The organism is Mesorhizobium sp. M0244 (genome assembly GCF_040321795.1).
Taxonomy (GTDB): domain Bacteria; phylum Pseudomonadota; class Alphaproteobacteria; order Rhizobiales; family Rhizobiaceae; genus Mesorhizobium.
Genome location: NZ_JAMYSE010000006.1, coordinates 1 through 57,671, shown reverse-complemented (window position 1 = coordinate 57,671; position 57,671 = coordinate 1). Strand labels below are relative to the sequence as shown.

The following is a 57,671-nucleotide window of genomic DNA, read 5'->3' as shown; positions in this document are numbered from 1 at the left end:
CGCCATCATTGACGACAGCGGCGCCCTCCGTCTTGCGCGTCTCCACCCGGTCGAGGCGCGCCGCCAGGAGGATCAACAGGCCGAGCACGACGAACGTCAATCCATAGTCCACCAGCCTGCGCCACAGGCTTCGCGGACGCGGCGGATAGTATCGCTGGCGCGGCCATCGCGACCACGAACGGCTCATATGGCAAACCGTTGGTTAATCATTCGAACGTAGCTTAACAATTTGAAATTGCTGCCCGCGTAAATTGAAGACTTCATGCCCTTGCAACGCTCGACCACAGCGGACAAGTTTATTGTGGACCGCAGGAAACGCCATCGCAACAGCGATGTCGCGCGCGCGGTGCGCAAGACGCGCGACCGTCTTTCGCAGCAAGCCGGAAATCCCGACTTCGACCGCGAGCTTTTGAAGCTCCACGCTCGTTCGATGACCGGCGGCGCGATCATCATCCCGCTGCTCGTTCTGGCAATTGCCGCGGCAGGCTTGCTCGCGGGCATCGGCACGGAGATCGGCGTCTGGGCGCTGTTCACATTCACCTGCTATACCATCGTTGCATTCATGGCGAGACGCATCACTCAAGCGTCCGAGCTCAACCCGCTGGAAACGCACAGGGATTTCCTGATCGCCCATTTTCTCTGCGGCCTTGGCTGGGCCTGGTTTGCATGGCTCGGCTGCGGCACCTGCCAAGTCGATCAGTTCCAGATCGCCAAGGCGGTGGTGCTGCTACTCGCCATGGCGGCAACCGCGATACTGGCGTCGTCTCTGCGCGGTGCGCTGTTGGCGACGTTCGCCCTCCCGGTCGCCATCTATGCCTATGCCAGTGCGAAATTATGGATGCCGGTCGAGGCGATCATGGCAGGCTTGCTGATCGCCTCGTTGCCTTTCTTCACCTATGTGGCGCGCCAGCTCAACCGTTCCTCGCTGATGCTGCTGTCGTTCCGCTCCGAAAAAGATGCGCTGATCGCCGAACTGGAGACGGCGAAATCGATGTCGGACGAGGCACGGCGGCGAGCGGAAGACGCCAATCTGGCGAAATCGCGTTTCCTGGCTTCGATGAGCCACGAACTGCGCACACCGCTCAACGCCATTCTCGGCTTCTCCGAAGTGATGGCCAACGAGGTGCTCGGCCCGATGAGCAACCCGACCTATCGCGACTATGCCCGGGACGTGCATGACTCCGGACAGCATCTGCTCGACCTGATCAACGAAATCCTCGACCTGTCGCGCATCGAAGCGGGCCGCTATCAGCTCAATGAGGAGCCGATGATGCTGCTTTCCGTCGTCGAGGATTGCTGCCACATGATGGAGCTGAAGGCGCGCAACAAGGACATCCGCATCGTCCAGGATTTCGAAAACGCCTTGCCGCGCCTGTTTGCCGACGAACGCGCGGTGCGGCAGATTGTGCTCAACCTCTTGTCCAACGCTATCAAGTTCACCGCGACCGGCGGCGAAATCCGCGTGCGCGTCGGCTGGACGGCGGGCGGCGGGCAATATCTCTCCGTCAAGGACAACGGGCCGGGCATACCGGAAGACGAGATCCCGATCGTGCTCTCGGCCTTCGGCCAGGGCTCGATCGCCATCAAGAGCGCCGAACAGGGTACCGGGCTTGGCCTGCCGATCGTGCAAGGCCTGCTGGCCATGCATGGCGGCGAATTCCAGCTCCATTCCAGGCTGCGCGAAGGCACCGAGGCGATCGCCATCTTCCCGCTGAGCCGGGTGATGGAGGAATTGCCGGCGCTGCCGACCCAGGCGGTTGCTTCGCGCCGGCGCTGAATGCCTAACCGCGGACCGCCGCCGCCATGCCGGAGCTGGTCAGCGCGGCGGCCTTGACCAGGCCAGCGGCAAGAGCCGCCCCTACCCCCTCGCCTTGACTGACACCCAGATCGAGCAGCGGGCGAAGGCCGAGGCGCTCGGCGGCCTTGGCATGCCCCGGCTCCGGCGACAGGCTGGCGAGGAGACAATGGTCGAGCGCGGCGGGGTTGGCGGCATGTAGGACAGCAGCGGCCGCCATTGCTGCAAATCCATCGAGAAGCACCGGAATCTTTTGCATCCGCGCCGCCAGAATGGCGCCGCAGATCGCTGCGAATTCCCGTCCACCGACCCGGCGCAGCGCTTCCAGCGGGTCCTTGAGGCTCGCGCCGTGAAACGCGATCGCAGCATCGACCACCTCCGCTTTGCGCCTCTGCATCGCCGCGTCGGCACCCGATCCAGGGCCGACCCAGTCGGCGCCCTTGCCGCCGAACAGTGCTACGCAAAGGGCCGCGGCGACCGTCGAATTGCCGACGCCGAGGTCGCCAAGGCAAAGCAGGTCGGTGCCACCGGCAATCGCTTCCATGCCGAAGGCCATGGTGGCGGCGCAACCGCGCTCGTCCAGTGCCGCGTCCTCCGTGATGTCGGCTGTCGGAATGTGCAGAGCCAGATCGAACACCTTCAAGCCGAGATCGTTGGCGATGCAGATCTGGTTGATCGCTGCACCGCCGGCGGCGCAAAGCTCGACCGCGTTTGCCGTGGCAGCGACGGGGCGCGGCGAAATGCCGTGACGGGTGACGCCATGATTGCCGGCAAAGATCGCCACCAATGGCCACATCACCGCCGGTGGCGCGCGACCGCTCCAGCCGGCGAGCCAAGCGGCGATGTCCTCGATGCGGCCGAGCGAGCCGTTGGGCTTGTCTGCCTTGGCAAACAGCTGGCGCACGCGGGCCCCGGCCGCCATATCTGCCGGCGGCAGGCTCACCAGGAGGTCGCGAAAATCGTCGAAAGGCAGCGCGCTGGTCATGTCGATGGCGGTCGTCCCTGTGAATTGGTGAGCGGCATAGCCGCCTTGGCCAGCCGGCACAACCTCAAGCCGGCACAACCTCCAGGCCCGGCACAACTTGGAGGTATTGACGCGAAAGCACCTGTTGGCGGCGCATCCCCGAGGGCTTGCATTGACTTTGTCGTTGCACCATGTGGAGGCTAGCCAAGGAAATCCTTATGACGGCCACTGAATCCCCGTGCATCCTGGTCTGCTCGATCGACATGAAAACCGGCTTCTGTTTCGGTTGCGGCCGCACGCGCGGGGAAATCGCCGCTTGGATCGACATGACCCCGCAAACCCGCCGCAGCGTCATGGCCGAGCTACCGGCAAGGCTGGAAACAGTCGAGCGACGCCCCCGCCGGGAAACCCGTCGCAGCCGCATGGCACGCGAACGCGACGCCCTCTCGTGAACCGGCCGCAGAGATGAACCGACTGTTGTGGATTCTAATCATCGCGATCGGGGCGGGTGTGCTCCTGCTCATGCTCAACGATTCCGCCGGTAGTACGTTCGGCATCGAGAATTACGATTTCGGCCAGCTGATCTGGCTTGGCGCTTTAGCGGCACTCGTCGGCGCCGGCCTGCTGAGATCGGGCAGGCCGTTGGGCACCATGGCCCGCAGCCTCGGCGCCTGGGGCGCCATCGTGCTGGCGCTGATCGCCGGCTATCAGTACCGCTATGAGTTGCAGGATTTCGCCAGCCGGATCACCGCCGGCCTTGTTCCCGGCAGTCCGCTGGCGCTTGGCGTGGAAGAAGGCCATGCCACCGTCACTCTGGACAAGACCGGCAACGGCCATTTCGAAGCGCGCGTCACGATCAACGGCACGCCGATCCTGACGGTTGTCGATACCGGCGCCACCAGCACCGTTCTGACCGCCGAGGACGCACTGGCGGTCGGGTTCAATTCGGCGGCTCTCCGCTTCACCATACCGATCTCTACCGCCAACGGCATGACACGCGCCGCCGCCGTAAAAACGGACGAACTGTCGATCGGCGGCATCGTGCGCAAGGACATGCCCATCATGATCGCAGCACCCGGCACGCTCGGCCAGAGCCTGCTCGGTATGAATTTCATCGGCTCGCTATCGGGTTTCGACGTCCGGGGCGATCGCATGATTTTGCGGGATTAAGTTTTTTCCTCAGGCCGCCTCTGCGGACCTGCCGAAATCGACCTCTGCGAAAGCCGCCTTGAGCACCTGCGGTCCGGCACCCGGCTTTGTCGCATCGGTGGACAGGATCTGCCGATAGCGGCGTGCACCGGGCAGACCGTGAAACAGCCCGACCATGTGCCGGGTGACATGCCCGAGCCGTCCACCCTGTTCGATATGGCGTGCCGCGTAATCCGCCATGGCGTCGATCAGCGCGGCAAAATCGAACGCCCTGCCCTTGCCGCCATAAAACGCGGCGTCGACGCCGGTCAGTATCCCTGGCGTGTGATAGGCGGCGCGGCCGAGCATGGCGCCATCGACATGGTCGAGATGCCTCAGCGCCTCTGCGAGAGATTGAATGCCGCCATTGATGCCGATGAATTTGTTTTGTTTTCTGGCTTTCAGCCGATAGACGCGGCCATAGTCGAGCGGCGGGATGTCGCGATTTTCCTTTGGGCTCAGACCTTCCAGCCAAGCCTTGCGGGCGTGCACCCACAGCGCGTCGGCGCCGGCCGCGAAAACACCGTCCGCCAGCGCATCGAGTGCCGGCTCCGGATCCTGCTCGTCGACGCCGATGCGGCACTTGACGGTAACCGGTATTTTCACCGCCGCCTTCATTGCCGCGACGCAATCTGCGACGAGCACAGGCGCCTTCATCAGGCAGGCGCCGAAGGTGCCCGACTGGACGCGGTCGGACGGGCAGCCGACATTGAGGTTGATTTCGTCATAGCCGAAGGCTTCGCCGATGCGCGCCGCCTCGGCCAGTTTTCCCGGATCGGCGCCGCCGAGCTGCAGTGCCACTGGATGCTCAGTATCGTCGAAGCCGAGCAGCCGCTCTCGTGCGCCGTGGATGACCGCATCGGCCACCACCATCTCGGTGTAGAGCAGCGCCTCGCGCGTCAACTGGCGATGGAAGAACCGGCAATGCCGGTCCGTCCAGTCCATCATAGGTGCCACGGCAAGTTTGTGGCGTAACATATTCATTTTACTACTTTTCTCTGTCTCAATCCGTCCGATACTCCGTTGGAATGACAGAGCAATTTGGCAAGAGATGTACACCCAACTAACCCGATATACGAATTTGCCGCCGCAACTGAAAGCAATTTGGTCATGTCACACATCCCACCGCACACATCAATTAGATGCCTGCCGTGGAACGATCAACCGCTGACAGCATACCATTCAGCCAAGGCGAAGCGTGTTGCGGGCGATCTGCCACGCGGATTCGACATGCCGCCGCGCCGCCGCCTCCGCCTCGTCTGGCTTGCGCGACCGGATCGCATCCATGATTTCGGTCATTTCCGCGATCGCCGGCTCGCGGCGGTTCTCCGACGCGATCGTCATCGAGCGGAGCTGGTTGATACGGACATTCAGCCCCGTCACGATTTCCCAGGCAATGCGCTTGTCGGCCGCCTCGAACAGCGTTTCGTAGAACTTGGTCGTCGCCCGCATCACCTCGACAGGCGCGCGTGACGCCCACGCGTCAAGCAGGTTCGTCAAGGCAGCATCGAGCGAAGCGATCTGCGCGTCGGTGGCCGTTAGGGCGCAAGCCCGCGCCGCGATGCCCTCGAGCAACGCCCGCAATTCATAGATTTCGTCAGTGCGGCCGAGATCCGGCTTGGCCACGGCGGGCCCATGGCCCGGTATCATCTGCACCAGGCCTTCCGCCTCCAGCTGCCGCAGCACCTCGCGCACGACGGAACGGCTCACCCCGAGCTGATCGCAAAGCGGCCGCTCGACCAGCCTTTCACCAGGCTGGAAATGAAAGCCCATGATCGCCTCACGCATGCGCTCCAGCGCTAGCGTCCTCAACGTCTTGGCAGAGCGGTCGATCCGCAGCGTATCGCCTGGCATTTTCTCTCCGTACCCTGACCCGATCACAAAACAGATTCCATAGCCGATTGACAAGGCTCCCGGCGCTCCATAGTATGGTATACCATAAGACGGTGTAAAGGTATTGGTGTTTGTCTAGCGCCGTGGCGACCGAGGACTTTCATGAAACCAGCCATTCGAAAGATCGTCACCTACATCGAGAACACGTTAATCGAGGGCGGCAAGGAAGCCCCGAGGCCGTTGCGCCTGATCGGCGTCGCCGCCGTGTTGACAAACCCTTGGGCCGGCCGCGGTTTCACCGACGACCTGTCGCCGGAGATCCGCGCCATTGCTCCCGTCCTCGGCGAACTGCTGACCCGCGAAATCATTGCCGTCGCCGGTTCCGGTGAGGCGATAGAGGGCTACGGCAAGGCCGCGATCTGCGGCACGGCGGGCGAGATCGAGCATGCATCGGCACTGATCCATACGCTGCATTTCGGCAACCACTACCGTCGCGCGGTCGGCGCCAAGACCTATCTCGCCTTCACCAATCTGCGCGGCGGGCCGAACACGCCGATCATGGTCCCGCTGATGGACAAGAACGACGAAGGCCGCCGCTCCCACTATCTGACCATACATTTTCAGATCGGCGACGCGCCCGCGCCCGAAGAGCTGGTGGTGGCGCTTGGCGCCTCGATTGGCGGCCGCCCGCACCACCGTATCGGCGACCGCTATCAGGACCTCAAGGAGGTCGGAGATCTGCATGGCTGACGTCGCTGTCACCGTATGGGTCCGGGACACGGCTCCGGACGGCACCGGCTTCATCCGCGCCGGCTCCGGCGCGCCGGTTCTGCTCATTCACGGCGTCGGCATGAACGCCGCGATCTGGCACGATCAGATCGCGTCGATGAAAGACCATCACGACCTGATCGCCATCGACATGCTCGGCCACGGCGTTACACCGCTGCCGCCGGAAGAAGCCAGCCTGTCGGATTTCGCCGATCAGGCGGTTCGCCTGCTCGACCATCTTGGCCTGGCGTCGGTGTCGATCGTCGGCCATTCGATGGGCGCGCTGGTCGCTCTGGAAATCGCCCTTCGCGCCCCTTCCCGCGTTCGCTCCATCGTCTGCCTCAATGCGGTGTTCCGCCGCCCCGCGACCTTGGCGCAGGCCGTACGCGAGCGTGCGGCCGCGCTTGGCACCCATGGCAATCCTTCCGCCATTGCGGCAACGCTTGCCCGCTGGTTCGGCGACCCGCTGCCGGCGAACCTTATCGGCGCGGCCGCCACCGCGCGCGTCGCCCTCGAAAGGGTCGACCCTGAAGGCTACGCGCGCACCTATCGCCTTTTTGCCCATGCCGATGCCGAGCATGCCGATGCTCTCCCCGGTCTTGCCGCACCGGCCCTGTTCATGACCGGGTCGCAAGACAGCAATTCGACCCCGGCCATGTCGGCGGCGATGGCCAGGCTTGCGCCGCACGGCCAATGCCTCGTGCTCAATGGAGAAAGGCACATGATGGCAATAGCTTCCCCCGAAAAAGTGACCCAACACATCATGGATTTTCTCGACACGGCAGGAGACGCTGGCGCGAAGCCGGAGACGGATGCAGTCTTTGACAGCGGCGAATTCCGGCGGGCGCTCGGCTCTTTCCTGACCGGCGTCACCGTCGTCACCACGATCGGAGCGGAAGGCGAACCGCGCGGCTTCACCGCCAACTCTTTCACCTCGGTCTCACTCGAGCCGCCGCTGGTGCTTGTCTGCATCGCCAAGAGGGCGCTGGGGCACAATGCTTTCTCGACATCGAGAGGTTTCGCCATCAACATCCTGTCGGAGAGCCAGAGGGCCCATTCCGGCATCTTCGCTTCCAAAGCCGCGGACAAGTTCGCGGCCGTGGCCTGGCAATCGGGCCGGACTGGCAATCCGCTGATCGACGGCTCCGTCGCGGTGTTCGATTGCGGCATGGAGCAGCTGGTCGATGCCGGCGATCACTCGATCCTCATCGGCCGCGTCCGCGATTTCAGCCACAACGGAGCCCAGCCCCTCGGTTATTGCAGAGGCACCTACGTCACGCCCGGCCTCAGCCAGGAGGCGCTGGCGGCAGTGCCCCCCGATACGGAGGTCGGCGCTATCCTCGAGAACGAGGGCCGTGTGCTGTTCTTCGAAACGGCCGACGGGTTTCAAGAGTTGCCTGCCGGGCGCGGACTGGGCACGCCGAACGATACACGCAGCCTCAAGGGCCGCCTTGCCGCCAGGGCCATAGATACCCATCTCGGCTTCCTGTTCGCGGTGTGGGACGATGCCGCCGACCCCTCGCGCACGCATGTTTATTATCGCGGAACGGTCGATGGCCCCTATTCCGACGATCGCCAGATGCGGCTTGTCGACATTGAGCAGATCGCCGATCTGAAGATCGCCGATCCCGCGGTGCGTTCGATGCTTGCCCGCTATGCGCGCGAACGTACGGAAGATGCGTTCGGCGTCTATGTCGGCAACGAGGTCGAAGGCGAAGTCCGGCCGCTCGCCAAGCCCTCGCCTTCTCAAATTTCTCTTTCCGGTCGCGGGTGAAACCGATGAAATTTTCGCTTTTCGTCCACATGGAGCGATCGGATCTGGCAAGGCCGCATTCCGAGCTTGTCGGCGAGCTGGAGGACTTGGTTCTGCAGGCGGAAGAGGCGGGGTTCGAGACTGCCTGGATCGGCGAGCATCACGGGATGGAATTCACCATCTCGCCGAATCCGTTCATCAACATCGCCTGGCTCGCCGCCAAAACCAGGCGCATCCGGCTCGGCACCGGAACCATCGTCGCGCCGTTCTGGCACCCGATCAAACTTGCCGGCTAAGCGGCGATGGCCGACGTCATCACCGGCGGCCGTCTCGACATCGGCATTGCGCGCGGCGCCTACGCTTACGAATACCAGCGGCTTTTCCCAGGCCTCGAGGCCTGGGGTGCCGGCCAGCATATGCGCGAGATGGTGCCGGCGATCCGCGGCCTGTGGGATGGCGATTTCGAACTCGCCGGCGAGTTCTGGTCGTTTCCGTCGACCACCTCGTCGCCCAAGCCGCTGCAAAAACCTTACCCGCCGATCTGGGTGGCGGCGCGCGACCCCAATTCGCACGACTTTGCGGTCGCCAGCAAATGCAATGTGCAGGTGACGCCGCTCGCCTCGGGCGATGGCGAAGTGGCCAGCCTGATGGAGCGTTTCAACGCGGCGTGCAATGCCCACCCCGACGTGCCAAGGCCGGAGATCATGCTGCTGATGCATACTTTCGTCGCCGAGGACGCCGCGGATACTGACCGGCTCGCGCAGGATCTGTCGCAGTTCTACTGCCAGTTCGGCGCCTGGTTCCAGAACAAGAAGCCGGTGCGCCAGGGCATAATGGAAGCGCTGACCGAGGACGAGATCGCGGCCATGCCGCAATATGCGCCAGACAAGATCAGGCAGAACCTGGTCATTGGCGAAGCCGACGAGGTGATCGCCAGGCTGAAGGCCTACGAAGCGCTCGGCTACGATCAGTATTCGATCTGGATCGACAGCGGCCTTTCCCATCAACGCAAGAAGAAATCGCTGCAGCTCTTCATCGACAGGGTGATGCCGGCCTTTTCCGAGCCGAAAGCTGGGCCGAAAGCTGGATTGCGATGAGCACCACTCAATTCAGGAACTATATAGACGGCAGCTTCGTCGAGGTGGCGGCGACCTTCGACAGCATCGATCCCTCGACGGGCGCGCCATGGGCGACGATGCCTGCTGCATCGTCGGCCGACGTCGACCACGCCGTGGAAGCCGCCCACCGGGCGCTGCGCTTCGGTCCGTGGGCAGCGATGACGGCAACGGCACGCGGCAAGCTTCTGGTGCGGCTCGGCGATCTGGTGGTCGCCAATGCCGACCGGCTGGCGGAACTCGAGACGCGCGACACCGGCAAGATCATCCGCGAGACCCGCGCCCAGATCGCCTATGTCGGCGACTACTACCGCTATTATGGCGGGCTGGCCGACAAGCACGAGGGCTCGTTTGTCCCCATCGACAAGGCCGACATGGAAGTGACCATCCGGCCCGAGCCGATCGGCGTCGTCGCCGCCATCGTGCCGTGGAATTCGCAGCTCTTCCTGTCCGCCGTCAAGCTCGGACCGGCACTGGCGGCCGGCTGCACCATCGTTCTGAAAGCATCGGAAGACGGCCCTGCCCCGTTGCTGGCCTTCGCCGAACTCGTCCATGAGGCGGGATTTCCCGCCGGGGCCGTCAACATCCTGACCGGCTTTGGCCATGATTGCGGTCACCGCCTGACCAGTCATCCGCTCGTCGCCCGCGTCGCCTTCACCGGCGGTCCCTCGACCGCTCGGCAGATCGTCAGGAATACGGCGGAAAACCTCGCCTTCACGACGCTCGAGCTCGGCGGCAAAAGCCCGGTCGTGGTGTTCGCCGATGCCGATCTGGACAGCGCCGCCAACGCGGTCGTCGCAGGTATCTTCGCCGCCACCGGCCAGAGCTGCGTCGCCGGCTCGCGGCTGCTGGTCGAGCGCTCCGTGAAGGACGAATTCCTCGCCCGGCTCAAGCGCAAGGCCGAGGCGATCAGGACCGGCGATCCGCAGGATCCCGTAACCGAAATGGGACCGCTCGCCACCTCGCGCCAGCGCGAATGGATAGAGAAGATCGTTGCTGAAAGCCTGGCCGCGGGCGGGCGGCTGGTCACCGGCGGCATCCGCCCCACGGGCATGGCGGATGGCTTCTACTACGCGCCGACGATCATCGACGCGCCTGATCAGACCCTTGCCTGCGTGCGCGAAGAGCTCTTCGGCCCGGTGCTCTGTGTGCTCGCCTTCGACAGCGAGGCTGAAGCGCTTTCGCTCGCCAACGACACGAAGTTCGGCCTGGCGTCCGGCGTGTTCACCACCAATCTGGCAAAAGCCCACCGCATGGCGCGCGGCATCCATGCCGGCGTGGTCTGGATCAACACCTATCGAGCGGTCTCGCCGCTGGTTCCGTTCGGCGGCTATGGCCAATCCGGGCTCGGCCGCGAAGGCGGCCTCGATGCGATCCGCGACTACACGCGTTCGAAGTCGGTGTGGATACGCACCTCGGACGACCCGATTCCCGATCCTTTTGTCATGCGGTAGCCGCCGCTGGCCGGGGATGCGCGATCAAGGCGAAATCGACCGATCGCGAACAGACAACAACGAAAACAACAGAGGAGAACGACATGAAACTGATCATTACCGGCATCCTTGCCGGACTTCTGGCAACGACGGCCGCAAAGGCCGAGGACATGGTGTTCACCAGCTGGGGCGGGACGACCCAGGAAGCGCAGACCAAATCCTGGGCAGAACCGTTCACCGCCGCATCCGGCATCAAGGTGATGCAGGACGGTCCAACCGACTACGGCAAGCTGAAGGCGATGGTCGACAGCGGCAGCGTCAACTGGGACGTCGTTGACGTCGAGATGGATTTCGCCATCAAGGCGGCCAAGGACGGCTTGCTCGAGCCGATCGACTTCACCTCCGTGCCGAAGGCCGACCTCGATCCGCGCTTCACCACCGATCATGCCGTCGGCAGTTTCTACTATTCCTTCGTGCTCGCCTGGAACAAGGGCGCCGTTTCGGGCGAACCGGCCGGCTGGGCCGACATGTTCGACCTGAAGAAGTTCCCGGGCAAGCGGACCTTCTACAAATGGTCGGCGCCCGGTGTCATCGAGATCGCTTTGCTGGCCGATGGCGTTCCGGCCGACAAGCTCTATCCGCTGGATCTCGATCGCGCTTTCAAGAAGCTCGACACCATCAAGTCGGACATCATCTGGTGGGGCGGCGGCGCGGAGTCGCAGCAATTGATCGCATCCGGCGAAGCAGCGTTCGGCCAGCTGTGGAACGGCCGCGTCTTCGCACTGGAGAAGGATGGTGCCGATGTCGGCGTCTCCTGGAACCAGAACCTAACCGCAGCTGACGTTCTGGTAGTACCGAAGGGTGCCAAGAACAAGGATACGGCGATGAAATTCCTCGCCGCGGCGAGCAGCCCCGCCGGCCAGGCGAAATTTGCCGAAGCCAGCGGTTATGCGCCGATCAACACCAAGGCCAAGGCAGAGATGCCGGCCGATGCCGTGAAATCGCTGCCGGACGCTCATGTCGACGGACAGATCAATCTCGACATGAACTACTGGGCCGCCAACCGCGACACCATAGCCGCGCGCTGGTATGCCTGGCAGGCGAAGTAAGCCTCCCCTTGAACAGCAATGGACGAGACGGTTCGCGCCGTCTCGTCCTGTAGCCGGGTCGCTGCCATGTCGGTCGAAATACGCCGGAACTTTGGAACGGTGCGGGTGCCGGCAGGCCTCAATGGCCTGCTGCCGGCCCTGATCCTGATTGTGCTGTTCTTCGTCGTCCCCGTCCTGGTCCTGCTTTTGCGCAGCGTCACGGAACCCGAGCCCGGCTTGCAGAACTACGCGGCCCTGCTTGGTGACGGCACCTATGCGCGGGTGTTCTTCAACACATTCCTGGTCGCGGCGCTGGTCACCATCGTCACGGTCCTTGTCGCCTTTCCGGTCGCCTGGATGCTGGCGATCGTGCCTTCGGGACTGGCCTCGATCGTCTTCGGCATCATCATCCTGTCGATGTGGACCAATCTCTTGACCCGCACCTATGCCTGGATGGTGCTGCTGCAGCGCACCGGCGTCATCAACCGGACGCTGATGGCCATCGGCGTCATCGACCAGCCGCTGCCGCTCATCAACAATCTCACCGGCGTCACCATCGGCATGGTCTATATCATGCTGCCCTTCATGATCCTGCCGCTGGTCGGCACGTTACGGGCGATCGATCCGATGACGCTGCGTGCGGCGTCGCTGTGCGGCGCAAGCCCTTTCCAGGCGTTCCGCCGCATCCTCGTGCCGCTGTCGCTGCCCGGCGTCGCCGCCGGTGGCCTGATGGTCTTCGTCATGTCGCTCGGCTACTTCGTAACGCCGGCACTGCTCGGCGGTACGTCGAACATGATGCTTGCCGAAATGATCGCGCAGATGGTCCAGTCGCTGCTCAACTGGGGGCTCGGCAGCGCCGCAGCCTTCATCCTGCTTGTCGTCACCATGGCTCTCTACGCGCTGCAGCTGCGCCTTGCCGGTGCCAGGCGCATGAGCGGAGGCATCTGAGATGCTGCTCGACTATGACCGCATGGGTGGACTGCGGGTTGCCCTGTTCGGCTTCACCGCGCTGGTCGCCGGCTTTCTTCTGTTGCCGGTGGTCTTCATCGTCCTGCTCTCCTTCGGCTCGTCGCGCTGGCTGGCCTTTCCGCCGCCCGGCTGGACGCTCAAATGGTACCAGGAGCTTTTTGCCGATCCGGCCTGGCTCGACGCCGCGCTGACCAGTGCCCGGATCGCCACCATGACGGCGATCCTCGCCGTGCTTATAGGCCTGATCGCCTCCTTTGCTCTGGTTCGTGGCCAATTTGCCGGGCGTGAGATCCTGCGCGGCCTGCTGCTGACGCCGATGGTCCTGCCCGTCGTCGTCTTCGCCATCGCCATCTACGCCTTCTTCCTTCGCCTTGGCCTCGGCGGTACCACCATCGGCTTCGTCATCGCCCACACCGTGCTGGCGCTGCCCTTCGCCATCATCCCGATCGCCACGGCGCTCGAAGGGTTCGACAAGTCGATCGAGGATGCGGCCATCGTCTGCGGTGCAAGCCCGCTCGAGGCCAGGCTCAGGATCACCTTGCCGTCGATCCGGATCGGCATCTTCTCCGCCGCGATCTTTTCCTTCCTCGCCTCGTGGGACGAAGTCGTGGTGGCGATCTTCATGGCCAGCCCCAGCTTGCAGACCTTGCCCGTCAAGATCTGGGGCAGTCTGCGGTCGGACCTCAGTCCGGTGATCGCCGCCGCCTCCAGCCTGCTTGTCGGGCTGACGCTTGCCCTGATGGTGGTGACGGCGCTGCTGCAGCGAAAGTTCCGTACATGACCCAGCCCTTCCTCTCCATCCGCAATCTGCGCAAGGCGTTCGGGGCGGTCGTCGCCGTGCACGACGTCACCCTCGATATACCAAGGGGCGAGTTCCTTACCTTCCTCGGGCCCTCGGGCTCGGGAAAATCGACGACGCTCTACGCGATCGCCGGCTTTCAGGATCCGAGTTCAGGCGATGTCCTGCTGGAAGGAAAATCACTGCTTGCAGTGCCCTCGCACAAGCGCAACATCGGCATGGTCTTTCAGCGCTACACGCTGTTTCCGCATCTGACGGTGGCCGAAAACGTCGAATTTCCGCTGCGGGTTCGCCGCCGGCCGGACGCCGAGGTGAAGAAGAAGGTCGCCGACATGCTGGCCCTGGTGCGGCTCGAAAGTTTTGCCGGGCGTTTGCCCGGCGCGCTGTCGGGCGGCCAGCAGCAGCGCGTCGCGCTGGCCCGGGCTCTGGCCTACGATCCGCCGATCCTTTTGATGGACGAGCCATTGTCGGCGCTCGACAAGAAGCTGCGCGAGGAAATCCAGGGCGAAATCCGCCGCATCCATCGCGAGACGGGCGTCACCATCCTCTACGTCACCCACGATCAGGAAGAGGCGCTGCATCTGTCGGACCGGATCGCCCTGTTCCGGGATGGCCGCATTGAGCAGACCGGCAGCGGCGAGGACCTCTATCTCAGGCCGGCGACCGTTTTCGTCGCCGGCTTCATCGGCAATTCGAATTTCCTCGCCGCCGAGCATCTCGACACCGCCGATGGCACGGCGACGATCCGGCTGGCGGACGGTTCGGTGGTATCCGGGGTCAGGGCCAATGGCACATTCGGCAAAGGCCAGAAGACCAGGCTGATGATCCGCCCTGAAGCCTTTCGCATGGAGCGGAGCCCGGCGAGCGCGGAACTGAACGTCGAGATCGTCGACATCGCCTTCTACGGAGAGCGTCGGCGGATCGTCGCGCGCACCGCCGCAGGACAGGAGGTTGACATCAGGCCGACCTCCGCCGCCCTGCAATCGCAGGATGTGTCGCCCTGCGGCCGGCAGGTCTTTTTCGATCCCGCCGCCGCATTCCTGTTTCCCGCTTGACTAGCATGCGTGGATCGCCGCCATCCAATCCTTCGTAGCAATGGAAGCGCGTTTAGGAACAAGTTGTCGTTAGGTCCATCATCAGCTTCGGTCGGCAAACGCATAACGGGTTCGAAGCTGCCGGCGGCTGATCGCGGGTACCTCGGCGAACATCCTCGCGGGATAGGCCAATGCAGTCCGCAAAAGGCGCCTCAAACGAACGGTCGGCCGCCCATCGCACGAACGAAAATAGAAGAGAAGCAGAACTTTCGTGTGCAGTTTTTTGCACATAATCCTCGTCACCAAGTTATCTAGGTGGGACGCTCGACTGTCGACCTTCTCCACCCGCTGCGCGAGCTGGAAAGCTGGAGGTCTCGGTGATCGCCATGACGGGACGGCATTCGACCTGTCGTCGCCGCACGGTCGCATGCTGCTACGTTTCTCTCCGGCATTGCAGAATTTGAGCGCGACCTGATCAGCGAGCGCGTCAATCCGGACTCGCCGCTGCAAAAGCACGCGGTAGAAAGCTTGGACGCCAAACTGGCGAGCGCCCCGAATCAGATCGGCTTGCGCCGAAAGTCTAGGCGCTAGTAGCCGAAGGACGTAGCCATCGCTGGATCGCTCGTGATCTCGGCGTCAGCAAGAACACCCAACGCCCGCGACGGATGGCGGGTGCAGCTCCTGCGCCCATTGACAGCCGTCATGCTCGGCTGGAGGATGAAGAGCGTCAACGACGATAGCCGTGTGGGAAGGCAATGGTCCAACCGCCAAATACCGGATACCGTCCTGGCAGCGTCGTAACGGTCATCGTCATTTGTTTGATCATCGTTGCTTTGTTCTTCATAGGCTTCAGATACTCAAGGCCAGGCCAGGGTACTCTCGTTATTCCTGGCGGTACGCAGCAGCAACCGTGAATCCGAACCCCTTGGCGCTGATGCGGAGCTGTTCTCAGGCTGCCAAAAGTGCCCCGGCGGGACTGGGGGACGACCGCAAGAATGGTCCGGCGCGGCAATCGCCTTCAGGTCGGGATCTTTCGCTGTTTTCGAGCCAAGCGAGCCTAGGCAACAGATCAATCGCTGTAGTTTTCCATTACGAAGTCCACATCCTTATCACCCCGGCCAGAAAGAGTGACCAGGATTCGCTCCGACGGGTGACAACGCGCCGCCAATTGCATCACAAAGGCAACAGCGTGTGCGCTCTCTAGAGCAGGAACAACGCCTTCTGTCCTCGACAACCGATAGAACGCCGCGACGGTCTGCTCGTCATCCACTGCGGTGAACGACACTGCGTCATGGAGCATACAAATCTCCGGGCCGACGCCCGGATAGACAAGCCCCGATGCGATTGAAGAAACCTTCGCAATATTGCCGTCGGCGTCCTGGAGAACGATGCAGTGCGAACCGTGCAGCGTGCCAGGCGTTCCGAAGGTCAACGTGGCGGCATGCTCGCCGGGCTTAGCTGATTTTCCCAAGGGCTCAATCCCGTGCAGCGACACACCCTGATCATCTAGGAAACCAGCGTAAATACCCATTGCGTTCGATCCTCCGGCCACGCACGCCACGACATGATCAGGCAAAGCCCCGCCATTCACCGCCATGAATTGTTGCCGTGCCTCCTGTCCGACTACCGATTGAAAGTCGCGGACGATCAGCGGAAACGGGTGCGGGCCGATGGCGGAACCGATCGCATAGAGGGCATGTCGATACTGCCGCGCATAGGCGTTGTACGCGGAATCGCTTGCTTCCTTGAGCGCCGATTGACCTTGTCCAACCGCAATCACCGTTGCCCCGAGAACCTTCATGCGGCTGACATTGGAACGTGCCTTCTCAAGATCGACTTCTCCAATGTGCACCTCGCATTCGAGGCCGAAATAGGCGGCCGCCGTGGCAAGCGCGACCCCGTGCTGGCCTGCGCCTGTCTCCGCGATCAACTTGGTCTTGCCCATATGCCGCGCGAGCAGGGCGAAGCCGACGCAGTGATTGAGCTTATGGGCGCCGGTGTGGTTCAGATCCTCGCGTTTGACGAACAGTGTGGCGCCGCCGATTTGAGCGGAAAGATTGGCGAGGCGGTGTACGGGTGTGGGCCGACCCTGGAAATAAATGCGGGCATCATGCAGTTTGCGCTGGAAATCCGGCATGTTCCAGGCGAGCTGATGCGTTTCGGCCAAGGCGGCAAGCTCGGGCCGCAACTCCGCGGGGTAGTCAATGCCACCATACCTACCGTAGTAGCCTTGGCTATCCGGGTGGCTATTACGGTAGGTGCCCGTAGTTCTTTGAAACGACATTTGGTCGACCTCTTGATGGTGAGGTCCGACCGATACGCCAAGTGAGCGGCAGTTTATTGAATGGGATTTGCGCGACGCAGCGATTGCCCTGCCCGGCGGCTGTAGCTAATGGGAGTTGGCTCGAAGGTCGTGCGACAAGCGGCCAGGAGTGACACCGTAGACCTTCCTGAATTCGCGGGTGAGATGCGCTTGGTCGCAGAAACCAACCGATTGTGCCGCCTCACACAATTCGGCGCCTGCACAGATCAGTTCTCGCGCCCTCGCGATGCGCAGCTGCCTGACATAGGTTTGCGGCGCAATGCCGGTCGCGCGGTGGAATATCCGGACGAAATGGCTCTTGTGAAGTCCGACATGCCGGGCAAGCATGTCCGTGCGGATCGCGCGCATATACCGTTCGTCGATGAACTGACAAGCGGCTCGGACAGCGGTCATGCCGCTTGCGGCGAAACCGGCAGGCTCGAACGAGCAGTTCTGCAACAACTTGCGCAAGGCGGTCTCAATCGGAGCGGCGCCTGAAGTTGGAGAGGATAGGGCATCGACAAATGCTTCGGTCGCCGCGCATCGGCGCAATACATCGGTCCGGACGAGAGGGACGGTGGAGGTGCAGTCGCCCGCCGAGAGGCAGTCCGAGACGAAGCGTGGGGACGGATACAGAACCTCATAGCGGGCCGGCTGGTCCAAACTGCCACCGCTATGCACCTCGAATGGATTGAAGAAGAACACGTCGCCTGGCTGCGCCCTTTTGCTCCATCGGTTCGATTGCAATGAAGCACTTCCCGCAGTGAGGACAACCACCGAGAGAGTGTCATGCATGTGCTGATCGAAATGGCGCGCCGAAGCGCGCGCCCTGAGAAGATCCGGCGACCCCAGTATAAACCTGCAAGACTCGACAATGGTCATCACACCACACTGCACTCAAACTCTGATCATGGCCTCACAATAATATCGCATGCCTCGTTCGACAGAGGCCGTCTCCGCACTAACCACTAGACGGCCCTGATCAGCCGGAGCAGAGAAAGCGCCTCGAAAAAGGTCCCCTTGCGAAAGGCGAGATAGGTCGGCTCTTCGACACCGTGGAATCGGCGCTTGAAGGCCGCCTGCCCCTGCAGGTTGAAGCGGGTGCGATTGACCCACGGCGATTCATAGGCGCGCTGGAAAGCGCGCCGCCAGAAATCGCTTTCGACAAAGCCGCTGGGTCCGATTTCGACAAGCGGCGACAGGCCGAGGGTGACGACGGAAATACCTTCGTTGCGAAAGCGGTCGACCGCGAATTTGGTCAGGCCGATCTCGGCATGCGCTGAGGCATCGATGTGCTTGCGCTTGAACGAGGTGGTGTAGCCGATGACCTTGCCGTCACTGAACAGCGGATCGAAATCCAGCAAGGCAACGAGCTCTCCATCCGGACCGTGCAGGACGAAGCGGCGCATATCGACGCCAAGGTGATCGGCAAAGGGCCTGTTCAGGAACCTCATCTCCCAGCGCTTGACGATGCGGTCGGCCCGCCAGTTCTGGGAGAGCCTGGCAATCTCGTCGAGGAAGATGGTCCCGTTGTCCTCCGCGAAGGAAAACCCCTTCTTCAAGAGCCAACGTTCGGAATAGCGCACTGTCTCATTGCGCTTTCCGGAAAAGTCGTGGCCGGGCAGGACAAGCCTGGTGTCGACGCCGAGGCGGTTGACCTGATAGCCAAGCCCAGCAAGCACGCGCGCCGTCTGTTCGCCGATCTGCACGAACCACGGGCTGCCGGCAACCTCGATGAAACGTCTGATATAGTCGCGCCGATCGGCCGGGTCAGCCATTGGATCACCGAGCGCGAAATGATGTCGCGTTTTACTGCCGTAAGCGATGTAGCCCTGGGCATCGCCGAAGTAATGAAGTCCCTTCTGCACGGCGGTCGAATAGGCAAGGGAAAAATCGCCATGGCGACGAACCAGCGCCAGGCGCTCGACATAGTTCAGCTGCAGCCGCGGTATTTTAGGCCGGCGGTTTTCCAAGAAACGATCGAGGCGTCTTCGCAGTGACGGCATGGTCGACTTTCGCGTGCCGGCTAGGCCGATGAAAGAGCTGACGGACTCCAACCGATCATATTGCCGCGAGCTGATCCTTATCTGGGTGCGGCATGCTTATCCGGCCGGAACTGCCAGATTCTTAGGCGCAATCTGCCCCCGGTCCCGCCCCAAGGCGGCACCACGCATTGTTGTCGACGCTCAGCGTCTGACGGCTGGTTGCTGCGCTCTTCGCGACACGGAAATCGATGCCACTTCGGAAGCGCTCAGGTCACCTGCCAAGCACGATGGCTCTTATCGAACTGCGCTCTGAGAAGATTCTGCTTGATCGGAAGCCAAGAATTCGTCGCGTTCTGCTATCCAAAAATCTGCATAGTCGACATTCTGCCACTCGGCAAACCACGGGCCGCCGCTTGTATAGTGGACCGCCTTAGGCGTGCCGACAGCAGGCTTTTCGTTCCAGCCTTCGAGCCAATTCCACTCTACCGGCAATGAGCCCAGGTTTTCGTCGGCAACCCACTGCATTCGGTGAAGATAGGCGCCACTTTCCTGATTCACGACCTCTGGCGTGAGCGATTTAACCGAAGGATGCGCGCAATTGAACAGCATCAACGACGACCAGTTTTTCCGAGGATAGGATGTCTGGACCACGCCATCCATCTTAGTCGTGGCCTTCGGCGTATAGTCATGCTGGACGCAATAGACCGCCTTGTCCGAGTTCGTATATTTCAGCAGGCCTGCGACGTCACCGAGCCACAGGAAATCGCAATCGCAAAACAGGGCCCAACCCGTGTAGTCGGCGAGAAAAGGCGTGAGAAAGCGCGTGTAGGTGAACTCCGTTGAGGCGAGCGGATCTTTTTCCCGCCAATACAGCCCGTGGGCACGCATCTCATCCTGTTTGATCGGAATGACGGAGACAGGCGCCGACGCATGTTTCAGCAGCGAATGTCGCGCGACGTCGTACGCGATCGGCTCACGGCTGTCCCATCCGATAAATACCCTAAACGCATCAGTCATATTCACTACCCTGGCTTTCGATTTAAACGGTCGTACACTAACTAGTTGGCGATGGCTCGGCAACAATGGCGGTCAACCAAGCCGGTTTCTCACAGATTTGTCCTGGCCTCAGCCTTGCTTTTTCGGATGGAATTGGCCTCGCATTCCCAATGCGACATGCGCCCATTTCTGATAGGTGTAGCTGGCCGAATACGCGGCAACCATCGCACCAATGGCACCGTCCAGAAATCCCAGCCGGAAAATATAGCTGCGCATATATGCCCAGACGGAGCGCAAAACCGCCTTGCCTATCGAGCTTTTTTTGCCCTCGGCAAGCAGTTGCGCGGCGGACGCTTCTGCGTACCGGCCGATCTTGTCGTGGGCGTCTGCCAGGTCGGTGATGGAGTCGTGCTCAATCGGCTGGGACAATCGCCTGACCTTCCCATTCACCAATACTTTCTCGTGCACGGTGTCGTCGCTGAAGCGCCCGGAGCGGCGACGGAAAAGCCGGAGCACCAGATCGGGCGACCAGCCGCCATGGCGGACAATGTGCCCGCAAAAGCGCGATCTTCTCGGTATTTCGAAGCCGTCATAGCCTTTTGGGTCCGCGATTGCGGCTCTGATTTCAGCACCGAGCGGTGCTTCCACCCACTCGTCGGCATCCAGCGAAAGGATCCAATCCCCTGTTGCCGCGGCCAGCACACGGTTTTTTTGCGCGCCGAAACCGGGCCAATCAAGGGTCATCAGAACCTTGGCCCCCAGTTCACCGGCAATCTCCCTGGTTCTGTCGCTGCTGTTATTGTCGAGAACGACAATTTCGTCGGCAAAATGGACCGAGCGTAGGCAACGCCCGATGCTCGCTTCCTCATTGCGGGCGATGACAATGACTGAGAGCGCCGGCACGGTCAGGCGGTTCCGGCATCAAGGCTGCCACTGTCGGTCGAATGCATCTGCGGCATCGGCTCCCGGCCTGTTAGCACGCTGAGGTACTAACCTATTCTAACAAAAAGTCGAAAGTCACTTCAGGTCGAGATTTTCATACAACGATATCATTCGCTGGATCATGACATTGAAATCGTACTGTTCGGCTGCCGCTCTCACCCGGGCTGCGGTCTCAGGTCGTGACGACAACTTCAGCGCGTGCGCGAGCCCTGCAGCGAGGTCGCTTTCGCTGGCCGCGTCGCAAACAAGCGTCGGCTCGAATCGATCGACAAGCTCGCGCGCTCCGCAACCGGTGCTTACCACAGCGGGCAAGCCGCTGGCCATGGCTTCGATCACCACTGTGCCGAAAGGATCATAGATGGAAGGCAGCACGGCAATATCGGCCGCGCCGTACCACGGTAACATGTCTCTCTGCGGCCCCAGCATCCGCAGCCTTGCGCCGAGACCGAGCCTGTCACCAGCCTGCCTGAAGGCGTTGGCGCGCGAGTCATGGCCGATGACCCACAATTCCGGCTCGCCGTCGAGCGTGGCGACAGCCCTCATCAATGCAAGAAGTCCTTTTCGCGCAAACCCCGAGCCGACAAACAGGACGACCGGCCTGTTATCGTCGACGTCGAACCGCGCACGGACCGCGGCCCGATGCCGTTGGCGCAGCTGCGGTTTGAAGCGGTCGAGGTCCACCCCATTGGGAATATGATGCACATTTTCCGCCGGATAATCGTAGTGACGGACAATGTCCTCTGCGACCATTTTCGAAATGGCTATGACAGCTTTGAGCCGTGGGCTGGCATAGGTTGCGCGTTCGAGACGCAGCGTCTGGCGGTGAAAGGGGCTCAGCGCCATTGCCGCCCTGCCAAGCCGCGTCTCGAAACGGCGCCGCTCGGCAAGATAGGCTGCATGAACGCCCTCCCCGGCCCGGAAGACATCGCAGCACGGAAGCCGATCGTTGCTCTGCACCAGGGCCGGTGGCATCTCGGCGATCTTGCGGCAGGCGGCTTGAGCAAAGGACGTCGCCCGCAGGGAGCGCGGAAAGCGGCGGCCGGCACAATGGATGAACTCTATCCCTTCATATCGCGGCCAGTCGCCGGACAGCACGGCCACCGGCCGTTGACGCGCGGCGAACGCCGCCATGATATTTTCCAGCATGATCTCGCCTCCACCGAAAGGCGCATAACGCTGGCGCACGAACAGGATCGGCCTGTCGAATTGATTTTCGATGCCACGAATGCCCGCATGCATGAGGTCTGGGCTCCGGCCTTGTTGCCATCTGACGATGTCTATAGAGGCCGACACGCATCGGCAACAGTTGGAAAGCTCACCGCCGGAACTCAGAACAGATCTGCGTCCATTGTTCACTACTGCTTGCGATTTGCCTAACGGTGCTGCATGTAGAAATTAATAGCAAACAGCGGATCAGTGCCAGCTCCAGCCGGGCGGTGACCGCCATGAGGGAATCGACGGCTTGAGCAAAGCAACCTGGCCCGCCATTGTCCGCCGGACGATTACCGATACCGCCATATATCGGCTGAGACACACCTTCGGAAGACGGGCAGAAGTGTCATCGCTGCGGCCGATAACGCCCCTTGGAGCGAATGACCTGCCTTTAATCCTCGTCATCCGCAACGAGGCAGACAGGCTGCGCCCGTTCTTGAAGCACTATCGCGAGCTCGGCGTCACCAGATTCGCCGTCCTCGATGATCGCTCGACCGACGGAACAGCTGAGCTTCTGGCCGAGCAGCCAGATGTCGATCTATTCAGTTCGCCGATCACCTATTCGCAGTCGGACCTGGGAAACCTTTGGCGGCAGCGTATTGTGCAGATTTATGGTCAGCCTCGCTGGTATCTGACCGTGGATGCTGACGAATATCTTGTCTATGACGGCATGGATCAGCATCCGCTCGGCGCGTTGGCCGACTGGCTCAAGCGGCGCGGAATGACGCGTCTGCTGGCGCCGATGATCGACATGTATCCGAGCGGAAACATCTGGGACGTCCCCTTCGATCCCATCTTGCCGCCATGGCAAGTTGCGGACCATTTCGACAGCAGCGGCTATGAGGTGACAAAGAGCCCTCGGCATCTGAAGATCACAGGCGGCCCGAGGACCCGGCTTTTCGCCAGAAAACACAAGCTGACCAAATTTCCCTTGATATATGTTGACCGGCAGACGATTTTTACATCGATTCACTCGCCGTTGCCTTATTGGCGGAACTATATAAAGGGATTTGGCGGCCTGCTTCATTTCAAGTTCTTCGCCGATTTCAACGACAAGGCGCAGGTCGCGGTGGCGGAGGGTCAGTATTGGAACGGCGCTTCCAAATATCGCCAGTATCACGAGGTATCGAGCGGTAAAGCGACCCTCAGCGCGATGGGCGAACAGTCAATGCTGTATGAAGGAGCTCACAGCCTGTTCAAAACGGGTTTGATCGACAAAATTGATTGGTAGACGGTATTTCCAGCAGATGCCGAACCGTTATCATGCATAACCGAATGCTTTCATAAGCTGGGCACCTCGTCCCTGTACCAGATCCTGTAACTCGGTGTTTCCGAGTTCCGAGCGCCATCTCCCACGTCCGTCGTAGATCGGCTGGTTGACCTGTTGGTTCCGGAGCACCGCATGTGGTGTCTCGAGGCCAGCGTCGGTCGGCTTGAACCATTGCTGCGGCTTCTTGTGATAGTCGAGGAGATCCGGGCTGAACGTCACATTGAGAAAACCGCATATCTGCTCGACGATTTTGGCCGGATTCTCGATCAGGTCCTCATAGCGATAGATCAGCACATCCGGCTCTCCCCGTTCCGCAAGAACCAGCGCATTGTCGTTGATCCAGCGGTCCAGGGCCTCCTTGGGGTCGCCAAGTCGTTTGACCAGGGACGCCACGACGTCGCGTCCATCTCGCACCGGCATGACGAAACGCGCGCCGGGCACGAGCCGGCGAATGCGGGCGACACGACGGATGTGCCGTGGTGTCTTTTCGAGCAGCACACTCTTTCCAGCCCTGAACGCATCCCGCTTCAGCTTCCAGTAGCGGAACAGTGCCAGCGGGGTCCATTTGAAGAAAATGTTGGTTTCCTGGAGCGGCAGGTAGACGTCTGGATGGGACGCAAGGATCGTCGCGATCAAGGTGGTGCCGCTGTGGCCGCAGCCGCAGATGAATCCGGTTCGCATCACCATGTCGGCAATGCTCCCTAACCCGAGGTAACTCGAGTGCGGTTATCGACGCGAGCATAGCACAAGCCGTTCGTGCGAAAGACCTTGTCCAGCTTCTCCCAATATTCGAACTTAGCCAACTGCTCGTCACAATAGGCCACGTCATCCTCGGAAAGATATTCGCCGTAACCGCCTATCTTGCCCTTACGCACCTTGAAGCTTTCCGGATCGTTCGCATCACGCGGCTGTAATATCTTGCCGTAGCGATCGGACAGATCACCGGTCGATTCACTCACTTTCATCTTGTCGAACGTTCGGTTGTTCGCCACCTCGACAAGCGTCCGATCGTCAGCCTGTAGGTTCAGGAATCCAAGGATCGCGCGAAGGACACCAGCCGTATCCCGATGCATATCTTCGTATTGAAGATACCGGATTTCGCGCATCCGGGGCATGGCCGCAAACCATTGCAGGTTAAATCTGATGATCTTTTCAATCCCATGGTTGTCGCTTCTGATAAAATCGCTGAACGATCCCGCTGGAAGCATATGGCGCTTCTGAACCTGAAAGTACCCCGAGACCACCGTGTCTCTTGGGTCGCGAACCAGCATTATTGTTCTTCTCTTCTTGTATCGAGATTTATTCTCCTTAAGACTTGATTTTGGTCTAAGCAGCTTGTGGTCGGTTCCATCGTGAATGTATTGAACTTCAACGCCGAGATCGTCCAGCATGACACGCAGCCAGGTGCGCCCTGATTTCGGAAAGGATACGATAAGAGGAAGAGGCGGCGCTTTGGCCTGGAACAATTTTAGAAAGGACATGTTTAGAAAGGACATGGAGAGACCTCCTTTAGATTATCAGAGCTGGCGCCCGAACCGCTGCAGGCCAGACCAACCCCATCGCTGGGCGCCTAAACCTACGGCCGGTTCGAACACAAGGCAGAAATACCGGCAAGAATTGCGATCCTCTGCGGGGCGAATTGGCCTTTACTATATCCCGGTGCGGAATGCCTTATGTTTTTTGGCCTGTTGCGACGACTGTTCGACACGGGCGCCTCCCTCTCCGATCGTCGGCCGAACCACTTAATGCGCATAGCGTCGAAGCGCATTCAGTCGATGCGCTTTTGGGCGACATGCCTTAGCCACTCACTTTTATGACCCAAGACGCCAGGATAGAATCGGCCTCGTCCATCACCGCGGCCCAGGGGCGTTCCCGTTTCGAGACCAGTACGGCGGACGGATAATAGGGCGTGCGGTCGCCCTCGACCGGCCAGGAGCGCTTAAAGCCATCGCCCAGAATGAAAACCGAGGGGATGCCGAGCGCGCCCGCCAGATGCGCTCCGGTATTGCTGATGGTCACCACGGCGTCCATCGCGGCAACCTGCGCGGCGAAAAGGTCCATGTCGACGAGTTGATCGACTGATCTGTCATGAAGAATGCGCTCCGGCTCAGCGTCGGTCAGGACCTTCAGGTCGGTCTCGATCTGGCCATATTGCAGCGAGACGAACCGGACGTCCGGTCGGCCGATCAGGTTACGCCAGGCGGCCAGCGGCGGCAGGTCTTTGCCGGGATTGGAGCTGCCCCATGCGATCCCGACCAACGGTCGTCCGTCCTGCCGGTAGCGGGCTCGAAGTTCAGCGACCCGGGCCGGGTCCGGCTTAAGGGGCACGAAATGCTCGCGGATTGCCGCCTCGTCGGTCTCGAAAACGGCAGTCAGATGCTGGACGCCGGCGAAGGCTTGCGCCTCCCCATAGGCGGCCTTGCCGTCAGCGCCGACCGGCCGCACATCAGCGGTCGGAAAAGTGCGCTGGAAGAGCGGTACTAGCCGTTGCTCGACCAGCACGATCAAGCGGGCGGCGCGCGCCAGGGCACGGCCGACGGAACTCGCATGGTGGATCGCGGTGGCCAGACCCTGCTTTTCTGTTTCCATCAGATCGACCAGCAGTATCTGGCCCGAAATATCCTGGCCCAGCCACTCGCGCTCGACACGGCCCTCAACGATGTGGCGCCTGGCGATTTTGAGTTCGGCCGCGGGGCCGTAGGCACCCATGCGCATCAGCGCCTTGCTGAGCTCGTCGAGCAGGTGGACCTCTCGCCTCGCCTTCGCAATAGACCCGAGAGCCAGGGCTTTCGGCAGCGCCGCCGGCCAATCGCGGGACTCGACGCTTCGCCGATAATCCGCCATCTGATCGGCAATATCGCCGTCGCGCCAGCGAAGGAAAAGCTGCCGCCGGTGACGTCGGAACCAGACCTTGTATTTGTAGCCTGCAAGCGTGGTCGCGCGGCGCAACCGGCCAAGAAGTTGGCTACCGTCCATCACCAGCTCCACCGATGATTTGCATAACTCGTCCACCTGCTTCCTGCATTGCGGACGCCCATGCTCGGCCGCCTTTTCGGACCAGTCGAACGCTTGGATAAGCGGCCACGGTGTCTCCGAAAGCGGGCCAGGACAGCCGAAACCCGTCGTCGAGCATGACGATCGTCGGCACGCCGAGCGCTCCGGCCAGGTTGGCGCCGGTATTGCTGATGGTCACCACCGCATCGAGCGCCGCTATTTGGGCGGCAAAGCGGTCCATATCCACCAGCTGGTCCACGGAAGCGTCATGGATGATGCGTCCCGGCGCGCAGCGCTCGAAATCGGAGAGCGCTGGCCCGACATCGCCATATTGCAAGCTGACGAGGCGTCCAGGCAGGTTGTCGAGCAGCGGCCGCCAATCATCCAGAGCCGGCAGATCCTTGCTTTTGTTGAGACTTCCCCAGGCAAAGCCGATCAGTGGACCCGGCCCGCGATCGAGATAGGTGCCACGCAGCTCAGCAACCAGCCGGCGATCCGGCTCCAGCGGAACGAAGGGCGCGCGTGCCGCCGGGTCGTCCGGCCAGAAATGCGTTGCCAATGTCTCGAAGCCGGCGAAGAGATCGCCGTCCGCCGCCGCCACCTCCCCTTCCCCCTCGAGCCTGACGTCGAGCGCCGGATAAGTTCTGCGATAGAGAGGCGCCAGTCGCGGCTCGACGAAGACGATGCATCGGTGGGCGGCTGTGACAACCGGGCCAAGCAGCGAGGCGAACTGGAAGAAGATCGCAAGGTCGCCTTCGCGGCGATCGACGACAAGCGTGCGATCAGTAAGGTCACTGCCGTTCCATTCGGGCCTGCCGGGTACCTGCTTGCTGGACGCAATCAACTGCCAGGTGCGATTGCCCCCGTCGAGACGTCTCAGTCCGCGCCCGGCCTTCTTGATCAGGCCGAGATCGCCAAGCTGCTCGGCAAGCAGCCCAAGCGCCAGGGCATGATCCCGAGCCGCCTTCCAGTCTCTTCGCTCGACACTATCGTCCATCAGCTTCATATGCCGTTCGACGGGTTCGTCGGCATGGCGCGAGCGGCGTCTGAAAAGCTCCCTTGCCTGCTCGACAACCTTCTGCAGCCGCTTGCCGAGGGCGCTTTGCGGCCGCAGATCGGCGGCCTTTGCCTTTTGAAGGATGGATGGTCTGTTCGGCAAGGCAGTACTCGATTATACTCGATGAGCGTTGGAAAGCATCGGCGAAAGCCGACGACCGGCATCTTCAAGTACTGCCGACCATGGACGCCCTTCCTTGCGAATGACGACACCCTTCGGATACCAGGGCGTCCGGTCGCCGGTCACTGGCCATGCCGTCTGAAAATTGTCGTCGACGAGGAAAACAGTCGGCACGCCGAGGGCTCCGGCAAGATGGGCCGCCGTATTGCTGATCGTCACGACGGCATCGAGTGCGGCGACCTGCGCAGCGAAACGGTCCATGTCTACCATCTGGTCGACGCTGCCGTCAAAAATCAGACGCGCGTCATTGCCGTTGCGCAGGCGCCGCAGCGCCGGCTTGATCTGTCCGTACTGGAGCGACACGAATGTGGCTTGTGTCTGGGCGATGAACCTTGCCCAATCGGGGAAGTCGGGCACGTCCTTGGTGTGGGATTTACTGCCCCAGGAGAGGCCCACCAGCGGCAGATCGGTCATCGGGCGATAGCGCTTTCGAAATGTCTCGACGAGCTTGGGATCTGCTTGTAGCGGCTCGAAATCGGCGGCAAGTCTTTTGGCATCGCGGCCGAAAATCCAGGCGAGATGTTCGAATGTCGCAAACTTATCACCAGTCACATTCTCCCGTGCCGCAACCACTGTAGCCTTTGGAAATGTGCGTTGCAGAAGCGATACAAGGCGCGGCTCTACTCGAATGATTGCCCTTTGCGCACGTCCAGCGGCAGCTCCGGCCAGTCGCGCGTGGCGGATGACGCGGCCAAGACTGCGAGGGTCATCCTCGACAAGATCGATCAGCAGCGTCTCCGTACCGAGATCCTGGCCAGCCCAATCGCTGGCCCTTGCTCCCTTCCGGAGACTTCGGGCGGAGAGGCGAAGCTCCGCCGCCCGCGCAAAGTTGCCAAGCCGTTCGAACGCCTGGCCCGCCTTCTGCATCAGCTCTGGGTCGCGGGTATGATCGGCCATGATGGCTATCTCGTTGGTACTTGCCTCAAGGCCTTTCCAGTCCCTGCGCGCGATCAGGGCATCGACCTTGGCTTGCTGCTCAAGAACGGAGGCAGGGAAAGGCTGGGCAGACAATTTCCGCAACGCCTTTGTATATCGGCGCAACTGCTGACCCAACCCGCCGATCACATACCGGATATAGGAACCGTGATAAAAGCTGGTCATCGGCCTTCAGCGCAATACGCTCTGCCGCAGCTTTTTACCGCTTTCAACCATCGGATCGAGCGTCTCCAAGTGAAATATCGAACGATATATCTCGCTGTGCTTGGCAAGCTGGTCATGCGTACCAGCATCGACAAGCTGCCCGGCGTCAAACACGAGAATACGATCGGCCGCCTTAATTGTGGAAAGCCTGTGCGCAATGCAGATCACCGTTCGTTGAAATGTGTCGTCGAAGGCTGCCTCCATGACCGCCCGTTCGTTTTCGCCGTCGAGCGCCGATGTCGCTTCATCATAGACAATTACCGGAGCATTCTTGAGCAAGGCGCGTGCGATGGCGACGCGTTGTTTCTGCCCGCCCGACAGATTGGTGCCGCTCGGCCCGACAAGCGTGTCGAGCCCGTTTTCGAGGGCCGAAGCAAAGCTGGTGACCCGGGCGAGGTCCGCAGCGGACTCGATTTCTTGATCGGTGGCGTTCGGGCGCCCGTCGCGAATATTGTCGCGGATCGAGCCTTCGAACAGGAAGACATCCTGTGACACCAAAGCGATGTTGTCGCGAACGTCGGCCAGGCTGATTTTCGAAATATCCTTTCCGTCGATGAGAATCCTGCCCTTGTCCGGCTCCATCAGGCGCAGGATCAGATTGACGATGGTGGTCTTGCCAGCGCCGGAGCGGCCGACGATCGCCAGCTTCTCACGAGGCCGCACGTCGAAGGAAACACCCTGCAGCGCTGGGCTGTTGCCTTCATAGGAGAAGGCCACATCCTCAAAGCAGATACCACCATCGACATCGGTCAGGCGCTCGCCTGCGATTGCGAGTCGCCGCTGCTCGGGCGTGTCGATCAAATCATACATCTGCTCGACGGCGACCATTTGCTTCTGGATGTCGACATTGACCCGGGCCAACCGCTTGGCAGGCTCATACGCAAGCAGGAAGGCGGTAATGAAGGCCATGAATTCGCCGGGCGTCTTGCCGTTGCCGAGGGTCTGCCAGCTGGCATACATGACGAAAAGCCCGATGATCACACCGCCGCCGGTCTCCATCAATGGGCTCATCAACGCTGATGTCCGGTTGATCTGGATGCCACGCCTTTCCATCTTGCGGACGGCCTTTGCGAAGCTGGCGACCGCCTTGTCCTCGAGCTGGAAGGACTTGATGGTGCGGATGCCTTCGACGGCTTCCGTGCCGATCGACTGGACCTGTGCGGCCAATTCCGTCTCGCCCCTTGCCAGCGCCTTGAGCTTCCTTGTTATCGCGCCGACCGACAGGAAAAGCATCGGCAGAACTGCCACGGATATCAGCGACATCACCGGATCCTGCTTGACCATGACACTGGCCAAAGCCATCAGGGTCAGCAGATCGGAGACGGTGCTGCTCGTGAGTGTGAGAATAACGGTCGCCCCGGCGCGCGCGTTGAACATGATTTTGGAGATAAATTTTGCCGGATGCTGGTTGGCGAAACGGCTGATGTCGAAACGCACCATTCGGGAAAACTGGCGGTTTTGAAGGTCCGAAACGATGGCCCGGCGAATCTTTCCCGTCGTGATGGTCTGGCAGTAGGCAGCTATGCCCTTGACCAGGAAAATGCCGATGATGACGGCGCTGATACCCGATACAGCGGCAGCGTCTCGTTCGACATAGATGGTGTTGATCATGACTTTCATGATCCAAGCCGCTGCGCCGGTCGCCGCCGCAGCGGCGATCGAGCACATCAAACCTGTCACATACAGCATCTTGTGCGGCGGCAGATTTTCGCTAATCAGACGCTTGATTAGCGGATATGCTGGGGCCGTTGATAGTCGTTTCTTTGCAATCATCTCGTCGCCGCCCGTTGCGATCCCGTCCGGTCTTCGTGTTGCCTTGAAAGCGCGAGACGGTTTCGATCATTGTCTGTGGCTTCGTTCCCGACCGCAGTCAATGCCGAACAGGATCCTTGCGCGTCATCGGCTTACGACCGTCGGTTCCTCGGATGCCAAGCATGGCGGAACACAAGCCATGCGGCTCTTGCGCCGCTCGTCGTTCGCCGCACTATGCCTGGTCATTGTTTCGCAAGGACGAGGAGATGGCTTCCAAGAGGCGATGTGTGATTGCTTTTGACTGAAAAGCCCACATCCGAAAGCACCGCCATCATTTCTTTATCCTTACCAGGGGGGACGCGGGCAACGATCGTTTGAGCACGCCTGGCGATATCGGACAGCACGCTTCGCGCCTTGTCCGCGCCGAGGCTCCACTGCATGTGGTGGTAAACCGCCAGCAGCATGACGATGTCGTATTGCGGTTGGAGAACATTTTGCAGCTTCCGGCTGCCAAGATCGAGACAATCGAACCGGCTTTGGACTGGACAACCCAGAAAGATCATCCTGGCCGTCTCGATATGCGGCTTGAGAATGTCGATCCCGTGGATCGAGCTCGGTCTCAGCTTGGATATCTCATAGGCGACAATACCCATGTTGCAGCCAACATCGAGAATGGATTTGCCGGCATAGTCGACTTCTGCGGAGAATAGCCCGTCCAGTCTGTCGTCCCACGTCCCCTTGAACCTCTTTTGCTTATTTGACCACCACAAATCATTGTTCTCCAAAAGCGGCGCCGGACTGGGTTCCTTGACGGAGGAGGACTGTGCGCCGGGCCTTGGTCCGGACCAGTCGCTGGCGCGCAAACGACACTGCCCAGAACGTCCTGTAAACGCAACCGCGGGAGAAAGGAACTCCTGATCACAGCATCCTGCGAGAGACAAAGACGTTTCGGGGAGTTGACGAGCACCCAGCCCGACAAATCGATATGTCGGTTGGAAATGGCAATGTCGCTTGCCTGCCCCCTACCCGGGCTGAACTTGCTTGCGCGGCGCAAGCACGGCAATTCGGGAGAATAGCGTCCTCTCCAACGATGCCTTGTTCAGCGATAGCGCGGTCATGTTTGTTCTTGCTTTGTGCCGGCAGCTATGCTACTAATTTGGTTATGGTGTGTTGATTTGCGCCAACGACCGTCTTACCGCGACACGCGGTTTTTCAGCTAGGCTCGATCAAAGCTCGCCCGCATTGCGGGTCTTTGGCGAATCACGGTCGAGTGCCAGCCTTTTCGGCAGCTTCCGAGAAGGGAAATCGGAATAGCAGCTTCCGGTTCTCGTCGCAGATTTCGAAGGAAAGGCCTGTCAGGACCGGGTCGCCGCTGAGCAGACCCTCGGCCAGTATTTCCTTGGCCGAAGCCATGGCATTATCCTGAGCCGCGGACAAACCGTCCAACTCTTGACCCTCGAAATCTTCCTTCAAGCGGCCTTCATTGTTTCGGAAATGAAAAAAATATCTCGGCATGCCTGCTCCAGTTGGTAGGTTTATCTAGTCGCGAGCGGCCTCAGGAACAGCGTCGGATTCGCACAGGGCGGCATCCGTACGATTTCGACGTTGGGATTCATGGCTTTCAGGCCCTCATGCATCAGGTCGATCGAACAGCAGCACTCCCAGCCCATGTTCGAACGCACATGCCGCAATCATGTCGTCCGGGGCCTTTCCGGAGACCGGGCAATTCGGCATGACTGCCCTGATCGCGATCTCAGCCGCTGCGGTGGAAACCACATCTGGGCGCCTTTTTCTGGTCTCCATATATTGCTCGATCAGAATTTTCAGGCGCCGCACTGCAATCTCGGCAACGACCATCGTTCCTCCCTCGATTCGGCACAATGTCCGGGTGAAAGGTCCGCTGCTATTGGGAAGCAACGGACCACTCGGCTGGGTGAGCCAATGGCCCGAGGCGGGGGTGTCTCGGACCGCCATCACAATAGCTTCGGCAAGCCGCTCGTTCAACAGGATGCTGCGGTTGGTAATTTTCGTACATTGAGCATTGCCGCAGGGCAGTCTGCGAGCGGGGGATTTTGCGCTATGCCGCGGTCACCGGATCAGCTTCGGCTTTGATCGAGATAGCTGTAGATGCCCGCGCCGATCGCGACCGCTCCTACGGTGATCAGAATCGATGGCACCCCCATCGACGTGGCGACGATCCCCCAGACAATGGCGAGGGCAATTGCGCCGGCCGTTCCCAGGACCAGTCTAAGCCGTTTCGACATTATCCGTTCCCCCAAAAGTGCATCTTTGGCCTTTTTGGTCGAAATACCGCAATGCGGCACCGTTGTCTGTGCCTTGTCGAAACTTTTTACGCCGTCCCTGAGCCCGAACGCTGAGGCGTAAGCGATCCGCATGCGACCTTGTTGCAAACACCTCTCCGCCAAATGAGGAAGCTCGGGCGCGAGCCTGGGAAAGCGAGGTGTCTATACAAAATTTTCGGAATTTAATCCGGTTCACGATTATGGGCATGACGGCCACGATGACCGGAATAGTCATCACGGGCCTTACGCCCGAGACAACCGAAGCGACTTTGATTTGCCATAGGTTGGTCTGCCAGAAGGCGAGCAATGAACGCAGTGCCTTCGGTACCAAATATCAGCGTAGATGCACTTGCGAAAAAATAAGCGAGGGCGGCAACAACCATCCCTCCCCACGCAATGTCAACAACAGGCCCATCTATGCACTCCGCGCCATCACCGAGGAGCGCCATCTATCACGCGACCCCGATTACGTCGCCTATTGTGATTACATCGCCAAGAACGGTGCTGTAGCCCTACTCAAACGACTGTTCGCGACAGCGCGTCGGTCGCCGATGGGGCGCTCCGCTGAATGACATTTTTGCTCTGACGATCAGCGAGAGCTATCGTCTCAGCGCATCCGCGCGATCCGTGGCCTCGTCGCTCATCGGCAACGGCCTATCGCCCTCGAGCAGGCGGGTGATCCGGGCGAAGCCGGTAAAAGCCTTTCTCGCTTCCTCGGCCGACATCCGGCCCGCCATGGCTGCAGCGCAGCAATTCACCGCACATTGGTAAACCGGCCCGCGCCGCCCGGCCGGCCATTTTCGCAAGAATGCCATCGCTTCGGCAACGCTGTCGATCTCTTCCACAGGCCGTCCATGTCCGCGCGAAATCCGCACGGGCGAAAAGAATTGCAAGCGATCCATCATTTCCTCCCGTCGACCGGATGCGTGCGATCTAACCCCCCTAAACTCGTGAACTGGGCCTTTGGTTCCCGGCAAAAGAGAGCTTGGCTTGGAAAATGTTGGCTGGACGAGACGAGGAGCGGAGCGGTGGAAGCGCCAGGCGCACCCATTGGCGTGACTTCTTGCCGCTGTACGGGAACGTTAGCGCGGCTGATGCATTTCGATGCCACGAACAGTCTTTTTGAGGGAAATGCCAAAACATGAGAATAGCCCATGTGGCGCCGCTCCATGAATCCGTGCCACCCCGGTTCTATGGAGGGACGGAGCGCATCGTCTCCTATCTGACCGAAGGATTGGTCGAACTTGGCCATGACGTGACCCTGTTCGCCAGCGGCGATACCAAGACATCGGCGAAATTGGTGGCGTGTCGCGAGCGTGCGCTCCGTCTCGATCCGCGCCCGCACAAATCCGAAACCGCAGCGCATCTCTCGATGCTTGCCGAGGTGAGGAACCGTGCGCAACAGTTCGACGTCATCCACTTCCATCTCAGCCATTTCCTGCATTTCCCTTTCTTCGAACACATGCCCGACCGTACGGTGACGACGCCGCATGGCAGGCTCGACTATGTCGATTTGGCCCCGGCCTACCAACGTTTTCCGCGCTTTCCGATGATCTCGATTTCCCGCAGCCAGAGAGCCGGGCTCGCCAAGGCCAATTGGCTGGCGACCATCCAACACGGGCTGCCGATCGATATCTACGAGCCGACTTTCGAGACCGATGCGGACGAGCCGTATCTGGCCTTCCTGGGCCGGCTGTCGCGCGACAAGCGCCCGGATCGTGCCATCGAGATCGCCTTGCGCTCTGGGCTGAAGCTGAAGCTTGCGGCAAAGATCGGCGATGACGACCGCGCCTTTTTCCACGACACGGTCGAGCCGCTGATCGATGGCGACCGTGTCGACTATATCGGCGAGATCGAAGAGGACAGAAAAGCGGAATTCCTCGGCAAGGCGGCAGGCCTGCTGTTTCCGATCGATTGGCCGGAGCCGTTCGGCCTTGCCGCGATAGAGGCGATGGCCTGCGGCACGCCGGTAATCGCCTGGAAACGCGGTGCCCTGCCGGAGATCATCGACCATGGCGTGACCGGTTTCCTTGTCGATACTGTCGATGCTGCGGTCGCCTCGATACCGGAATTGCTGCGCCTCGACAGGCGACAGGTGAGAGCCGTATTCGAGAACCGTTTTTCTGCCACGAGAATGGCCCACGACTATGTGGCTGCCTATGCGCGCCTGATCGGCGCTCCCGGTGAAGCGAGAGCGTCCTGATCGGCGTCATTGTGGAAATTGGAACGAAACGACAGAGTTTGTGACGAATGAATCAACTCGACGAGCGTAAGCTTGATCCCGCCGTAGCCCTTGCCTCTCTCGACGAGGTCGCGCCTCGGGAGCCGCACCGGCTGTTCGCCCTCAAGCAAGGCGACTGCTTCGCGGTGGCCGACGCCTATGGCGACATCCGCGGCGCCGGCGACGGCTTTTTCCGTGACGACACGCGTGTGCTTTCGGAATTCCGGCTGACGGTCGGTGGCCGGCAAATGTCGCTGCTCGGCGCATCGCTCAGCCAGGACAATGTGCTTTTCACCTCGAACCTGACCAATCTGCCGATCCAGAGTGTCGGTGGCCGGGACATTCCGCAGGGCGCGATCCACATAGAACGCGTCAGGCTGCTTTGGCAGGACCGGCTGTTCGAGCGCATCACCCTTTCCAACTATAGCCAGGAATCGTCGGCCATTCGGGTTTCCTTGCATTTCGCAGCAGATTTCCGCGACATGTTCGAAGTGCGTGGTTCGACCCGGCCCAAGCGCGGGACAGCCCACGCCGCCGAGACCGGTCCGACGTCCGTGGTGCTTCGATATGACGGGCTGGACCAGCTTGTGCGCCTGTCGGCCATCTCGTTCTCGCAAGCCCCGGACAATTTGACCACCAACCGTGCGGATTTCCTGATTGCGGTGACGAAGCGCAGCAGCGAGGTTCTCTATATCGAAGTCGGCCCGGAAGTGGCGGAAACGCCCGACCGCGACCGTTTCCGTGCCGCCGCCGCCCGCGCCCGCTTCGGCATGCGCGCAAAACGCCGCCATGGCGGGACGGTGCACAGCTCCGGCCGCGTCTTCAACGACTGGATCGAGCGCGCGCGGGCGGATGTGGCGCTGCTGACTACCGAGCTTGCAACCGGACCTTACCCCTATGCCGGCATACCCTGGTTCTCGACGGCATTTGGCCGCGACGGGGTGATCTCCGCGCTGCAGATGCTGTGGTTGAATCCCGGGCTGGCGCGCGGCGTGCTCGCCTTTCTCGCCCAGCATCAGGCAACCGAAACGTCGCCGTTCAGCGATTCGCAGCCGGGCAAGATCATGCATGAGACCCGCAAGGGCGAAATGGCGGCGCTGCGGGAGCTCCCGTTCGGCCGCTATTACGGCGGCGTCGACACCACGCCGCTCTATATTCATCTCGCTTGCGCTTATGCGGATCGTACCGGCGACATGGCGTTCATCGACAGCCTGTGGCCATCGCTCTGTGCTGCGGCCGAATGGACCGAAGAGATAAGCCGCGCGACCGGCTTCGTTACCTACCAGCGCGGCGCCGAGAGCGGCCTCGCCAACCAGGGCTGGAAAGACAGCTTCGATTCGGTCTTCCATGCCGATGGCCGCATGCCCAAGGGGCCGATCGCTCTGGTGGAGGTGCAAGGTTATGTCTTTGCCGCGTTCCGTGGGCTGGCGGCGCTCGCCCGCCGCCGTGGCGAGGACGACAAGGCCGATCATTGGGACGAACGCGCCGAAACCATGCGCGCCGCGGTGGAACGACATTTCTGGATGGACGATCTCAACTTCTATGCCCTGGCGATCGACGGTGCAGGCGAGGTCTGCAAGGTACGGACGTCGAATGCCGGCCATCTTCTCTATGTCGGGCTGCCCGAGCCGGAACGGGCGCGGATGGTCGCCGATCAGCTGCTCTCCGCGTCCTTCCACTCGGGTTGGGGAGTGAGGACGCTGGCCGATGATGCGATATTCTTCAATCCCATGTCTTACCACAATGGTTCGATCTGGCCGCATGACACGGCCATGTGCGGTGCCGGCCTGGCACGTTATGGCGTGCGCGACAGCGTGGTCCGGCTGATGAGCGGCACGTTCGAATCGGCTGTCCATTTCAACATGCGGCTGCCGGAACTGTTCTGCGGCTTTACCAGGTCGCCAGGCGAAGCGCCGATCGCCTATCCCGTCGCGTGCCTGCCGCAGGCCTGGTCGGCGGGATCGGCCTTCATGCTGATGCAGGCCTGCCTTGGCCTGGAAATCGATGGCTGGGACGGCGAAATCCGGGTCACCCGCCCGAGGCTGCCGATCGGTATCGATACGCTGACATTGCGGCATCTGGGCGTCGGCTCGGCGGTGGTCGACCTCACATTCCAGCGTGTCGGCGACCGGGTCGTTGCCTTTCTCGCCGACCGGTATGAGGGGATGGTACCGCTCATCGTGCGCACTTGACGCCGCCGCACTGCGGCGCATCGAAAACGACGCGCGGCATTGCAATCGTCCGGAACCGATAGCCTCTTTGTGCGTTGCAAAATGGGCGGCGCGGGGACGCTTTTGTCGTTGGACGGCAGCGAACCAGAAAAACAAATAAAAACGGCTATCGGCCGGCCGGAGGCGAGATCACATTCGATGTCAGACTATACTGTAGACCTGCTCTGGGTTTTGCTGATTGCAAGTTTTGGCTTTTCCGCTTTTGCCATTCTATTATCGATATCCCGCCAGCGCCGCGGCCGCGCAACGGCGGCCGCATACACGCCGAGCGAGGATGTCGCGTCGGAAGCGGCACGCAAGGTGCTGCGCGAATTCGAAAAGAACGGCCAGTCGGCCGACGCGGCGCTGGTCACATGGTCGCCCGACACATTGCGCAAGATCCTGGCCGACGACCTGCCGGACGCACAGGTCATCGTGGTGTCCAACCGCGAACCCTACATCCACAACATCAAGGATGACGGGGTCCAACTTTTGGTGCCGGCCAGCGGGCTGGTGTCGGCACTTGAGCCCATCACCCGCGCCTGTGCCGGCACCTGGATCGCCTATGGCGGCGGAACGGCAGACCGTCTCACGGTCGACAAGGACGACCGGGTGCAGGTGCCGCCAGGCAATCCGTCCTACACGCTGCGCAGGGTCTGGCTGACGGAGGAGGAACATCAGGGCTATTATCTGGGCTTCGCCAATGAAGGCCTATGGCCGCTTTGCCATATTGCCTTCACCCGCCCGATCTTTCGCGCCTCGGACTGGGACGCTTACGAGGCCGTCAACCGCAAGTTCGCCGATACGGTGGTTGCCGAAGCACGCAACGAAAGGCCGATCGTGCTGGTGCAGGACTACCACTTCGCGCTGCTGCCGCGCATGATCCGTCAGCGCCTGCCGGACGCGATCATCATCACCTTCTGGCATATCCCGTGGCCCAATTCGGAAGTGTTCAGCATCTGTCCGTGGCGTGAGCGGATCCTGGAAGGACTGCTCGGCAGTTCGATCATCGGCTTTCACACCCAGTTCCATGCCAACAACTTCACCGAAAGTGTCGACCGCTTTCTGGAGAGCCGCATAGAACGGGCAGACGCGGCAATCTCCTATGGCGGACAGACGACATTGGTCCACGCCTATCCCATTTCCATAGAATGGCCGGCCCAATTGCTGGCAAGTTTGCCGTCTGTCGAGGAGTGCCGCGCTCGTGTCCGCGATAGATTCGGCCTGTCTACGGATACCAAACTATGCGTTGGCGTCGAGCGCCTCGACTACACGAAAGGCATTCTCGATCGCTTCCATGCCTTGGACGAATTGTTCACGAGATATCCCGAATGGATAGGCAAGGTGGTTTTCCTGCAGATCGCGGCGCCGAGCCGGGGGACATTGCCGGCCTACCAGCAACTCCATGACGAATGCCGCCGCTATGCCGAAGAGCTCAACCGGCGCTATGGCAGCGAGACATACAGTCCTATCCTGATGGTCGCCGAACATCATCGGCAAGAGCAGGTGTACGAGGTCTATCGCGCCGCCGACATCTGTATGGTCACCAGCCTGCATGACGGCATGAACCTTGTCGCCAAGGAATTCGTCGCAGCGCGCGACGACGAACAGGGCGTGCTTTTGCTCAGCACCTTCGCCGGCGCCTCGCGCGAATTGCTGGAAGCACTGATCGTCAACCCCTACGACGCGGCCATGATGAGTGAGGCGCTGTTGCAGGCGCTGACGATGACGCCGGAAGAGCAGCGCGAGCGTTTGCGGCCGATGCGCGAGATGGTCCGCGACAACAATGTCTACCGCTGGGCCGGCAGCATGCTGCTGGATGCTGCGCGCCTGCGCAAACGCGGCGATCTCGACAGGGTGACTGGAACTGGCGAGCGGCCGCCATCAAACACCAACAACGTCATCTCGATGTTCGAGCGGGCACGGAGGACGGCGTCGTGACGGATTTCGAACAGCCGCCGGCGCCGAATCTGCCGGAAGGGCAATGGGCGCTCTTCCTCGACATCGACGGGACCCTGCTGGAGCACGCTGCCCATCCAGACGCAGTATTCGTCGGCGAGGAATTGCGCAATCTGCTTGGACGCATCGAGCGGCGGCTGGATGGTGCGGTCGCCTTCATCACCGGCCGCTCGATCTCCGCCGTGGACAGGTTGTTTCAGCCGCTGAAGCTGAGGATTGCCGGACTCTATGGGCTGGAGCACCGGCTGACGCCGACCGGTCCGATCGATGCCGCTGACGCTCCGGCCGACATCGCCGCCCTTGCCGACGAGATCGAGGCCGAACTGGGCAGCGGCAAGGTCTATGTGGAGCGCAAGGGTCCGGTCCTCGCCGTCCATACAAGAGCAGCGCCGCAACTGCTTGCGCCCGCAATCCAGCTTGTCGAACAGGCGTTGGCCCGGCTTCCGAAGGGTTACCGGGTGCTTCCGGGAAACGCCGGCGTCGAGCTCATGCCTCTGGAAGCCGTCAAAGGAGCCGCCATCCGGCGTTTTATGGAGATTCCGCCCTTTGTCGGCAGGCGGCCGATATTCCTCGGAGACGACACATCGGACGAACACGGTTTCGAGGCGACCAACGAAGTTGGCGGCATCTCCATCCGCGTGAAGCCGACCGGACCGACGGCCGCGACCTATGTCCTCAAAGACGTGACCGGCGCAATAGACTGGCTCGACGCCAATTTCGAGGCATTGGCGGTCTCTTGATCACGATCGGCCGCCATCTCGATGTAAAGCGACGCCCGGTCCCCAACGGCGATCGAAGACACCTGTGTGCCGGCCAGCGTAACTCCATAGAAGTCGGGCCGTGCACCTGCCGGTCCATCCAAGCGTTATTGCTGATATCCAGTCTATCTGTTGATATTAGCCGGTTTTGCTTGGCGTCAATGCGCTGGAGGAGAGTTGATGAGAAAGAGATCGCCTGCTTCCACCGATGCCGTTCTCAAGGAGCTGCGCGCCTTCGGCCTCACCTTTCCAGGCGCCGAGACAAAGAGTCCGTGGTCTGGTCACGACGATCTCGCGGTGAAAGGCAAGACCTTTGCTTATTTGAGTCTGGAAGGCGAACCATTCAGCATCTCCCTCAAACTCCCCTACAGCGGCGACGAGGCGAGAACGCTCCACTATGCGTCGCCGACGGAGTACGGCCTTGGCAAGAGCGGATGGGTGACGTTCGAACCAGCACCGGACGAACTGCCACCGATCGGACAACTGAAGTCATGGCTCGATGAGAGTTATCGCGCACAAGCGCCCAAAAAGCTTGCCGCCCTGATCACGCACAAGGTGGACTCTGGAGCTTAGGTCGAGCGATTGGTGTCAGCCCAGCGAATCGCCGGCGCTAGAAGCTCAACGACGCCACGCCGATAAGCGCGTTTCTCATTGAATGTCTTTAAGTCCAAAGCCGGCAAATCGATTGCTTGCCGGTTCCCCTGCGTCAGGCTTAACCTGCGTGCCATGCGTGGAGGCGCGTGCGGTAACAAGGGGAGGACATAGCAATGACCATACAAGGTGCATCACCGGACCTGTACAATGAGGATCTCGCCCCGGCGAAGGTTCGAAACTGGGGACCGTTCTCGATCTTCAACGTCTGGACGTCGGACGTCCACAGCCTGTGGGGCTACTATCTCGCGGCAAGCCTGTTCCTGTTTTGCGGCGGCTTCGTCAACTTCATCATCGCCATCGGCATCGGTTCGCTGATCATCTACGTGCTGATGAATTTGGTCGGCTATGCCGGCGTGAAGACCGGGGTGCCCTACCCCGTCTTGGCGCGTGCTTCCTTCGGCATCTGGGGCGCCAACATACCGGCGCTGGTGCGCGCCATCGTCGCCTGCTTCTGGTACGGCGCGCAGACCGCGGCAGCTTCCGGCGCAATCGTGGCGTTGCTGATCCGCTCGCAATGGTTCGCCGACTTTAATCAAAACACGCACTTCCTCGGCCACACCGGTCTCGAAGTGATCTGCTTCGCGGTGATCTGGGCGCTGCAGCTCCTGATCATCCAAAGAGGCATGGAAACGGTGCGCCGCTTCCAGGACTGGGCCGGCCCTGCGGTGTGGGTGATGATGCTGATCCTGGCGATCTATCTCTGCATCAAGGCCGGCACCTTCGCCTTCACCAGCGACATCCCTATGGACGTGCTGCTCGACAAGACCAAGGACGCGGGCGTGCCCGGCACGCCTGGCTCCTGGACCTCACTGTTTGCGGTGGCGGCGATCTGGGTGACCTATTTCTCTGCGCTCTATCTCAACTTCTGCGATTTCGCCCGCTATGCGCCGGACAAGGCATCGCTGCGCAAGGGCAACATCTGGGGCTTGCCGGTCAACCTCATCCTGTTCTCGCTGGTTGCCGGCGTCACCACCATCGCCGCCTTCGATGTTTATGGCGAAGTGCTGCTGCATCCCGACCAGATCTCGGCGAAATTCGACAGCTGGTTCCTGGCGGCGCTGGCAGCCCTGACCTTTGCGGTGGCGACGCTGGGCATCAATGTCGTGGCGAACTTCGTGTCGCCCGCCTTCGACTTCTCCAACGTCTTTCCACGGCAGATCGACTTCAAGAAGGGCGGCTACATCGCGGCGCTGATCGCGCTGGTGCTCTATCCCTTCGCGCCCTGGGAAGGCAGTGCCGCCTCCTTCGTCAACATCATTGGCGCGACGATGGGGCCGATCTTCGGCGTGATGATGGTCGACTATTACCTGATCCGGAAGGGCGAGGTCGACGTCGAGGCGCTCTACAGGGAGAATGGCGAATTCCGCTTCCAGGGCGGCTGGCATGTCAATGCCTTCATCGCCGCCGGTATCGGCGCTGTCTTCTCCTCGATCCTGCCCAACTTCACCAGCGTGCTGCCGTTATGGTGGGGCGTCTATGGCTGGTTCTTCGGCGTGGCAATTGCCGGCGTCATCTATTACGTGCTGCGCACGATGGCACTCGGTGCCGGGGCCAAGATGGCCAAGGCCTAAACGGATTCGGGGCGGCGCGAGCCGCCCCGTTCATTCTGCGACCATCTCGGCCAGGCGGCGCACGGTGTTCCAGTTGCGCGAAGTGCCGATGCCGAGGCGTTTGTGGCTTGTCGCCGAAAGCAGCCGCGAACTGGGCGTTTCGCGCGAAAAGAAGATCCAGATGTCGCCGCCGACAATCCGCAGTTTCTCGTCCTTGCCGACATAGGCCTCAAGCGCCGCGGCGGCCTCGACGGGAACGGGAGCCCGCATCACGCGCACCGCCACCTGGTCCGCGGCTTCAGCCGATTCGGCGGGGAACGGATTGCCGGCCGCCAGCCTCAGCCAGCCGTCGGCGCGGCGCACGATGATGTCGACGTGGCGGCCGAAAGTCTTTGCGAACGCCGCCTCCAGCCGCTGCTCCAACGCCGCGAGTTCTGTCTCCTGCGCCTCGAAGACCAGATTGCCGGTCGCCACCAGCGTGCGCGGGTTGTTCAGGTCCAGGCCTTCGGCCATCGCCTTCAGATCGGACATGACGACCCGCCGCCCCTCGCCCAGGATGATGCTGTAGAGCAGCGCGACGTAAGTTTGCATCGGCGGCTAGTCTAGACCAGCCGCGACTGCTCTACCGCCGCCTCGATGAAGCTGGCAAACAGCGGGTGCGGATCGAGCGGCCGGCTTTTCAACTCGGGATGATACTGCACGCCGATGAACCAGGGATGGTCGGGATATTCGACCGTTTCCGGCAGCACGCCATCCGGCGACATGCCGGCAAACACCAGACCGCAATCCTCGAGCCGCTCCTTGTAGTCGACATTGACCTCGTAGCGGTGGCGATGGCGTTCGGAAATCTGCGTATCGCCATAGATCTCGGCGATCTTCGATCCCTTGGCGAGATCGGCCTGGTAGGCACCGAGCCGCATGGTACCGCCGAGGTCGCCGGTTTCCCTGCGCTTTTCCAGCATGTTGCCCTTCAGCCATTCGGTCATCAAGCCGACGACCGGCTCCTCGGTTGGACCGAACTCGGTCGATGATGCGTGATCGACGCCGGCCAGCGAACGCGCCGCCTCGATGCAGGCCATCTGCATGCCGAAGCAGATGCCGAAATACGGCACCTTGCGCTCGCGCGCGAACTTCGCCGCCAGGATCTTGCCCTCCGAGCCGCGCTCGCCAAAACCGCCGGGGACGAGAATACCATGGACCTTTTCCAGCCACGGCGCCGGGTCTTCCTTCTCGAATATCTCGCTCTCGATCCAGTCGAGCTTGACTTTGACGCGGTTGGCGAGGCCGCCATGCGACAGCGCCTCGATCAGCGATTTGTAGGCGTCCTTGAGGCCGGTATATTTGCCGACGACGGCAATGGTAACCTCGCCTTCCGGATTGTGGATGCGGTTGGACACCGCTTGCCACCGTTCCATGCGCGGCTTCGGCGCCGGATCGATGCCGAAGGCGGCCAGCACTTCCGAATCCAGCCCTTCATTGTGATAGGCCATCGGCACGTCATAGATATGCGGCACGTCGAGCGCCTGGATGACAGCGCTTTCGCGGACATTGCAGAACAGCGACAATTTTCTGCGCTCTTCCTTGGGGATCGGCCGGTCGGCGCGGACCAGCAGGATATCGGGCGCAATGCCGATGCCGCGCAACTCCTTGACCGAATGCTGCGTCGGCTTGGTCTTCAGTTCGCCCGCCGTCGGGATATAAGGCATCAAGGTCAGGTGGACGTAGACGGCGTTGTTGCGCGGCAGGTCGTTGCCGAGTTGGCGGATCGCCTCCAGGAACGGCATCGCCTCGATGTCGCCGACGGTGCCGCCGATCTCGCACAGCACGAAATCGTAGTCGTCATTGCCGTTGAGGACGAAGTTCTTGATCTCGTCGGTGACGTGCGGAATGACCTGCACGGTGGCGCCGAGATAGTCGCCGCGCCGCTCGCGCTCGATGATATTCTTGTAGATGCGGCCGGTGGTGATGTTGTCCTGCTGGTTGGCCGAGCGGCCGGTGAAGCGCTCATAATGGCCAAGATCGAGATCGGTCTCGGCCCCGTCATCGGTGACGAAGACTTCGCCATGCTGGTAGGGCGACATCGTGCCGGGATCGACATTGAGATAGGGATCGAGCTTTTTAATGCGTGCGCGATAGCCTCGCGCCTGCAAGAGAGCCCCAAGGGCCGCTGCAGCAATGCCTTTTCCAAGTGAGGAAACCACGCCGCCTGTGATGAATACATATCGCGCCATGGGAGTCATCGCTTAACGCGGCCGAATTGATTCCGCCAGAGAAAAAACCGCCGCGAAGGCTTTTTCCCAAGAAGGCGCTCTGGTCGTTGGCGTATCAAAACAAAAGGGCCGGCGAGGCCGGCCCTTTTGGCACGATCTGTCCAGGCGTCAGATGATGACGACCTTGGTGCCTACTTTCACCCGGCGGTAAAGGTCCATGACGTGCTCATTGATCATGCGGAAGCAGCCATTGGAGGCGCTGGTTCCGATCGACTGCGGCGCGATGGTGCCGTGAATGCGCAGATGGGTGTCCTTCTTGCCGTCGTAGAGATAGATGGCGCGCGCGCCGAGCGGGTTGTCGCCGCCGCCGGGCATACCGTCCTTGTACTGCCCATAATGCTTGGGTTCGCGCTTTTGCATATCCAGCGTCGGAATCCAGCGCGGCCATTCCTGCTTGTCGCCGACGGCAACCATACCCTTGAACTGCAGGCCTTCCCGGCCGACCGCAATGGCATAACGGCGGGCGGTTGACAATGATTCGACGAGGTAGAGACGGCGGGCGCCGGTATCGATGACGATGGTGCCGGGGTTGTAGCCGGTGAATTCGACCTCCTGCGGCACGAATTCCGGCTTGACCTTGAACTGCCGCTTGGCCTGCTTCCTTTCGAGCGCGGCGTCGAGCGCGCGTGTTTCTGGAAGCAGCGAGGTCGACGAAGAGGACGTGCCGCCGAACAGTCCCGCGAACAGCCCGACGCTCTGCGGCTTCTGCCCGACCGCTTCGCTACGCAACTCGCCATTATTGCCGGTCAGCGCAACGTTCATGGCCTCGGCCGGGATCGGCTCGGCCGACTGGATCGGCGCAATGGGCGTAATGGGTGCAATCGGCTCGATGATATTGACGGTCTTCTTCTTAGCCGGCTTGGCGTCGGCCACCTTGGCCGCCGCCACCGACTGGCTCGTCTTGGCAAGGAATGCCTGCCGTTCCGCATCGGCCTTGGCTTTCGCCGCCTCGCGCATCGCCAGCTTCCTGGCCTCGACCGCCTTGGTGCGAGCGGCTTCCTTGTCGGCTGCGATCTTGGCTTCGATCTTGCGAATCTGCGCAAGGTCGTCCGGCGTCGGATCTTTCTTCTTCTTGAGAAGCTTCAGTGTCGCCGCATCGCTTTTGGCAGCGACGTTGACAACGTCGGTTGTTGTTGCGGCTTTATGAGCCGAATTTGCCGTCGGCATAGCCGCGTAAGCGGGCGCACCTAGGCTGAGCACGGCACAAAGGCCGGCAAAAATGAAGCTGCGAAGCTGCATGGGGAAGATCCGATCGTTCAATGCTTGTTGCCCACGGCGCCGCCCGGCGCCCCCCAAGGACGCCGAAAATGCCGCGCGCAATCTATAATCGATTAGCCGGAGGCGCCTCAAGCGTGCGGCGCGGTCGAATCTTCGTGATCGTGCGGCATTTGCCGCGACTGTGTTCAAACGACAACAGATCGCGGATAAGATGCCCGATTACTGGTTGGGGACCTGCGGCGTAGCCGGCGCGGTCCCGCCGTTTGTCGCTGGCGGCGTCGCCGGAGCGGTTGCCGGAGGCGTCGTTGCCGCGCCATTGCCGGACGGCGGGGTCGGCGCCGTGTTGCCCGAAGGCGGCGTCGGCGTCGTGGTTCCGGGCAATTGGTTGAGCACGCCCTTGCCAGCCCCGTCCGAGGTCGCTGGCACGCGATCGAGAATGTCGATCGGCTTCTCGCCATAGCGCGCTACGATCGACAGTGTCAGCGAAGTGACGAAGAAAGCCGCAGCCAGGATCGCCGTCGCCCGCGTCAGCGCATTGGCGGCGCCACGCGCGGTCATGAAGCCCGATCCGCCGCCGATGCCGAGGCCGCCGCCTTCGGAGCGCTGCAGCAGCACCACGCCGACAAGCGCGAGCACGACCATGAGGTGGACGACGATCAGTACGGTTTCCATAATTTATCCTGGCAAGGCCTTGCGCGGCCGCTGATTTGGAGGCGGCTCAATACAATGCTTTGACGGCATTTCCAAGCCCGTGGCCGGAATATGGGAAGCAATGCGTCCTTTGCAACGATTTCGGCGCCGGCCGTCCGCTCAAATCCAGGAAGCAGTCCCGGTATCAAGCGACATTTCGATAGGCTTCCGCGATGCCGAGGAAGTCCGCCGCCTTCAGGCTGGCGCCGCCGACCAGCGCGCCGTCGACATTCCTGACGCCGAGCAGCTCGACGGCGTTGGACGGCTTGACCGAGCCGCCGTAGAGAATGCGCATCTTGGCTGCCGTATTGCCGAGCTTCCGCGCCAGTTCTTCGCGGATATGTGCATGCGCCTCGGCGACGTCGGCGGCGGTCGGGGTCAAGCCGGTGCCGATCGCCCATACCGGCTCATAGGCAATAACGGCGTTGGAAGCCGTGGCATTTGGCGGAACCGAGCCCGCAACCTGACGCGACAGCACGTCGAGCGCGGCTCCTGCTTCGCGTTCGGCTCTTGTCTCACCAATGCAGATGATGGCCACCAGCCCGGCGCGCCATGCGGCGGAGGCCTTGGCCTGCACTATGGCATCGTCCTCCTTGCGATCGGCACGGCATTCGGAATGGCCGACGATGACATGGCTGGCACCTGCATCCTTCAGCATCTCGGCCGAAATACAGCCGGTATAGGCGCCACTTTCCTCGGTGTGGCAATCCTCGCCGCCGGCGCGGACCGGCGTGCGCGACAAAATCTCGGCGGCATGCGCAAGCAAGGTCGCCGGCACGCAGACCACCGCTTCGGTTTCTGCGTCGAGCCCGCTCATGAAACCGTTGCCGATCATCCTGAGCTCGTTGAGCGAGGCGCTGGTGCCGTTCATTTTCCAGTTGCCGGCGACGAGCGGGCGAATTCCAGGCGTCATGGGATTTGTTTCTCCGGGCAACTTTCGGCTGGCCCTCACTATCAAAATCAGGCCACAAAGCAATCGACAGTGAGCAGGAAGGGCGCTATTGCGCTTGTTTCAGACTCGGCGCATGCGAAATGCGCAAAAATCGGAAGTACTCATGCTTGGTATGTTGAGAAGCGCGGCGGGGACCTGGGTCGCGAAACTGCTGCTGTCCTTGCTGGTGTTGAGCTTCGCCATCTGGGGCATCTCGGGGCGGCTGATGGGCGGTTTTGCCGGCCATGACGCCGTGATTACGGCCGGGGGCACCAAGGTCTCGATCAACGAATACCGCCTCGCCTATGATCGCCAGCTCAGCGTCATGTCGCAGCAATTCGGTCAGCGCATCAGCCGTGAGCAGGCGACGGCGCTCGGCATCGACAACCAGGTTCTGGCGCAACTCGTGTCCGGCGCCGTGCTCGACGAGCAGGCCCGCAAGCTCGGCCTCGGCCTGTCCAAGGACCGGCTCGCCGAACTGACGCGTGAAGACCCGGCGTTCAAAGGGCCTGGCGGAACCTTCGACAGGAGAACCTTCGAGTATCTGCTTCGGCAGATCGGCATGCGGCCGGAAGACTATTTGAAGAACCGCGCCCAGGTGGCGGTCCGCCAGCAGATCGTCGAGGCGGTTTCGGATGGCCTCAAGGCCCCGGATACATTCTTCAGGGCGGTCGCGCTCTACCGCGGCGAAGATCGCACCATCGACTACCTGACCTTGCCGAAATCGCTTGTCGAACCGATAGAAGCGCCGTCCGACAGCGTGCTTTCGGCCTATTTCGGGGAAAACAAGAAAACCTACGCCGCGCCCGAATACCGCAAGTTCTCCTATGTCAGGCTCGAACCGGAAGACATCATGGATTTGAGCGCAGTGACCGACCAACAGGTCAGCGACGACTACAACAAGAACAAGGCGCGCTACACCACGCCGGAGATGCGCACCATCGAGCAGCTTGTGTTCAAAACGCCTGATGCCGCAAAGGCGGCGCTCGATTCGCTCAAGACCGGCGCGACCTTCGACAAGATCGTCGCCGCCGAAGGCAAGACGCCGGCCGACACGCTGCTCGGCACGCTGGCCAAGGACAAGATCGCCGACAAGGCGGTTGCCGATGCTGCCTTCAAGCTCAACGTCAATGAAGTCAGTCCGGTCGTACAAGGCGCCTTCGGCCCCGTTCTGCTGCGCGTCACCGAGATCAAGCCCGAAGTGGTGAAGCCGCGGGCCGAAGTGTCCGAGCAGATCCGCAAGGACCTGGCTCTAGGCGAGGCAAGCCGCATCTTGTTGGACGTGCACGACAATTACGAGGATACGCGCGCCTCGGGCGGTTCGCTCGCTGAGGCAGCCGCCAAATTGAAGCTGAAGGTCGTCACCATCGACGCCATCGACCGCACCGGCCAACGGCCGGATGGAACCATCGTCAAAGACCTGCCGGAATCGCCACAGCTCATCAAGGCGGTGTTCGAATCCGAACCCGGAACCGACAATGAAGGTCTCACCACCGCCGATAACGGCTTCGTCTTCTACGACGTGAGCGCGATCACGCCGGCCCGTGACCGCACGTTGGATGAAGTCCGCCAGAAGGTCGTGGCCGATTGGACCGCGGCGGAGACTACCAAACGGCTCACCGCAAAAGCGCAAGAGCTCGAGAAGCGTCTCAAGGCTGGCACCACGCTCGAGGTGATCGCCGGTGAGCTCAAGCTCGAAAAGCAGACCAAGCGCGGCGTCAAGCGCGATGCTGACGACGTCGATTTCGGCAAGGAAGGGGCCGCCGCGATGTTCGGCGTCGGCGAAGGCGGGACCGGGCTGATCCCCTCGCCTACGGGCGACGGACAGATCCTGTTCAAGGTCGCCGAGGTGTTCGAGCCTGCCGGGGCCGACGCCAGCTCAGTACCCCAGGACGCTCAGAAATCCTTCACCTCCGGTATGTCCGACGACCTGCTCGACCAATTGGTGGCGCAGTTGCAGACGCAATATGACGTCCGCATCGATCAGACGGCCGTAACCCAAGCCCTGGCCAGATGAGCGCGCTGAAGAATCACATCGCCAAGGTCGCCGCCGGCAGCGCCCTTTCTTTCGAGGAGGCACGCGAGGCCTTCGACATCATCATGTCCGGCGACGCCACACCCGGCCAGATCGGCGGCTTCCTGATGGCATTGCGCGTGCGCGGTGAGACGGTCAGCGAGATCTCCGGCGCCGTCGCCACCATGCGCGCCAAGATGCTGCGCGTCGACGCCCCCGAGGGCGCCATCGACATTGTCGGCACCGGCGGCGACAATTCGCACAGCGTCAACATTTCGACCGCATCCGCCTTCGTCATCGCCGGCAGCGGCGTGCCCGTCGCCAAGCACGGCAACCGCGGACTGTCCTCGCTGACCGGCGCCGCCGATGTGCTGATCGCATTGGGCGTCAAGATCGACATCCCTCCGGAGACGATCGGCCGCTGCATCCAAGAGGCCGGAGTCGGCTTCATGTTCGCGCCGGCGCATCACCCGGCGATGAAGCATGTCGGCCCGATCCGGGTCGAGCTCGGCACCCGCACCATCTTCAACCTGCTGGGCCCGCTTTCCAATCCGGCCAGTGTCAGACGGCAGATGGTCGGCGTGTTCCTGCCCGAATGGATCATGCCGGTGGCAGAAACGTTGAAGGCGCTTGGTGCCGACCACGCCTGGGTCGTCCATGGCGACGGCTATGACGAGATCACCACCACCGGCGAGACGCAGGTCGCCGAACTGTCCGGCGGCGAGATCCGCAGCTTTATGCTGACGCCGGAAGCCGTCGGGCTGAAGCGTCACACCAAGGACGAGTTGCGCGGCGGCGACGCCGCCCACAATGCCCAGGCGCTGCGCGATATGCTGGGCGGCGCTGCCGGCGCCTTTCGCGATACGGTGCTGATGAATGCCGGCGCCGGGCTGGTGGTGGCCGGCAAGGCGACGACGCTTGCCGACGGCATGGTGACGGCGGCGCAGGCCATCGACAGCGGCCGCGCGCTGAAAGTGCTCGACAGGCTGGTCGAGATTTCGAACGGTTAGGGCTATGTCCGATATCCTGCGCAAGATCGAGGCCTACAAGCGCGACGAGATCGCGGCGGCCAAGGCGCGCGCGCCGTTTGCCGAGATCAAGGCGCGGGCCAAGGACGCCGATGCGCCGCGCGGCTTTCTCTCCGCTCTTGAGGCCAGGCGCAAATCCGGCAGGTTCGCGCTGATCGCCGAAATCAAGAAAGCAAGCCCGTCCAAGGGCCTGATCCGCGCCGATTTCGATCCGCCGGCGCTGGCCAGGGCCTATGCGAAAGGCGGTGCCGCCTGCCTTTCGGTGCTGACCGACGCACCCTCCTTCCAGGGCGCGCCCGAATTCCTCACCACTGCGCGCGCTGCCGTCGAGTTGCCAGCCTTGCGCAAGGATTTCCTGTTCGACCCCTATCAGGTCTACGAGGCCAGGGCATGGGGCGCCGACGCCATCCTGATCATCATGGCCAGCGTCGCCGACGCGGTGGCAAGGGAACTCGAAGCGACAGCTTTCGAGCTCGGCATGGACGCGCTGGTCGAGGTGCATGACGAGGCCGAAATGGAACGCGCGCTGCGGCTGTCGTCGCGGCTGATCGGTATCAACAACCGCAATCTGCGGACCTTCGAAACCAGCCTCGAGACCTCGGAACGGCTGGCCGCAATGGTGCCGGCCGACCGCCTGCTGGTCAGCGAGAGCGGCATCTTTTCGCATGAGGATTGCCGCCGGCTGGAGCGGAGCGGCATCGCCACTTTCCTGGTCGGCGAGAGCCTGATGCGTCAACAGGACGTGACCGCGGCAACGCGCCTGCTTTTGACGGGCAAGGCGCCGGCCAATGCATCGGCCCGAAAATCGGAGTCGATTTTCGGAGAGCACGATGCATAGATTCAAAGTGTTAGAGCGTACTTTGTGCGTCCAAACGGACGCACGTCGCTCTAAGGCGGTCTGAGGATGGCGGCCGCCCTCACCCATCTTGGCGCACAGGGCGAAGCCAACATGGTCGATGTCGGCGACAAGGCTGAGACGGTGCGCACGGCAGTCGCAGAGGGCTTCGTCTCGATGCGGCCCGAGACGCTGGACATGATCCTCGCCGGCGATGCCAAGAAGGGCGATGTCCTGGGCACCGCGCGCATCGCCGGTATCATGGCGGCCAAGAAGACGCATGAATTGATCCCGCTCTGTCATCCGCTGCTGCTGACCAAGATATCCGTCGATATCGAGCCGGACGCGGCGCTGCCCGGCCTGAAGGTGACAGCACTGACCCGCGTTACCGGCAAGACCGGAGTCGAGATGGAGGCGCTCACGGCCGTCTCGGTAGCTTGCCTGACGATCTATGACATGGCCAAGGCGGTCGACCGTGCCATGGTTATCTCCGGCATCAGGCTGGTTGAAAAGACCGGCGGCAAATCCGGCGACTACAAGGTCACCGGGGTCACCGGAGATGGGACCACCGGGGCGGGCCGATAATGGCGCTGGTCCCAGTTGCCGAGGCGCTCGAGCGCCTGCTGCACGGCGCAGCAGCGCTGCCGGGCGAACGCGTCGCACTGCTGGATGCCGCAGACCGCGTGCTGGCGGAGCCGGTTGTGGCGCTCCGCACCCAGCCGCCGTTCAATGCCTCCGCCATGGACGGCTATGCCGTGCGGGCCGCCGATATCGCGTCCCTACCAGCAAAGCTTTCGGTGATCGGCATGGCGCCAGCCGGACGCGGCTTTGCCGGGGCGGTGCAGCAAGGGCAAGCCGTACGCATCTTTACCGGCGCGCCGCTTCCCGAAGGCGCCGACACCATCGTCATCCAGGAGAACGTCCGCGACCTCGGCGGCGGCAGCGTCGAAGTGACGGAGCCGACGGTGCAAGGGCGCAACATCCGCCGCCTCGGGCTTGATTTCGCCAAGGGCGACGTCCTGCTGGGCCAGGGCCGCCTGCTAGATCCGGCGGCCTTGTCACTGGCAGCATCGGCCAACCACCCCGAGGTCTGCGTGGTCAAGCGGCCGCTGGTCGCCATCATCGCCACCGGCGACGAATTGCTGCCGCCGGGCAGCGAGCTTGGCCCCGACCAGATCATCTCGTCAAACGCCTATGGCGTCGCCGCCGCCGCACAGTCGGTCGGCGCGCGCGCGCTCGATCTCGGCATCGCGCCGGACCGCAAGGAGGCGATCGCTGCGCTGGTGACAAAGGCGGTGAAGGCCGGCGCGAATGTCATCGTCACGCTGGGTGGTGCCTCGGTCGGTGACCACGACTTCGTCCATGACGTGCTGACCGGGCAAGGCATGACCCTCGATTTCTGGAAGATCGCCATGCGGCCCGGCAAGCCGCTGATGTTCGGGCGGCTGGGCGACATCCGCTGCATCGGCCTGCCCGGCAATCCGGTGGCAAGCCTGGTCGGCACCCAGCTCTTCCTGAAGCCGCTGCTGGCGCGGCTCGGCGGCCGGGCCTTTCAGCAGGATATACGTCGGGCGCGGCTCGGCGCTGCCATGCCGGCCAATGATCTCAGGCAGGATTATGTGCGGGCTGTTGTCAGGCACGACGCCGGCACGCTGGTGGCGACGCCGTTCGGCATTCAGGATTCCTCAATGCTGAAAATGCTGGCCGATGCGAACGGGCTGATCGTTCGCGCACCGTTCGCACCCGCCGCGGCGGCGGATGCTCCCTGCGACGTGCTGATGTTACGCTGAACAAACCGTCAACACATTCATTAAACTTTAAACAGTTGCGGAACACAAATGGAACAGATAGTGTTTGTTCTGGGTTTGTTTTTCTGATTCTGTTGGGGGTCGCTATGCTGACACGCAAACAACACGAACTGCTGATGTTCATCCACGAAAGGCTTAAGGAAAGCGGTATCCCGCCCTCCTTCGACGAGATGAAGGAAGCGCTCGACCTGGCTTCCAAATCAGGAATCCACCGGCTGATAACGGCGCTGGAGGAGCGCGGCTTCATTCGCCGTTTGCCCAACCGGGCCCGTGCCCTGGAGGTGCTGCGCCTGCCCGACTCGATCGCCCCAGGCCTCAATGCGGCACGCAAGTTCTCGCCGAGCGTCATCCAGGGCAGTCTTGGGCAAGGCGGTCCTGGGCAGGGCAGCCTGGGACGGCAAGGCAAGCCGACATCGTCGCGCGTCCCTGCAGCCGGCAATGACGACGATGTCGTCGTCGCCGTGTCGATCCCGGTGATGGGCCGCATCGCCGCCGGTGTGCCGATCGACGCCATCCAGCACCAGACGCATTCGATCTCCGTGCCGCCGGACATGATCATGGGCGGCGAGCATTATGCGCTTGAGGTCAAAGGCGATTCGATGATCGAGGCCGGCATTTTCGACGGCGACACGGTCATCATCCGCAATGCCGATACGGCGAGCCCCGGTGAGATCGTGGTGGCTCTGGTCGACGAGGAGGAAGCGACGCTGAAGCGGTTCCGCCGCAAGGGCGCCTCGATCGCCCTGGAAGCCGCTAATCCGGCCTATGAGACGCGCATCTTCGGGCCAGACAGGGTCAAGGTGCAAGGCAAACTCGTCGGGCTGATCCGCCGCTACTGAGTTGCGCCCTTGGGTGTGGTGCCGGCTTTAGGCTTGTCGGCCTTGCGATATGGCGGCAGGCCTCTGGCCTCGCGTGAAAACTTCCGCTGCATATGCCAGGGCCGGTATGATTTTTCGACCGCGAAGCGGATTTCTGCGCGCGTTGCCGCTTGTGGATCGAAATACACGGCGGCACTTCCCGCGCGCGCCAGTTGCCGTTTGGTGACGACGAGGACCAGCCGGTCGTAGTAGCAGGGGTTATGGGCGGTGGCGTCGTCGATGACGATCAAACTGGCAAAAGCACAGGCTGGCCGCGCAGTATCCCGGTCCTTGGCTTGCGCGACAATCGCACCGGATGGATGGCGGGCAAGGCAGAGGCCCTCCGTGCAAATGAAAGGCATGCCCGCTGGCAGATCGGCTGGGTCGGCAATGTCGAATTGCGGGTCGTTCTTTCCCGGTGTTTCCGGCGCGACGATGGCCTCGGAGGTCAGGGCGCGTTTCCAGTTGTCGATGGTGAATTCATTCGGGCGTGCTCGGTTGACCGCGAGTTCACCGCTGCCGATCGGCAGCGCGACCAGCCGTGCGTCCTCCGAGATCAATACGTCGGGTGCGCGCGTCTGCGTAGTCGTCAGCAAGCCGGCGAGCGCGAAAGGAAGTGCCGCGAGCCGCAGCCAGGTCGTGGCCATGCTGGCAATTATGAGACCGATCGTCACCAGAAGGACCGATCTCAGCGAAATCAGCCCGACCGCGTCGATCGGCGAGCGCTCGGAGATCCATCCGGACAGGGCGATCATCGCCGTCAGCCCCTTGCCCATCACATAGAGGAAAGGCCCATCCGCGCCGAACGGCATCGCCAGCGCGCTGAGGACCGCGCAAGGCATGACGACCAGCGAGACAATGGGCATGATCGCCAGATTGGCGAACAGGCTGAGCGGCGCCACGCGCTGGAAATGCCATATAGCGAAAAGCGCCGTGGCGCCCCCTGCAATGATCGAGGTCATCGCGAGGCCGCCCATGCCCAACAGAACCTTTCGGGTGGCGAAGCGTAGCGGCGACCGCCGCGGTGGCGGCGTGGTGGCCCTGCCGGCGCGGTAATCGGACCAGCCGGCATAGGCGCCGACAAGGGCCGCAGTCGCGGCGAAGGACATCTGGAAACTCGGACCGACCACCTCGTGCGGCGACACCAGGATGACCGCGATGGCCGAGATCGCCAGATTGCGCATGGTGAGCGCGGCCCGGTCGAACAGCACGGCGATAAGCATCACCGCCAGCATGATGAAGCTGCGTTCGGCCGCCACCACGATGCCGGAAAAGACGAGGTACGCCGCAATCGAAAAAAGCGCGGCGGCTGCGGCATATTTCTTGACCGGCCGTCGCGATGAGAAGTTGGGAAACAGCGCAAAGGCGCCGCGCAGGAGGGCCATGATGGTGCCGGCGACCAACGCCATATGCAGCCCTGAGATGGAGATGATGTGGTAGATGCCGGTACGCCGCATCGCTTCGTTGATCTCCTCGGGAATGCCGGCGCGCACGCCGACGATCAGCGCGGCTGCAATTTCCCCCTCGGCGCCGCCGATGCGGCTGCGGATATGGTCGGCGATCGATTCGCGGGCATCCTCGACCGCCGAAGAAAGCCGCGCAGCAAGCGGCATGCCGCCCGACGGCACGACTTTTGGATTGCCGAGGAAAAAGCCGCTGCCGCCGATACCGGCAAAATAGCTGTCGAAGGAGAAGTCGTAGCTGTCGGGCCGCACCGGGCCGGTCGGCGGCAGCAGCCGCACATAGCCGGTGATCTCGGAACCTGCGGTCAGCTCAGCCGGTATCTTCATCGCCGAAACGCGGACCCGTTCCGGCATGTAGCGCAGTGTCGGCCGGGCGGTCGAGATCACGTCGATCGTCAGCCTGATGCGGCCGCTCGCCATGGGCTCGAACGACACGACGCGACCCGTCAGCCGCGTCGAGATTTCGGAACCGAGCATATGCGTTCCGACACGCCAGGTCTCGAACTTGGCGGCAAGCACGCCAAGCGCGCAGAGCAACGCCACCATGAAGCACAGGCGGGTTCTGGGCCACGACCGCGAGAGGACGGCACAAAGCGCCGCGAGGAGCACGATTGCGATCGGCTGTGGAAAGGACGGCTCCACCGCCAGCGAGAAATACACAACCACCCCGCATGCCAGGAACACCGGCACCAGCAAGAAGGCGACGCCGCGGTCGAGTTCAAGGCCGGCCGCCGAGGCTACGCCCTTGCGGATGCTGGACGGTGCAAGGAGCCGCCAGCGCCGGCGCAGACGCACGATGGGCTCGACCGCAGGCACCGTAACCGTTGCTGGATCGCCCGCCGGCAGGATCCGGGGATCAATGCGCGGAGCGGGCAGCGATGCCGGTGCCGGCAGGACAGGCAGGGGCGTGGCAAACAGCAAACGTTCGCTGACGCCGTTGACCGCGTCCTCGCCCTTGCCTGCAACCCGGCCTCGCACAGCCATCGGGTCTGCCCCTTGCGCCCTCGACCCCCTATGCTACATGAACGCGCAACGCGCGAAAGTCCGCAAACCCACTTCCTTCGCCTGCCTGAGAGTTCCATGCCCGACAAGGTCGTCACCCGTTTTGCCCCTTCGCCCACCGGCTACCTGCATATCGGCGGCGCGCGCACGGCGCTGTTCAACTGGCTGTATGCCAAGCACACAGGCGGCACGATGCTGCTGCGCATCGAGGACACCGACCGCGAGCGCTCCACCGATGCGGCAACCGCGGCCATTCTCGACGGGCTTTCCTGGCTGGGCCTGACATGGGACGGGAAGCCGGTGTCGCAGTTCGAGCGCGCGCCGCGCCATCGCGAGGTGGCCGAGGAGCTCGTCCGCATGGGCAAAGCCTATTACTGTTATGCGACGCCTGCCGAGCTGGAAGCAATGCGCGAGAGCGCGCGGGCCAAGGGGCTGCCTCCCCGCTATGACGGCCGCTGGCGCGACCGCGACCCGTCGGAGGCGCCGGCCGGCGCAAAGGGGGCGATCCGCATCAAGGCGCCGACAGACGGCGAGACGGTGGTGCATGATCTCGTGCAAGGCGAGGTCCGCTTCCCCAACAAGGATCTCGATGATTTCATTATTCTGCGCTCGGACGGCAATCCGACCTACATGCATGCCGTCGTCGTCGACGATCACGACATGGGCGTCACCCACATCATCCGCGGCGACGACCATTTGACCAACGCCGCCCGCCAGACGGTGATCTATCGCGCCATGGGCTGGGAGGTGCCGTCGATGTCGCATATCCCGCTGATCCACGGTGCCGACGGCGCCAAGCTGTCGAAGCGGCACGGTGCGCTCGGCGTCGAGGCTTATCGCGCCATGGGCTACCTGCCGGAGGCGCTGCTCAACTATCTGGCGAGGCTTGGCTGGAGCCATGGCGACGACGAGATCATGTCGATCGCCGACATGATTGCATGGTTCGACATCGGCGACGTCAACAAGGGCGCCGCCCGTTTCGACTTCGCCAAGCTCGAGGCGCTGAACGGCGTGCATATGCGCCGCATGAATGACGCGGCGCTGCTCGATATCTTCATCGCCACTCTGCCCTATCTCGAAGGCGGTCCGGCGATCGCCGCGCGCCTCGACGACAGACGCAAGGCGCAATTGCTTGCCGCTTTGCCGGGCTTGAAGGAGCGCGCCAAGACGCTGGTCGAACTTGTTGAAGGGGCTGCATTCCTGTTCGTGGGCCCTGCGCTGCGCCGTGACGACAAATCCTCACCCCGTGTCGGCGGGCGCGCCCGCGCCAAGCTCCGGGGCGGTGACCAGGGCCTAGCCCCGGCTTGGGGCTGGGCGGGCGGCTCCGCGGG

Annotated in this window: 52 protein-coding genes and 1 pseudogene (1 of these 53 running past the window's edge); 26 read left to right on the top strand and 27 right to left on the bottom strand. The window is 62.0% G+C overall.

Annotated features, from left to right (window positions below; translation table 11 throughout):
- Positions 1-187, bottom strand: partial view of a thermonuclease family protein gene (locus tag NKJ08_RS07130; protein WP_352523679.1) — the 5' portion only. It extends 437 nt beyond the left edge of the window; only the first 187 of its 624 coding nucleotides appear in the window; the start codon lies at positions 185-187; its stop codon lies off the left edge, out of view.
- A gap of 75 nt (positions 188-262) precedes the next feature.
- Between NKJ08_RS07130 and NKJ08_RS07125 the strand changes: the two genes are divergently transcribed.
- On the top strand, positions 263-1,777 hold the full coding sequence (locus NKJ08_RS07125) for a sensor histidine kinase (RefSeq protein WP_352781572.1): 1,515 nt from the start codon (positions 263-265) through the stop codon (positions 1,775-1,777).
- Positions 1,778-1,781: 4 nt separating this feature from the next.
- Here the strand turns inward: NKJ08_RS07125 and NKJ08_RS07120 are convergent, their stop codons facing one another.
- Positions 1,782-2,780: a nicotinate-nucleotide--dimethylbenzimidazole phosphoribosyltransferase gene (locus NKJ08_RS07120; RefSeq protein WP_352523859.1), complete on the bottom strand. Its 999-nt coding sequence runs from the start codon at positions 2,778-2,780 to the stop codon at positions 1,782-1,784.
- 197 nt (positions 2,781-2,977) lie between these two features.
- On the opposite strand from NKJ08_RS07120, the gene NKJ08_RS07115 reads away from it, so the two are divergent.
- Positions 2,978-3,211, top strand: coding sequence for a DUF1289 domain-containing protein (locus NKJ08_RS07115; protein ID WP_352781571.1), 234 nt, complete (start codon positions 2,978-2,980; stop codon positions 3,209-3,211).
- 13 nt (positions 3,212-3,224) lie between these two features.
- Positions 3,225-3,929, top strand: a complete 705-nt coding sequence (locus NKJ08_RS07110; RefSeq protein ID WP_352523674.1) for a TIGR02281 family clan AA aspartic protease — start codon at positions 3,225-3,227, stop codon at positions 3,927-3,929.
- Between the two features lie 9 nt (positions 3,930-3,938).
- Here NKJ08_RS07110 and dusA read toward each other — a convergent pair whose 3' ends face one another.
- Together dusA and NKJ08_RS07100 are read right to left on the bottom strand one after the other, a co-directional pair.
- On the bottom strand, positions 3,939-4,931 hold the full coding sequence (gene dusA / locus NKJ08_RS07105; protein WP_352523672.1) for a tRNA dihydrouridine(20/20a) synthase DusA: 993 nt from the start codon (positions 4,929-4,931) through the stop codon (positions 3,939-3,941).
- Positions 4,932-5,129: 198 nt separating this feature from the next.
- Positions 5,130-5,801 carry a GntR family transcriptional regulator gene (locus NKJ08_RS07100; protein ID WP_352523670.1) on the bottom strand — a complete coding sequence of 224 codons (672 nt, stop codon included), beginning with the start codon at positions 5,799-5,801 and terminating at the stop codon, positions 5,130-5,132.
- Positions 5,802-5,942: 141 nt separating this feature from the next.
- Here NKJ08_RS07100 and NKJ08_RS07095 point away from each other — a divergent pair, with 141 nt between their 5' ends.
- The 8 genes and pseudogenes from NKJ08_RS07095 to NKJ08_RS07060 all read left to right on the top strand — a co-directional run bounded on the left by NKJ08_RS07095 (position 5,943) and on the right by NKJ08_RS07060 (position 14,760).
- Entirely contained in the window at positions 5,943-6,530 is a 588-nt protein-coding gene (locus NKJ08_RS07095) for an amino acid synthesis family protein (RefSeq protein ID WP_352523668.1), read from the top strand.
- Entirely contained in the window at positions 6,523-8,322 is a 1,800-nt protein-coding gene (locus tag NKJ08_RS07090; RefSeq protein WP_352523666.1) for an alpha/beta fold hydrolase, read from the top strand. The genes NKJ08_RS07095 and NKJ08_RS07090 overlap by 8 nt, the downstream gene beginning before the upstream one ends.
- A gap of 5 nt (positions 8,323-8,327) precedes the next feature.
- Positions 8,328-9,398 (top strand): annotated as a pseudogene (locus NKJ08_RS07085) (LLM class flavin-dependent oxidoreductase).
- A complete protein-coding gene (locus NKJ08_RS07080; protein WP_352781570.1) occupies positions 9,395-10,870 on the top strand; it encodes an aldehyde dehydrogenase in 1,476 nt (491 codons plus the stop codon). The pseudogene NKJ08_RS07085 and the gene NKJ08_RS07080 overlap by 4 nt, the downstream one beginning before the upstream one ends.
- 83 nt (positions 10,871-10,953) lie before the next feature.
- Positions 10,954-11,958 (top strand): ABC transporter substrate-binding protein, encoded by a 1,005-nt coding sequence (locus NKJ08_RS07075; RefSeq protein WP_352523660.1) that lies wholly within the window; start codon positions 10,954-10,956, stop codon positions 11,956-11,958.
- Positions 11,959-12,024: 66 nt separating this feature from the next.
- On the top strand, positions 12,025-12,885 hold the full coding sequence (locus NKJ08_RS07070; protein ID WP_352523858.1) for an ABC transporter permease: 861 nt from the start codon (positions 12,025-12,027) through the stop codon (positions 12,883-12,885).
- Between the two features lies 1 nt (position 12,886).
- Entirely contained in the window at positions 12,887-13,687 is an 801-nt protein-coding gene (locus NKJ08_RS07065; RefSeq protein ID WP_352523658.1) for an ABC transporter permease, read from the top strand.
- The gene (locus NKJ08_RS07060) at positions 13,684-14,760 is read left to right on the top strand and encodes an ABC transporter ATP-binding protein (RefSeq protein WP_352523657.1); all 1,077 of its coding nucleotides are present in this window, start codon (positions 13,684-13,686) and stop codon (positions 14,758-14,760) included. The genes NKJ08_RS07065 and NKJ08_RS07060 overlap by 4 nt, the downstream gene beginning before the upstream one ends.
- A 1,048-nt stretch (positions 14,761-15,808) precedes the next feature.
- Here the strand turns inward: NKJ08_RS07060 and trpB are convergent.
- The 6 genes from trpB to NKJ08_RS07030 all read right to left on the bottom strand — a co-directional run bounded on the left by trpB (position 15,809) and on the right by NKJ08_RS07030 (position 22,203).
- On the bottom strand, positions 15,809-17,023 hold the full coding sequence (gene trpB / locus NKJ08_RS07055) for a tryptophan synthase subunit beta (RefSeq protein WP_352781569.1): 1,215 nt from the start codon (positions 17,021-17,023) through the stop codon (positions 15,809-15,811).
- Positions 17,024-17,128: 105 nt separating this feature from the next.
- Complete coding sequence (locus NKJ08_RS07050; protein ID WP_352523653.1) at positions 17,129-17,923, bottom strand: helix-turn-helix transcriptional regulator; 795 nt, start codon at positions 17,921-17,923, stop codon at positions 17,129-17,131.
- Positions 17,924-18,009: 86 nt separating this feature from the next.
- Positions 18,010-19,047, bottom strand: coding sequence for a phosphatidylglycerol lysyltransferase domain-containing protein (locus NKJ08_RS07045; protein WP_352523651.1), 1,038 nt, complete (start codon positions 19,045-19,047; stop codon positions 18,010-18,012).
- Between the two features lie 273 nt (positions 19,048-19,320).
- Positions 19,321-20,043, bottom strand: a complete 723-nt coding sequence (locus tag NKJ08_RS07040) for a glycosyltransferase (RefSeq protein ID WP_352523649.1) — start codon at positions 20,041-20,043, stop codon at positions 19,321-19,323.
- 108 nt (positions 20,044-20,151) lie between these two features.
- Positions 20,152-20,925, bottom strand: a complete 774-nt coding sequence (locus NKJ08_RS07035) for a glycosyltransferase family 2 protein (protein ID WP_352523648.1) — start codon at positions 20,923-20,925, stop codon at positions 20,152-20,154.
- A 114-nt stretch (positions 20,926-21,039) separates the two neighbouring features.
- Positions 21,040-22,203: a glycosyltransferase family 4 protein gene (locus NKJ08_RS07030; protein ID WP_352523646.1), complete on the bottom strand. Its 1,164-nt coding sequence runs from the start codon at positions 22,201-22,203 to the stop codon at positions 21,040-21,042.
- Between the two features lie 223 nt (positions 22,204-22,426).
- Between NKJ08_RS07030 and NKJ08_RS07025 the strand changes: the two genes are divergently transcribed.
- Complete coding sequence (locus NKJ08_RS07025; protein ID WP_352779931.1) at positions 22,427-23,407, top strand: glycosyltransferase family 2 protein; 981 nt, start codon at positions 22,427-22,429, stop codon at positions 23,405-23,407.
- Between the two features lie 30 nt (positions 23,408-23,437).
- Here NKJ08_RS07025 and NKJ08_RS07020 read toward each other — a convergent pair whose 3' ends face one another.
- The 10 genes from NKJ08_RS07020 to NKJ08_RS06975 form a co-directional block, all read right to left on the bottom strand.
- On the bottom strand, positions 23,438-24,127 hold the full coding sequence (locus NKJ08_RS07020) for a sulfotransferase family protein (RefSeq protein WP_502904175.1): 690 nt from the start codon (positions 24,125-24,127) through the stop codon (positions 23,438-23,440).
- Between the two features lie 20 nt (positions 24,128-24,147).
- Complete coding sequence (locus NKJ08_RS07015) at positions 24,148-24,942, bottom strand: sulfotransferase domain-containing protein (RefSeq protein WP_352523641.1); 795 nt, start codon at positions 24,940-24,942, stop codon at positions 24,148-24,150.
- A 301-nt stretch (positions 24,943-25,243) separates the two neighbouring features.
- Complete coding sequence (locus NKJ08_RS07010; RefSeq protein WP_352523639.1) at positions 25,244-26,422, bottom strand: glycosyltransferase family 9 protein; 1,179 nt, start codon at positions 26,420-26,422, stop codon at positions 25,244-25,246.
- Positions 26,412-27,599 carry a glycosyltransferase family 9 protein gene (locus tag NKJ08_RS07005; RefSeq protein ID WP_352523637.1) on the bottom strand — a complete coding sequence of 396 codons (1,188 nt, stop codon included), beginning with the start codon at positions 27,597-27,599 and terminating at the stop codon, positions 26,412-26,414. Before NKJ08_RS07005 ends, NKJ08_RS07010 begins: the two co-directional genes overlap by 11 nt.
- A gap of 12 nt (positions 27,600-27,611) precedes the next feature.
- On the bottom strand, positions 27,612-28,778 hold the full coding sequence (locus NKJ08_RS07000) for a glycosyltransferase family 9 protein (RefSeq protein WP_352523635.1): 1,167 nt from the start codon (positions 28,776-28,778) through the stop codon (positions 27,612-27,614).
- Between the two features lie 6 nt (positions 28,779-28,784).
- Entirely contained in the window at positions 28,785-30,485 is a 1,701-nt protein-coding gene (locus NKJ08_RS06995; RefSeq protein ID WP_352523856.1) for an ABC transporter ATP-binding protein, read from the bottom strand.
- Positions 30,486-30,811: 326 nt separating this feature from the next.
- Complete coding sequence (locus NKJ08_RS06990) at positions 30,812-31,432, bottom strand: class I SAM-dependent methyltransferase (RefSeq protein ID WP_352523633.1); 621 nt, start codon at positions 31,430-31,432, stop codon at positions 30,812-30,814.
- 397 nt (positions 31,433-31,829) lie between these two features.
- Positions 31,830-32,084, bottom strand: coding sequence for a DUF6894 family protein (locus NKJ08_RS38975; protein ID WP_502896176.1), 255 nt, complete (start codon positions 32,082-32,084; stop codon positions 31,830-31,832).
- A 114-nt stretch (positions 32,085-32,198) separates the two neighbouring features.
- Complete coding sequence (locus tag NKJ08_RS06980; RefSeq protein ID WP_352779944.1) at positions 32,199-32,426, bottom strand: hypothetical protein; 228 nt, start codon at positions 32,424-32,426, stop codon at positions 32,199-32,201.
- A 239-nt stretch (positions 32,427-32,665) separates the two neighbouring features.
- Positions 32,666-32,965 carry a hypothetical protein gene (locus NKJ08_RS06975; protein ID WP_352779946.1) on the bottom strand — a complete coding sequence of 100 codons (300 nt, stop codon included), beginning with the start codon at positions 32,963-32,965 and terminating at the stop codon, positions 32,666-32,668.
- A 113-nt stretch (positions 32,966-33,078) separates the two neighbouring features.
- On the opposite strand from NKJ08_RS06975, the gene NKJ08_RS06970 reads away from it, so the two are divergent.
- The gene (locus NKJ08_RS06970; RefSeq protein WP_352779948.1) at positions 33,079-33,444 is read left to right on the top strand and encodes a hypothetical protein; all 366 of its coding nucleotides are present in this window, start codon (positions 33,079-33,081) and stop codon (positions 33,442-33,444) included.
- Positions 33,445-33,471: 27 nt separating this feature from the next.
- On the opposite strand, the gene NKJ08_RS06965 is transcribed toward NKJ08_RS06970, so the two are convergent.
- Entirely contained in the window at positions 33,472-33,774 is a 303-nt protein-coding gene (locus NKJ08_RS06965; RefSeq protein ID WP_352523854.1) for a DUF982 domain-containing protein, read from the bottom strand.
- Positions 33,775-34,013: 239 nt separating this feature from the next.
- On the opposite strand from NKJ08_RS06965, the gene NKJ08_RS06960 reads away from it, so the two are divergent.
- The 6 genes from NKJ08_RS06960 to NKJ08_RS06935 all read left to right on the top strand — a co-directional run bounded on the left by NKJ08_RS06960 (position 34,014) and on the right by NKJ08_RS06935 (position 42,245).
- The gene (locus NKJ08_RS06960) at positions 34,014-35,075 is read left to right on the top strand and encodes a glycosyltransferase family 4 protein (RefSeq protein ID WP_352779950.1); all 1,062 of its coding nucleotides are present in this window, start codon (positions 34,014-34,016) and stop codon (positions 35,073-35,075) included.
- A gap of 47 nt (positions 35,076-35,122) precedes the next feature.
- Entirely contained in the window at positions 35,123-37,285 is a 2,163-nt protein-coding gene (locus tag NKJ08_RS06955) for an amylo-alpha-1,6-glucosidase (protein ID WP_352523621.1), read from the top strand.
- A 177-nt stretch (positions 37,286-37,462) separates the two neighbouring features.
- The gene (locus NKJ08_RS06950; RefSeq protein ID WP_352779952.1) at positions 37,463-39,244 is read left to right on the top strand and encodes an alpha,alpha-trehalose-phosphate synthase (UDP-forming); all 1,782 of its coding nucleotides are present in this window, start codon (positions 37,463-37,465) and stop codon (positions 39,242-39,244) included.
- Entirely contained in the window at positions 39,241-40,002 is a 762-nt protein-coding gene (gene otsB, locus NKJ08_RS06945; RefSeq protein WP_352523617.1) for a trehalose-phosphatase, read from the top strand. Before NKJ08_RS06950 ends, otsB begins: the two co-directional genes overlap by 4 nt.
- Positions 40,003-40,200: 198 nt before the next feature.
- Positions 40,201-40,593 (top strand): MmcQ/YjbR family DNA-binding protein, encoded by a 393-nt coding sequence (locus tag NKJ08_RS06940; protein ID WP_352779955.1) that lies wholly within the window; start codon positions 40,201-40,203, stop codon positions 40,591-40,593.
- A 194-nt stretch (positions 40,594-40,787) separates the two neighbouring features.
- Positions 40,788-42,245 carry an NCS1 family nucleobase:cation symporter-1 gene (locus NKJ08_RS06935; RefSeq protein ID WP_352523612.1) on the top strand — a complete coding sequence of 486 codons (1,458 nt, stop codon included), beginning with the start codon at positions 40,788-40,790 and terminating at the stop codon, positions 42,243-42,245.
- A gap of 30 nt (positions 42,246-42,275) precedes the next feature.
- Here the strand turns inward: NKJ08_RS06935 and NKJ08_RS06930 are convergent, their stop codons facing one another.
- From NKJ08_RS06930 to tpiA, 5 genes are all read right to left on the bottom strand, one after another.
- A complete protein-coding gene (locus tag NKJ08_RS06930; RefSeq protein ID WP_352779957.1) occupies positions 42,276-42,815 on the bottom strand; it encodes a DUF1697 domain-containing protein in 540 nt (179 codons plus the stop codon).
- An 11-nt stretch (positions 42,816-42,826) separates the two neighbouring features.
- Positions 42,827-44,455 (bottom strand): CTP synthase, encoded by a 1,629-nt coding sequence (gene pyrG / locus NKJ08_RS06925; RefSeq protein WP_352523608.1) that lies wholly within the window; start codon positions 44,453-44,455, stop codon positions 42,827-42,829.
- A 147-nt stretch (positions 44,456-44,602) separates the two neighbouring features.
- The gene (locus tag NKJ08_RS06920) at positions 44,603-45,733 is read right to left on the bottom strand and encodes a L,D-transpeptidase (protein WP_352779961.1); all 1,131 of its coding nucleotides are present in this window, start codon (positions 45,731-45,733) and stop codon (positions 44,603-44,605) included.
- 198 nt (positions 45,734-45,931) lie between these two features.
- Positions 45,932-46,384 (bottom strand): preprotein translocase subunit SecG, encoded by a 453-nt coding sequence (secG, locus tag NKJ08_RS06915; protein WP_352779963.1) that lies wholly within the window; start codon positions 46,382-46,384, stop codon positions 45,932-45,934.
- A 163-nt stretch (positions 46,385-46,547) separates the two neighbouring features.
- Positions 46,548-47,315, bottom strand: coding sequence for a triose-phosphate isomerase (gene tpiA, locus NKJ08_RS06910; protein ID WP_352779965.1), 768 nt, complete (start codon positions 47,313-47,315; stop codon positions 46,548-46,550).
- A 142-nt stretch (positions 47,316-47,457) separates the two neighbouring features.
- Between tpiA and NKJ08_RS06905 the strand changes: the two genes are divergently transcribed.
- The 6 genes from NKJ08_RS06905 (at position 47,458) to lexA (ending at position 53,857) form a co-directional block, all read left to right on the top strand.
- On the top strand, positions 47,458-49,350 hold the full coding sequence (locus tag NKJ08_RS06905) for a SurA N-terminal domain-containing protein (RefSeq protein ID WP_352779967.1): 1,893 nt from the start codon (positions 47,458-47,460) through the stop codon (positions 49,348-49,350).
- Positions 49,347-50,357: an anthranilate phosphoribosyltransferase gene (gene trpD / locus NKJ08_RS06900; protein ID WP_352779969.1), complete on the top strand. Its 1,011-nt coding sequence runs from the start codon at positions 49,347-49,349 to the stop codon at positions 50,355-50,357. Before NKJ08_RS06905 ends, trpD begins: the two co-directional genes overlap by 4 nt.
- 4 nt (positions 50,358-50,361) lie before the next feature.
- Positions 50,362-51,213, top strand: a complete 852-nt coding sequence (gene trpC / locus NKJ08_RS06895; RefSeq protein WP_352523599.1) for an indole-3-glycerol phosphate synthase TrpC — start codon at positions 50,362-50,364, stop codon at positions 51,211-51,213.
- Between the two features lie 66 nt (positions 51,214-51,279).
- Positions 51,280-51,795, top strand: coding sequence for a cyclic pyranopterin monophosphate synthase MoaC (moaC, locus tag NKJ08_RS06890; protein ID WP_352523597.1), 516 nt, complete (start codon positions 51,280-51,282; stop codon positions 51,793-51,795).
- On the top strand, positions 51,795-53,000 hold the full coding sequence (locus NKJ08_RS06885) for a molybdopterin molybdotransferase MoeA (protein WP_352781568.1): 1,206 nt from the start codon (positions 51,795-51,797) through the stop codon (positions 52,998-53,000). Before moaC ends, NKJ08_RS06885 begins: the two co-directional genes overlap by 1 nt.
- A gap of 104 nt (positions 53,001-53,104) precedes the next feature.
- Positions 53,105-53,857, top strand: a complete 753-nt coding sequence (gene lexA, locus NKJ08_RS06880; protein ID WP_352523593.1) for a transcriptional repressor LexA — start codon at positions 53,105-53,107, stop codon at positions 53,855-53,857.
- Here lexA and NKJ08_RS06875 read toward each other — a convergent pair.
- Positions 53,851-56,322 carry a ComEC/Rec2 family competence protein gene (locus NKJ08_RS06875; RefSeq protein WP_352779972.1) on the bottom strand — a complete coding sequence of 824 codons (2,472 nt, stop codon included), beginning with the start codon at positions 56,320-56,322 and terminating at the stop codon, positions 53,851-53,853. The two genes, lexA and NKJ08_RS06875, sit on opposite strands and share 7 nt — an antisense overlap.
- 96 nt (positions 56,323-56,418) lie before the next feature.
- Here NKJ08_RS06875 and gltX point away from each other — a divergent pair.
- The coding region (gene gltX, locus NKJ08_RS06870; RefSeq protein WP_352781567.1) for a glutamate--tRNA ligase at positions 56,419-57,671 on the top strand (1,253 nt) is incomplete at its 3' end.

Coding starts and splice junctions, on each gene's coding strand:
- dusA (WP_352523672.1), bottom strand. CDS start 4,931: ATGAATATGTTACGCCACAAACTTGCCGTGGCACCTATGATGGACTGG.
- trpB (WP_352781569.1), bottom strand. CDS start 17,023: ATGTCGTTTCAAAGAACTACGGGCACCTACCGTAATAGCCACCCGGAT.
- NKJ08_RS07020 (WP_502904175.1), bottom strand. CDS start 24,127: ATGCGAACCGGATTCATCTGCGGCTGCGGCCACAGCGGCACCACCTTG.
- NKJ08_RS07080 (WP_352781570.1), top strand. CDS start 9,395: ATGAGCACCACTCAATTCAGGAACTATATAGACGGCAGCTTCGTCGAG.
- NKJ08_RS06930 (WP_352779957.1), bottom strand. CDS start 42,815: ATGCAAACTTACGTCGCGCTGCTCTACAGCATCATCCTGGGCGAGGGG.
- NKJ08_RS06965 (WP_352523854.1), bottom strand. CDS start 33,774: ATGGATCGCTTGCAATTCTTTTCGCCCGTGCGGATTTCGCGCGGACAT.
- secG (WP_352779963.1), bottom strand. CDS start 46,384: ATGGAAACCGTACTGATCGTCGTCCACCTCATGGTCGTGCTCGCGCTT.
- moaC (WP_352523597.1), top strand. CDS start 51,280: ATGGCGGCCGCCCTCACCCATCTTGGCGCACAGGGCGAAGCCAACATG.
- NKJ08_RS07065 (WP_352523658.1), top strand. CDS start 12,887: ATGCTGCTCGACTATGACCGCATGGGTGGACTGCGGGTTGCCCTGTTC.
- NKJ08_RS07075 (WP_352523660.1), top strand. CDS start 10,954: ATGAAACTGATCATTACCGGCATCCTTGCCGGACTTCTGGCAACGACG.
- NKJ08_RS06935 (WP_352523612.1), top strand. CDS start 40,788: ATGACCATACAAGGTGCATCACCGGACCTGTACAATGAGGATCTCGCC.
- NKJ08_RS06920 (WP_352779961.1), bottom strand. CDS start 45,733: ATGCAGCTTCGCAGCTTCATTTTTGCCGGCCTTTGTGCCGTGCTCAGC.
- NKJ08_RS06940 (WP_352779955.1), top strand. CDS start 40,201: ATGAGAAAGAGATCGCCTGCTTCCACCGATGCCGTTCTCAAGGAGCTG.
- NKJ08_RS06975 (WP_352779946.1), bottom strand. CDS start 32,965: ATGCGGATCGCTTACGCCTCAGCGTTCGGGCTCAGGGACGGCGTAAAA.
- NKJ08_RS06905 (WP_352779967.1), top strand. CDS start 47,458: ATGCTTGGTATGTTGAGAAGCGCGGCGGGGACCTGGGTCGCGAAACTG.
- tpiA (WP_352779965.1), bottom strand. CDS start 47,315: ATGACGCCTGGAATTCGCCCGCTCGTCGCCGGCAACTGGAAAATGAAC.
- NKJ08_RS07060 (WP_352523657.1), top strand. CDS start 13,684: ATGACCCAGCCCTTCCTCTCCATCCGCAATCTGCGCAAGGCGTTCGGG.
- NKJ08_RS06995 (WP_352523856.1), bottom strand. CDS start 30,485: ATGTGCTCGATCGCCGCTGCGGCGGCGACCGGCGCAGCGGCTTGGATC.
- NKJ08_RS06960 (WP_352779950.1), top strand. CDS start 34,014: ATGAGAATAGCCCATGTGGCGCCGCTCCATGAATCCGTGCCACCCCGG.
- NKJ08_RS07000 (WP_352523635.1), bottom strand. CDS start 28,778: ATGACCAGCTTTTATCACGGTTCCTATATCCGGTATGTGATCGGCGGG.
- NKJ08_RS07045 (WP_352523651.1), bottom strand. CDS start 19,047: ATGCCGTCACTGCGAAGACGCCTCGATCGTTTCTTGGAAAACCGCCGG.
- NKJ08_RS07095 (WP_352523668.1), top strand. CDS start 5,943: ATGAAACCAGCCATTCGAAAGATCGTCACCTACATCGAGAACACGTTA.
- lexA (WP_352523593.1), top strand. CDS start 53,105: ATGCTGACACGCAAACAACACGAACTGCTGATGTTCATCCACGAAAGG.
- pyrG (WP_352523608.1), bottom strand. CDS start 44,455: ATGGCGCGATATGTATTCATCACAGGCGGCGTGGTTTCCTCACTTGGA.
- NKJ08_RS07070 (WP_352523858.1), top strand. CDS start 12,025: ATGTCGGTCGAAATACGCCGGAACTTTGGAACGGTGCGGGTGCCGGCA.
- NKJ08_RS06885 (WP_352781568.1), top strand. CDS start 51,795: ATGGCGCTGGTCCCAGTTGCCGAGGCGCTCGAGCGCCTGCTGCACGGC.
- NKJ08_RS07125 (WP_352781572.1), top strand. CDS start 263: ATGCCCTTGCAACGCTCGACCACAGCGGACAAGTTTATTGTGGACCGC.
- NKJ08_RS07050 (WP_352523653.1), bottom strand. CDS start 17,923: ATGACCATTGTCGAGTCTTGCAGGTTTATACTGGGGTCGCCGGATCTT.
- NKJ08_RS38975 (WP_502896176.1), bottom strand. CDS start 32,084: ATGCCGAGATATTTTTTTCATTTCCGAAACAATGAAGGCCGCTTGAAG.
- NKJ08_RS06955 (WP_352523621.1), top strand. CDS start 35,123: ATGAATCAACTCGACGAGCGTAAGCTTGATCCCGCCGTAGCCCTTGCC.
- NKJ08_RS07090 (WP_352523666.1), top strand. CDS start 6,523: ATGGCTGACGTCGCTGTCACCGTATGGGTCCGGGACACGGCTCCGGAC.
- NKJ08_RS06970 (WP_352779948.1), top strand. CDS start 33,079: ATGACGGCCACGATGACCGGAATAGTCATCACGGGCCTTACGCCCGAG.
- NKJ08_RS07100 (WP_352523670.1), bottom strand. CDS start 5,801: ATGCCAGGCGATACGCTGCGGATCGACCGCTCTGCCAAGACGTTGAGG.
- NKJ08_RS07115 (WP_352781571.1), top strand. CDS start 2,978: ATGACGGCCACTGAATCCCCGTGCATCCTGGTCTGCTCGATCGACATG.
- NKJ08_RS07120 (WP_352523859.1), bottom strand. CDS start 2,780: ATGACCAGCGCGCTGCCTTTCGACGATTTTCGCGACCTCCTGGTGAGC.
- NKJ08_RS06980 (WP_352779944.1), bottom strand. CDS start 32,426: ATGGTCGTTGCCGAGATTGCAGTGCGGCGCCTGAAAATTCTGATCGAG.
- NKJ08_RS07030 (WP_352523646.1), bottom strand. CDS start 22,203: ATGCATGCGGGCATTCGTGGCATCGAAAATCAATTCGACAGGCCGATC.
- trpD (WP_352779969.1), top strand. CDS start 49,347: ATGAGCGCGCTGAAGAATCACATCGCCAAGGTCGCCGCCGGCAGCGCC.
- NKJ08_RS06950 (WP_352779952.1), top strand. CDS start 37,463: ATGTCAGACTATACTGTAGACCTGCTCTGGGTTTTGCTGATTGCAAGT.
- NKJ08_RS07015 (WP_352523641.1), bottom strand. CDS start 24,942: ATGTCCTTTCTAAACATGTCCTTTCTAAAATTGTTCCAGGCCAAAGCG.
- NKJ08_RS07040 (WP_352523649.1), bottom strand. CDS start 20,043: ATGACTGATGCGTTTAGGGTATTTATCGGATGGGACAGCCGTGAGCCG.
- trpC (WP_352523599.1), top strand. CDS start 50,362: ATGTCCGATATCCTGCGCAAGATCGAGGCCTACAAGCGCGACGAGATC.
- NKJ08_RS06875 (WP_352779972.1), bottom strand. CDS start 56,322: ATGGCTGTGCGAGGCCGGGTTGCAGGCAAGGGCGAGGACGCGGTCAAC.
- NKJ08_RS07010 (WP_352523639.1), bottom strand. CDS start 26,422: ATGGACGGTAGCCAACTTCTTGGCCGGTTGCGCCGCGCGACCACGCTT.
- NKJ08_RS07110 (WP_352523674.1), top strand. CDS start 3,225: ATGAACCGACTGTTGTGGATTCTAATCATCGCGATCGGGGCGGGTGTG.